A 44,570-nucleotide genomic window follows, 5' to 3' on the forward strand; every position below is an offset into this window, starting at 1 on the left:
CGCAAGCACGCTCGGCCTGCGCAATCTGTTTTCGTTGTCGGCCTCTCTCTCCAGCGCCAAGACGGCGGCGGGCAATATCGACCTGATGTCGGTGAACGGTCAGAACGAGAATAACGACCAGGACACGGCATTCACCGCGATATTCCCTGCGATCAACGGCGAGATCAGCTCCCCCGGAACCGGCACGCCGTCCAGCCCGCTCAAATATCTGTTCTTCGTCTCCGACGGGGTCGCTGACGAGAGCAACACCGGATGTCTGAAACCGCTCTCCGGCACCACGCGGTGCCAATCGCCGCTCAATGCTGCGCTCTGCAAGACGATGAAGGACCGGGGCGTCAAGATTGCCGTGCTGTACACAACGTACCTCGCGCTGCCCACCAACAGCTGGTACATGAAATGGATCGCTCCGTTCAATACCGGCCCCTACGGGCCGTCGCCGAACAGCGAGATCGCGCAGAACATGCAGAGCTGCGCGTCGTCCGGGCTCTATTTCGAGGTGAGCCCGACGCAAGGCATCTCGGACGCCATGAACGCGCTGTTCAAGAAAGCTGTCGCGGACGCGCGGATTTCAGGGTGATTTGAAGCACGGCTCTCGCGCTCTCTTACCGTCACCCTGAGGTGGCCGCTCCTTCAGCGGCCCTCGAAGGGCGACGGCCCGGCTCTCTCCACGCGGCTGTAGCGGTGGCCCTGCATCCTTCGAGGCTCCCGATGGGGCGCTCCGCGCCCCATCCCTCGCACCTCAGGATGACGAAGAAGGCGTCGTGAGCCCTACGACCTGTAATCGCCGTTGATCGCGACATATTCCTTGGTGAGGTCGCAGGTCAGGACGCGGTCGCGGCCCTTGCCGAGGCCGAGCGAGACCTTGATCGCGATCTCCGGCGCCTTCATCGCTTCCGAGACCTGCGCCTCGTCATAGTCAGGATCGCGCGCGCCGCTCTTGGCGACGCGGATGCCGTTGAAGGAAATCGAGAGCTTGTCGCGATCGGCCGGCTCGCCGGCCTTGCCGACTGCCATCACGACGCGGCCCCAATTGGCGTCCTCGCCGGCGATCGCGGTCTTGACCAGCGGCGAGTTGGCGATCGACATCGCGATCTTGCGCGCGGAGGCCTTGGTCTTGGCGCCCTCGACGGTGATCTCGACCAGCTTGCGCGCGCCTTCGCCGTCGCGGGCGACCTGCTCGGCGAGGTTGGCGAGCACCTGGTTGAACGCCTTGACGAAGGCCTTCAGGCGCGGATCGCTGGCGCGGCTGATCTTCGGTGCGCCCTGCCCGGCGGCAGCGCCGGTGGCGAAGGCCAGCAGTGTGTCCGAGGTCGAGGTGTCGCCGTCGATCGTCACCGCGTTGAAGGTGTCCTCGACGCCGCTCTTGAGCAGCGCCTGCAAGGCCGCGGGCGCGATCGGTGCGTCGGTGAAGATGAAGGACAGCATCGTCGCCATATCGGGCGCGATCATGCCGGCGCCCTTGGCCATGCCGTTGATGGTGACCTTGGCCTTGCCGAGCTTGACGGTCGCGGTCGCGACCTTCGGGAAGGTGTCGGTGGTCATGATCGCCTTGGCCGCAGCGAGGTAGTCGCCGGGCTCGGCGGCTTCAGCCAGTCGGCCCAGCACGCCGTCGAACTTGGTCGCGTCCAGCGGCTCGCCGATCACGCCGGTCGAGGCCAGGAAGATTTCGCCCTCGCTGCATCCGACCGCCTTGGCCGCGATCTTGGCGGTCAGCGCCGTGGAGGCCCGGCCGGTCTTGCCGGTGAAGGCATTGGCATTGCCGGAATTGACGACCAGCGCGCGCGCCTTGCCGCCCTTCAGCTTGCCGCGGCACCATTCCACCGGCGCGGAGGGGCATTTCGACTTGGTGAAGACGCCGGCCACGGCGGTGCCCTTGTCCATCACCGCCAGCAACACGTCGGTCCGGTTCTTGTAGCGGATGCCGGCCTCGGCCGTCGCGAGACGGATGCCCGCAACGGTGGGCATGTCGGGAACTGTTTTCGGGGCGAGCGGGGAGACGGAGGAGGACATCGCGGGGCGCCTTGGTGGGATCTGAATATGCAGATGCCCGGCCCCTCTGTGCGAAGACGCGCTTCGCGCTTGGGGCCGGGCATCACAAAGGCTTAGATACTCTTCACGTCACCGAAGTGACAGCGAATTCTTACTTCTTTGCAGGGGGCGCCATCTTGCTGTCGGAGGGCTTCGCCGCATCCGCCGGCTTGGCGTCCGCCGCCGGCTGGTCCAGGCGCTCGACCTTGGCTTCGGCGCGAAGCTTGGCGACGTAGTCGGCCTGGGCCTTGCGGGTGACGTACTGCTCGATCTGGGCCTTGACCTGCTCGAAGTCCGGCGCCTTGCGGTTGCGCTTTTCCTCGACCTTGATGACGTGCCAGCCGAACTGCGACTTGACGGGGTCGGAGATCTTGCCGGGTTCGAGCGCGAAGGCGATCGCCGAGAATTCCGGTACCATCTGCTCCTTGGTGAAGAAGCCGAGATCGCCGCCGTCGGCCGAGCCCGGATCCTTGGACTTCTTCTTGGCCAGCTCGGCGAAATCGGCGCCCTTGTCGAGCTCGGCCTTCACCGCCTTGGCCTCGTCCTCGGTCTCGACCAGGATATGGCGGGCGCGCACTTCCTGCTCGCCGGTGATCTGCTTGGAGGCCTCTTCATAGACCTTCTTCATGGCGTCGGGGGTGGTGGCGGCCTTGCCCTCGCCTGCGAGCAGGCTGTCCATCAGAAGCCGGTTGCGGGCGAATGCCAGGCGCTTCTTGAATTCCTCGCTATCGGCAACCTTCTTGTCCTCGGCAGCCTTGCTGACGATTTTCATGTCGATCAGGAAGGACAGGACGTTCTCGTCCTTGGTCGCCGGGTCCATCTGGGCGAGGCTCGGCCCGAGCTCCTCCTCGGCCATGGCGACGTCGCTCTTCTTGATTTCCGCGCCATTGACCTTCGCCAGCACCGGATCGTCGGCGGCCCGGAGCGGGCCTGCGAACGCCAGGGACAGCGCCAGAGCGAGGCTGCCAGCCAGGGCGGACGCACTGCGGAAACGCTGGCCGGTGGTTACCGGGAACGAGGTGGTCATGGAAAATCCTTATGTTGAAGCAGGGGGCTGCTCGAGCGGGGCGGACACTCGCCCAATACAGGGGGGCTTGGCAACGCGAAAAGTCTGTCAAAATGATGAATTAGCCGCAATGCGCCCGCCGTTGACAAGGCCCTGACCGGGCCATATCTCTGCCCGGTCGCGACCATGGCGATGGCGTTTATTTTGCTGCGTTTTTGGCCGTTGAACCCAGACTTGCCCAATTCCCACCCATATGGCGGATGACCCCCGCAGTCCGGGCTCTGACGCCACGAGGCGTCACGGTGAGTTGATAGGCAGGCGGGTGACAACTTCTTAGGCCAACGCGGTTGAATCGCGAACACAGGAACCAGGCATGATCGGCGCGCTCGCCCGCAAGTTTTTCGGCTCCGCCAACGACCGGCGGGTGAAGGGATATCAGTCCCGCGTCAACGCGATCAACGCGCTGGAAGGAGAGGTCTCGAAGCTCTCCGACGAGGCGCTCAAGGCCCGCACCGCCGACTTCAAGAAACAGCTCGCCGAGGGCAAGACGCTGGACGACCTGCTGGTCCCCGCCTTCGCCACCGTGCGCGAGGCCGCCAAGCGCACGCTCGGCCAGCGCCATTTCGACGTCCAGCTGATCGGCGGCATGGTGCTGCACGAGGGCGACATCGCCGAGATGAAGACCGGCGAAGGCAAGACACTGGTCGCGACCCTCGCGGTCTACCTCAACGCGCTCGCCGGCAAGGGCGTCCACGTCGTCACCGTCAACGACTACCTCGCCCGCCGCGACTCCGGCTGGATGGGCCAGATCTACGGCTTCCTCGGCATGACCACCGGCGTGATCGTGCACGGCCTCGACGATGCCGAGCGCAAGGCGGCCTATGCCTGCGACATCACCTACGGCACCAACAACGAATACGGCTTCGACTATCTGCGCGACAACATGAAGTACCGGCTCGAGGACATGGTCCAGCGCCCGCACTTCTTCGCCATCGTCGACGAGGTCGATTCCATCCTGATCGACGAAGCGCGCACGCCGCTGATCATCTCCGGTCCGCTCGACGACCGCTCCGATTTCTACAACACCATCGACGGCTTCCTGCCCAAGCTCGACAAGACCGACTACGAGGTCGACGAGAAGCAGCGCACGGTGACGCTGACCGAAGCCGGCATGGAGAAGATCGAGACCCTGCTGCGCGATGCCGGCCAGCTCAAGGGCGAGTCGCTCTACGACGTCGAGAACGTCTCCGTCGTGCACCACATCAACCAGGCGCTGCGCGCGCACACGCTGTTCACGCGCGACAAGGACTACATCGTCCGCGACGACGAGGTCGTCATCATCGACGAGTTCACCGGACGCATGATGCAGGGCCGCCGCTATTCCGAGGGTTTGCACCAGGCGCTGGAAGCCAAGGAGCACGTGCAGGTTCAGCCGGAAAACCAGACCCTGGCCTCGATCACGTTCCAGAACTATTTCCGGATGTACGAGAAGCTCGCCGGCATGACCGGCACGGCGTTGACCGAAGCCGACGAGCTCTTCGACATCTACAAGCTCGAGGTCGTTGAGATCCCGACCAACGTGCCGATCGGCCGCCTCGACGAGGACGACGAGGTTTATCGCACCCACAAGGAAAAATACGCGGCCATCCTCGCCGAGATCGAGCGGGCCAATTCGCGGCTCCAGCCGGTGCTGGTCGGCACGGCGTCAATCGAAAAGTCGGAAGTGCTGGCCGAGTTTCTGAAGCAGAACGGCTACAAGCAGATCGATTTCGGCAAGGAGAACGCGCTCGACAAGCTTTACGCTGCCGCGCGCGCCGGCAAGCCGGCGAAACTGTTCGCGGTGCTGAATGCGCGCTTCCACGAGCAGGAAGCTTATATCGTCGCGGAAGCCGGCGTGCCCGGCGCGATCACGATCGCGACCAACATGGCCGGCCGCGGTACCGACATCAAGCTCGGCGGCTCGCTCGAGATGCGCATCCCGAAGGAGACCGCGGGCATCGAGGACGAGGCCGAGAAGGCCAGGAAGATCGAGCAGATCAAGGCCGACGTCGAGCGCTTCCGCGAGATCGTGCTGAAGGCGGAAGAGATCGTCGAGATCGAGCCGGCAAAGGGCAACAAGCCCGCCAAGACCGTGACCAAGCCCGGCGGCCTCTACATCATGGGCTCCGAGCGCCACGAATCCCGCCGTATCGACAATCAGCTGCGCGGCCGTTCCGGCCGTCAGGGCGATCCCGGCCGCTCGAAATTCTTCCTGTCGCTGGAAGACGATCTGATGCGCATCTTCGGCTCGGATCGACTCGACAGCATGCTCCAGCGTCTCGGCCTGCAAGAGGGCGAGGCCATCATCCATCCCTGGATCAACAAGGCGCTCGAGAAGGCGCAGCAGAAGGTCGAGGCCCGCAACTTCGACATCCGCAAGAACCTCTTGAAGTTCGACAACGTCCAGAACGACCAGCGCAAGGTGATCTTCGACCAGCGCGTCGACCTGATGAAGGACGAGAGCGTCGCCGAGACCGTCACCGACATGCGCCACGCCTTCATCGACGACCTCGTCGCCAAGCACGTGCCCGAGCATGCCTATGCCGAGCAGTGGGACGTCGCCGGCCTGAAGGACGAATTGAAGCGCGTGCTCGATCTCGACCTGCCGGTCGACGACTGGGCCAAGGAAGAGGGCATCGCCGACGAGGAACTGCTCACGCGCATCGAGACCAAGGCCGACGAGCACATGGCGGCCAAGGTGGCGCAATGGGGTCCCGACGTGATGCGTTACGTCGAGAAGACCATTCTGCTGCAGACGCTCGACCATCTCTGGCGCGAGCATCTGATCATGCTCGACCATCTGCGCCAGGTCATTGGCCTGCGCGGTTACGGCCAGCGCGATCCCCTGCAGGAGTACAAGACCGAAGCCTTCAATCTCTTCCAGGAGATGAGTGCGCATCTGCGCGAGGCCGTCACGGCACAGCTGATGCGGGTCGAGATCGTCCCGCCCGAGCAGGAAGCGCCGGTGCTGCCGCCGATGGAGGCGCACAAGTTCGACCCGAACACCGGCGAGGACGAAATGGCGCTCGCCAGCGTCACGCTCGGAGCCCAGACCTCCGACGCCGCGCTGCGCGATCCGAAGAACCCGGCAAGCTGGGGCAAGGTCGGCCGCAACGAGGACTGCCCCTGCGGCTCAGGCAAGAAGTACAAGCACTGCCACGGGCGGTATGCTTGATCGATGATCTCAAGACCCAGCGAATTCGCGGTGCTGTATTGGCCTACGAGTTCGCGAGGGGTTGAAATGCTTCCGATCCATATGGTGCCTGCTGATCTTTAGGGTGCATCACGAATGGTAGGCGCACGCCATTGAGGATGGCTGGCTTACATTTGTTAGGCGGTCTGGCATCCGTCACGCGCGGCTGAGCACGCTTTGGCCACCTGGCAACCGGCCCCGATGCTGAGCGAACAGGCGAGAAGCATCGCTCTGTTGCATGCGCGTGACCTGCGGCGCCTGTTCCTGTGATCACTTCCGAGTGCTGTTGCTGCAGATTGTCGGCGGCCACTCGCTCCCCCGGCCGCGCAGCTGAAGCCCGAAAGCCGATGGTCAAAGCGCGGCATCGTGTCTCGGAGAACACCTGCGGGTAGATCATCCAATCTTTTGCCACTGCTCATTGTGATCTGGATCACCTCTACCGAGCTCGATCCGTGTTTTGATTGAATCACAATACGCGGCCCGAAAATTGGGAGCCAGACAATGTCCAAACGCGCGCTGCCAACCACCTTTTGCGTTCTTGCCCTGAGTTTCTACGCTTGCGGTTCCGCCCCTGCGAGCCAAGTGGGCGGATGGTGGGGCGGAACATGGTCGTGCAACATAGACGGCCGGCCGGCCCGGATGAAATGGGCCGCCGTTGATGACAGTCAGACAAGCTGCAGCGGCGGCACTTGCACCAGCAGCTCGGGAGCACGCTGGGCAGGCAACTTCTCAGATAATGGCTCGCGATGGGTGAAGTTAACAAATCCACGCAGCGGAACGCAGGGCGGCGTATACTTCAACCATGCCGATGGCAATAAATGGTATCTAGCCAAACCGGTCAGCAACAAGTCCGTGGGCTGGACGACATGGAACGGCCAACGCTATCGCCTCTCGTGCTGGCGATGATGCATGCGGCGCATGCTCATTCTCAGCCTGGACTCAAGGGCGAGCCTTGAGAATTGAATAAGGCCCGGGTGCACGCTGTGAGCGCCACCAAGCCGGCGTGGACCAGCGCGCGTGCTTTCATGGAGGTCCTCTCTCCATGCATTGAATGGCAGACGAGTGTGTCGGCTCCGCAAGGCGCCCACGCTCCACGAGGTCTAATTCGAACTATCGATCAAGCTCTCCAGCAGCCGCTTCAATTCGCTCGTCGACTTGTCGCCGTAGCTCTCCAGGATATGCTCCTCCTGGTCGACCGCGAGCGAGTTGAGCTTCTTGCACAGCACCTTGCCGCGGTCGGAGATGAACATCAGCACCTTGCGGCGGTCGCCCGGGTCCTGCACGCGATAGACCAGCGTGTCGGAGACCATGCGGTCGATCATCTTGGTCAGCGTCGGATGGTTGAGCAGCACGGCGCCTGCAAGCTCGCCCATCGAATGGCCGTTGCCATCCGACAGCACCTTGAGGATGCGCCACTGCTCGACCGGCACGCCTTCCTTGCTCAACCTCAGTTCGAGCTGCCGGTTGATCTCCCGGTTGGCCTGCGCGAGCAGGTAAGCGAGGTGTTCGGTGATCGGGGTGTTTTCTTTCGACGGTTTTGCCACGGCTAAGACTTCGTCTTGACCCAATTGAGTGAATGTCTTGCAATCAATGCTGCATCTATATGCACTTCAATTCTTGAATATTCAATATTTTCAAAATAGGATCATTGCACAACAAAAGGGCGGAAGCCGCGGCCGCCTGCTCAATGTGCTTTCAGGTCTGGTGCCAGACAGGAGTTGGCGTGCGCGCGACGGTAAACTTCCCGGCTCATGGCGGTCCGGCGTTGCCACCGTCTTTGCTGTTCAGGAATCTGTCGTCCGCGGCAGCGGATTTCGACCTGTCGCCATTTGACATCCACGTCATGAAACGCCGCGGCGCCCGCAACAAGCTGCGCATCGGCAATTTCCTCACCTTCACCGGCTCGCCCGGAATCTGGGGCCCGACTTCCACCAACAGCGCCATGCTGGCGGTCGCCGAGATCAACAAGCGCGGCGGCATATTGGGGCGCGAGCTCGAGCTATCGATCTACGATTCCGGTGGCCCGATCGAAGACGTCGTGCGGCGCGCCGAGCAGGCGATCGCCTTCGACGAGGTCGACCTGATCATGGGCTCGCATATCAGCGCCGTCCGTGTTGCCCTGCGCAAGGTCACCGGCAACCGCATCCCCTACATCTACACTCCCGTCTATGAAGGCGGCGAGCGCACGCCGGGCGTGATGGCGATCGGCGAGACGCCGCGCTGGCAGAGCCGCCCCTCGATCCACTGGCTCGCCGACGTCAAGAAGGCGGCGCGCTGGTACCTGATCGGCAGCGACTATGTCTGGCCCTGGCAGTCGCATCGGGCGGTGAAGCGCTACATCAAGGAGGCCGGCGGTCAGGTCGTCGGCGAGGAGTTCGTCCCGGTCGGCGAGGACAATCACGAGCCGCATCTGGCGCGCATCCGCGCAGCCAAGCCTGATGTCGTGCTGATCTCGCTGATCGGCACCGACAGCATCACTTTCAACCGCGCCTTCGCGGAAGCCGGCCTTGCGACCTCGACGCTGCGACTTGCCGGCGCGATGGACGAGACCGTGCTGCTCGGCATCGGCGCCGACAACACCGAGAATTTGTTCTGCGCCTCCGGCTATTTCAACTGCATGGCCTCGCGTGCCAATGACGAGTTCCTCAGCGGCTACCAGGCCATGTTCGGCCCGCACGCGCCGCCGGTCGGCTCGGTCGGCCAGTCGAACTATGAAGGGCTGCGGTTCCTGGAGTCGGTGGCCAACCGTGCCGGCTCGCTGGCCTTTCGTCCGCTGCTGAAGGCCGCACGCAACACCGTTTACTCGGCGGGCCGCGGTCCCGTGGTTCTTCGCGACGGGCGCGCCGAGATGCCGATGTACCTCGCTGAAGCCGACGGTCTCGACTTCAAGATCATCAAGACGCTTTGAGAGTCGGCTGTTGATACGTCGCAGCGGCTTTGCGAAATAATACTTGAAAAGGAAAATATTTCCGTCTGTAATATCGACGCGAAGCCGAACGGCCCGCGCTTGTGCAGCGCGACCGCGAGACTCCGTCCAACGCCAGGGATCAAGAAGCCTCAGAGGAGAGCGCCGTGACAGTTGTCCTTCCCACCCCCGCCCAACTTCGCAGTGTCGCCGAGCAATGCGGCCTTTCGCTCACCGATGACGACGTCACCTCGTTCCGTGGCCTGATGCAGGGCTCGATCGAGGCCTACAATCTCGTCGCCGCGATGCCGGACGAACTGCCCGAGGTGAAATATCCGCGCACCCCGGGCTATCGGCCCTCGGCTGAAGAGAACCCGCGCAACGCCTGGTATCGCAAGTCGACCGTGAAGGGCGCCGCCAGCGGCAAGCTCAAGGGCAAGACCGTCGCGCTGAAGGACAACATCATGCTGGCCGGCGTTCCCATGACGAACGGCTCGTCGACGCTGGAAGGCTATGTGCCCGATTTCGACGCCACCATCGTCACGCGCATGCTGGATGCCGGCGCCGAGATCGCTGGCAAGGTGCATTGCGAGCACTTCTGCCTGTCCGGCGGCAGCCACACCGGGTCCTACGGGCCGGTGCATAATCCGCACAAGATGGGCTACTCGGCCGGCGGCTCGTCGTCGGGCTCGGGCGTCGTGGTCTCGCTCGGCGAGGTCGACATGGCGATCGGCGGCGATCAGGGCGGCTCGATCCGCATGCCGGCCTCGTTCTGCGGCATCTACGGCATGAAGCCGACCTGGGGCCTCGTCCCCTACACCGGCATCATGCCGATCGAGATCTATGTCGACCATACCGGGCCGATGACGGCGACGGTCGCCGACAATGCGCTGCTGCTCGAAGTGCTCGCCGGCGACGACGGCTACGATCCGCGCATCAAGTCGCCGAAGGTCGAGGAATACACCAAGGCGCTCGGCCAAGGCGTCAAGGGCATGAAAATCGGCATCGTCAAGGAAGGCTTTGAACAGCCGACGGCCGAGGCCGCGGTGAATGAAAGCGTGCGCGAGGCGGCGAAACGCTTCAAGGATCTCGGCGCCACCGTCGAGACGGTGTCGATCCCGATGCATCTGCTGGGCGGCGCGATCTGGACGCCGATCGGCACCGAAGGCCTGACCCAGACCATGATGTTCGGCGACGGCTATGGCCTGTCCCGCGGCGATCTCTATTCGACCTCGCTGATGGATTTCCATCGCGGCTGGCGCCGCCAGGCCGATTCGCTGTCCGAGACCACGAAATTGTTCATGATGCTTGGCACCTACATCAACAACAATTTCGGTCCACGCTTCTACGGCAAGGCGCTCAACATCTCGCGCCGGCTGACCGCGGCCTACGACAAGGCGTTCGGCGATTACGATCTGCTGCTGATGCCGACCACGCCGATGAAGGCGACCAAGCTGCCGGAGCCCAATGCCAGCCGCGAGGAATACGTTGCCCGCGCCCTGGAGATGATCTCCAACACCGCGCCGTTCGACATCACCCATCATCCCGCGATGTCGCTGCCCTGCGGCATGGTCGACGGCCTGCCGGTCGGCCTGATGCTGGTCGGCCGGATGTTCGAGGAATCCACCATCTACCGCGCCGCCCACGCCTTCGAGCAGATCGGCGACTGGAAGAAGATGTGAGCGGGCATTGATGCAGACGGACGGAAGACCACCCTATGGCTAACGCGTTCGTCGCAGCGTTCGAGATCCTGAGCTTTGGCGCGATCATCGTTCTGATCGTGCTGGGGCTCGGGATCATCGCCAGCATGATGGGCATCTTCAACTTCGCGCAGGGCGAGTTCGTCCTGCTCGGGGCCTACATCACCTATCTCGCCTACGCCAAGGGCCTGCCGATCTGGGCCGGCATGGTCGCAGCGCCCTTCGTCGTCGGCGCGCTCGGCTTCGTGCTGGAGGCGCTGATCATCCGCAGATTCTACGCCGCGCCGATCGTCGCCATGCTCGGCACCTACGCGCTCGGCCTGATCATCCGCGAATCCGTGCGCGGGCTGATCGGCGGCTTTTATCTCACTGTGCCCGAGCCGATCGGCGGCTCGATCGACATCGGCGCCATGCACATCTCGGCCTGGCGCTTCACCATCATCGTCATCACGCTGCTGGTGATGGCCGGCTGCTATCTGCTGCTGTCCCGCACCAACTTTGGTCTGCGCATGCGCGCCACGCTGGAGAATCCATCGCTGGCGCGGGCCTCGGGCATTTCCACGCCCCTGATGTACGGCGCCACCTTCGCGTTCGGCTCCGCGCTCGCCGGCCTTGCCGGTGCCCTGATCGTCCCGGTGTTCAGCCTCTACGCCGATCTCGGCCTGCGTTTCCTGATCCAGGGTTTCGTCGCGGTCATGGTCGGCGGCGTCGGCTCCTTCATCGGGCCGGTCGCGGGCGCCGGTGTCATCGGCACGCTCAGCGCCGCGCTGCCCTGGGTGATGGCGCCCGTCGTCGCCGACGTGCTCGTCTTCGTGCTCGCCATTGTCTTCATCAAATTCCGCCCGCAGGGCCTCATCGCTGGAAAAGGGGTTTAGTCATGTTCGATCGCACTCAGCTCTCACGCCGCCGCTTCCTCTCCAATTTCGCCTTCGCTTCCGGCGCGGTCGCAACCGGGGTCGGAAGCTGGGTGATCCCGGCCGACTGGGCCAATGCCGCAGAGGCTCCGATCAAGGTCGGCATCGCGACCGATCTCACCGGCCCGATCGCCTATGCCGGCAACGCCGACGCCAACGTCGCGAAAATGGTGATCAAGGAGATCAACGCCGCCGGCGGTCTGCTCGGCCGTCCGCTCGAGCTCTACATCGAGGACACCGCCTCCAACGAATCCGTCGCCGTCGGCAATGTCCGCAAGCTGATCCAGCGCGACAAGGTCGACATGGTCCTTGGCGGCATCACCTCCTCGATGCGCAACGCGATCAAGGACCCGATCGTGGCGCGCGGCAAGACGCTCTACATCTATCCGCAGCTCTACGAGGGCAAGGAGTGCACGCCCTATCTGTTCTGCACCGGCCCGACGCCGGCGCAGCAATGCGACGAATTCATCCCCTGGCTGATCAAGAACGGCGGCAAGAAGTTCGCGCTGCCGAGCGCCAATTATGTCTGGCCGCACACGCTCAACGTCTATGCCCGCAAGGTGATCGAGGCGAACGGCGGCGAGGTCGTGTTCGAGGAATACTACCCGCTCGACCAGGTCGACTTCTCCGCGACCGTCAACCGCATCATCTCCAACAAGGTCGACGTGGTCTTCAACACCGTCATTCCGCCTGGCGTCGGCCCGTTCTTCAAGCAGCTCTATGAAGCGGGCTTCCTCAAGAACGGCGGGCGGCTCGCCTGCGTCTACTATGACGAAAACACGCTCAACATCAATCAGGCCGCGGAGATCGAGGGACTCGCCAGCTGCCTCGACTATTTCAAGGTGCTGACCAAGGAGAACCCGTTCGACGCCAAAATCCAGGCGGCCTACGAGAAGGATTTCCCCGGCAACTTCCTGTTCGCCGCCGGCAGCGCCGCCACCGGCACCTATCGCGGCCTCAAGCTGTGGGAAGCCGCGGTCAAGGAGGCCGGCAAGATCGATCGTGAGTCGGTCGCCGCCGCGCTCGACCACGCCAAGATCGCCGAAGGCCCCGGAGGACCTGCCGAGATGGTGCCGGGCAAACGACACTGCAAGATGAAGATGTACACCGCGGTCGCCAAGGGCGGAAACTACGAGATCGTCGGGCGCAGCAACGGCCTCGTCGATCCCAAGGAATGCTGATTTGGAATGCTGAAGTCGATGGGCGCAGTGAAACAGGCGATCCCCGCCGAGATCGGCGGGGAGGCGGACGTCGCCATGGATAGCGGCGGGACGGCGGAACGATTGTCGGCGCGAAAAATCCTGCCGATCGTGGAGGGCGTCGTGCTGGTCGCGGCGCTGCTCGCGCCGCTGGTGCTGCAGGACTATCTCACGGTATTCGCGACGCGCGTGATCATCCTCGCGCTGTTCGCGCTGTCGTTCGATCTGGTCTGGGGTTATGCCGGCATCATGAGCTTCGGCCAGGCCCTGTTCTTCGGCTCGGCCGGTTATGGCGTGGCGCTGCTCGCGCGCGACTTGGACATCACCAACATCCTCCTGGTGCTGCCCGCGGGCACGCTGATCGGCCTTACCTTCGCGCTGCTGCTCGGCGGCTTCCTGCTGCTCGGGCGGCATCCCTCCAGCGTGATCTTCGTTTCGCTCGGTACGCTGACCGGCTCCTACGCCGCCGATCGCCTGGCGCGCGGCTGGTATTATCTCGGCGGCCAGAACGGCATTCCCTCGATCGCGCCGATGTCGCTCGGGACTTACGAGTTCACGGAGGGGCCGGCGTTCTATTATCTCGTCCTCGGCATTCTCGTCGTGGTCTACCTGCTCTGCCGCTTCCTTGTGCGCTCGCAGTTCGGCCTCGCGCTCGCCGGCCTGCGCGAGAACGAGCAGCGCATCGCCTTCTTCGGCTACAAGGCGCAGCACCTGAAGGCGATCATCTTCACCATCGGTGGCGGCGTCGCCGGGCTTGCCGGCAGCCTCTATGCCTTCCACGAAGGCTTTGTCTGGCCCAACATGGTCGGCGTCGTCGTCTCGACGCAGGTGGTGCTCTATGTGCTGTTCGGTGGCTCCGGCACGCTGATCGGCGCCGTCATCGGGGCCGTCATCGTCGAGGGCGTCAGCTTCTGGCTCTCGGACAATTATCGCGACATCTGGCCGATCATTCTGGGCTTGTTGCTGCTGCTCGTCATCCTGTTCCGCCCTCTCGGCCTGATCAGTTTCGTCCTCGGCGAGCGCGAGCGGGTCGGTAGCTTCGGCGCCAGGGCCAAAGAAAACCTCAAGGAGAACGTCAAGGAGAATCGCGATGCTCCTTGAAGCCGCCGGCATCACAAAAATCTTCGGCAAGCTCACCGCGCTCGACGGCGCCGCGCTCACCGTCGGTGCCAACGAGTTCCACGGCCTGATCGGCCCGAACGGCTCCGGCAAGAGCACGCTGATGAAGTGCATCGCCGGCGCCGAGGTGCCGACGCAAGGCAAGGTCTCGTTCGTCAATACCGACATCACCGCGTTCACGCCGACCGAGCGCGCCCGGGCCGGCATGAGCCTGAAATTCCAGATCACATCCGTGCTGCCGTCACTGACGCTGTACGACAACATCCTGCTCGCGCTGCAGGCGCAGTCCTCGCTGGTCGACCTCGTGTTCTCGCGCACGAGAGGCGCGCTGCACGATCAGGTCATGACCATGCTGACGCAGTTTCGCCTCGCGAATCGCGCCTTCGAGGCCGCAGCGGCGCTGTCGCACGGCCAGCAGCAATGGCTGGAGATAGCGATGGCGCTCGCCGGCAGGCCGAAACTGCTGCTGCTCGACGAGCCGACCGGCGGCATGAGCCTGGAGGAGCGCCGCGTCACCGGCGAGCTGCTGCAGCCGATCAAGCAGCATTGCTCGCTCGTCATCGTCGAGCACGACCTCGATTTCATCCGCGACATCTGCGATCGCCTCACCGTGCTCGACCAGGGCAAGGTGCTGGCGTCAGGCACGGTGTCCGAGATCCAGGCCAACAACGCCGTCCAGGAGATTTATCTGCGCCGTGCCTGAATTTTTGGACATTAGACATCTCGATGCCGGCTACGGCCGCAGCCAGGTGCTGTTCGACGTCACCCTCGGCATTCCCTGGCGCGGCGGCGTCGCCGTGCTCGGGCGCAACGGCGCTGGCAAGACCACCCTGATGAAGACCATCGTCGGCGAATTGCCGGCGTGGAAGGGCGAGGTCGCCTTCGACGGCCGCGACATCAGTCGCCGCGCCACCCAGGAGCGCGTGCGCGCCGGCATCGGCTACGTGCCGCAGGAGCATTCGGTGTTCGCGCGCCTGTCGGTGCGCGACAATCTCGCCGTCGGCTCGCTCGCCAGCAAGAAGCCAGACGCGGTCGACCAGGTGCTGACCATCTTCCCGAAGCTCGGCCAGCGCCTCGACCAGCCCGCCGGCACGCTGTCCGGCGGCGAACGCAAGATGCTGGCGATCGGCCGCGCCATGCTGGGCGATCCAAAGCTGCTGCTGCTGGACGAGCCGACCGAAGGCGTCTGGATCGGCGTCATCGAGGAGATCACCGAGCGCCTGATCGAGCTCGCCAAGACAATTGCCGTCATCATCGTCGAGCAGCACCTCGACCTCGCCTTGCGCGTCGCCGACTACGCCTACGTGCTCGACCGCGGCCGCGTCGCGCTGCAGGGAGAGGCGGGCGCGGTGCGGGGCAATCCGGAGCTGATGCGGTATCTGGCGCCGTAGGCGACGCTGCTTGACACCGCCCGTTCTGCAGCGAGCACTCTGGCTGCCCCGTCATCCTGAGGTGCGAGCAGCGCGGTGCACGAGCACCGCGTAGCGAGCCTCGAAGGATGAACGGCCGCGCGGCCAGCCGGGCCGTCGCCCTTCGAGGGCCGCTGAAGAAGCGGCCACCTCAGGGTGACGGTGAGATATGGTCGCGTGGGCTCCGACTTCACCGCAATTCGCCGACGTCAGCCAGAAGCCTGGTCACGGTCTTATCGTCTTCAACTGTCAAACAGCCCACATGACATCGCGATCCCGCAGCGCTCCAGCGCCCGGGTTTTGGTTCGCTTCTGGCGCCCTTCGGAATCGGAAGGGCGCAGGGAAGGCCGGGTACCGGCTGGTACCCGCGAGCCCCTGTGCAATGATGCGTGGATAGACGCTCACAGGGGAGACACAGGTGCAGCCCGATAACCGGCCTTCCCTGCGCAGTGGGTTGACGGCTTATGTCGCGCTCTCCCCGGGGAGCGATGCACTCTTGCCCCCGTCGCCTCGCAGATCGCTGATGTGCGCAACCCGGTCGGGCACGCACACCACCGCGGAGACTTGACGCCAGCCTGCGGGCGCCAGGACCACACGATTTTGCCGTACGCGGCCGGCCTGTCGTACCGCGCCCGCTGATCGCTCACGGGGAGACCCGCCCTGCGACCGCATCTGGCGCCAACACCGCCCGCGTCCACCGCAACTCACCCCACGAACCGTGACGATCGCGACCCGCCCCTTCCGGCAGGATGAGATGGCGAGGGAGTATAGGGTGTGTCGCGGTTCGGGTAAAGAGAAAATATGATTTATCCGAAGAGATTGAATTTGAGGAATGCTATCTAGGTTCCGCAGAGTACGTGGTGGGCGTCAAGAAGAGCGCATCCTCAAGCGGTGGAGCGATTTCGAACATCTGCGCGTGGTTCCGAAAGTGAAAGACGCGCCGGACTCGATATCTGTCTCTTCTCTCCGCAGCAACGTCGACTTCGCGCTTGGTCAGCCAAAATGGCGTGCGTTCGTGCCCGCACGTCGTCTTGATCTCCAGTAGCCGCTCTTGCCCATCGGGTTCAAAGGAACGGACATCGTACCCGTAGCCGTCTCCGTCCAGATCGGAAACCCACCGAACGTCGTCGGCGAGATCTTCACGTCCAGCTTGTCGGAGGCGAATGCGCTCGAATTCTACGACAAACTTCTCTCCGGCCTTCCCCAAGTCGCGATTTCTCGCATCTCTCTCCGCAGGATCAAACTTTCCGACAAGTTGGCGGATCGCAGGCGGCAACACTTTATCCAAATCGGTGAACTGTGGGGGAGCAACGAAGATCGTGTCGTCGTTCAGTGCTAGCGGTTGCGTATCTGTACTCGCCGGATAGAGAAAGTTTGGCTCGCGCCGAATATTGCGTTCGACAGCCGGCACTAGCGCATCCTGATAGTGCGCCAATGGCTTGTAACCGTTGATCCACTGCGCGCCCAATACGTCCAGAACTGCAGAGATGTTCTGGAGCTTGCGTTCGATTGATCCTTTGGATCGACGGACGGTCGTCATGAGACGACGCCAATTGTCTGCCTTGCTGTAGGCGATACCCGCCTTTTCGGAGGCCAGCATTCGGAAATAGCTGTCGACCACGGCGGAGATTTCAGTCTCCGTCCAAGGCGTCCCTGCAATGCCTTCGATCTGCTCGGGGTCCAAGCTTCTGCCTCTCGAACCCGAAGCGTATCAGGGGATCAATCGGGCGCAAGGTTGGCACTGGGAGCGCAGCAGCGAGCAACCTCCGCCTCCGCGGATAATGACGGTGTCAGCTCGGCTATATCGAGGAAAGCGCGGCTCCGGCCGCCGCCTACTTCATCGCCCCGAAGCGGCTGTCGAACGAGTTCGACGAGATCACCGGCGCGGCGCCCATGATCTGCGTCGCTTCACTCGTACCATCCGCCACTGACGGCTTCAGCGCCGGACGCGTTGCGGCGAGGCGGGTGTCGGGCTGCTTTGCCGGCTCGGCGGGCTTGGCGGCCACGGTCGCAGCCGGCTTCGGCGCATCCTTCGCGGCATCCTTGGACTTGTCATGCCCCGGCACGAAGCGGGTCACGGCGGCCTTGAGCCGCGACGCGGCGGTCGGCGGCGTCGTGGTCGTGGTCGTGGTGGCCGGAGCCACGGATGCCGTGGCTTGCGGCGGCGGGGTGGTCGCGGTGGTGTCGGATGAGCCCATGCCCATCTTGCGGCCGAGGTTGGAGAAGAAGCCGCCGGATTTCTCAGTCGTCGGCGCGGCCGTGGCGACGCGGGCACTGGTCGCGGGCGCGCTGACGGCGACGACCGGCTCTTCCTGCGGCGCAGGCGCGGACGCCACGCTGTCGAGATTCGGCTTGGGCGGATTGACGTGGCCGGGGATCGTGCCCGGCGCCTTGGCCATCGCCAGCATCTGCAGCGTGGTGCCTTCGGCGCCTTCGGACAGGCCGGTCGAGCCTTCCGGAATTTTTGCGGCAAAGATCTTGTTCATGCCGCCGTCGATGCCGGTGTTCATGCGCGCCACCGGCGTGCCCTTGGCGACTAGCCTGGCGTATTCCGCCTCGTCCTTGGCTTGCTTGCCCCGCACGGCGGCGACGACGTCCTCGGGAATCACATAGGCCGGGCACTTTGCCGAGGCGTCGAACACCGGATCGCGCTTTGCGTCCGCGGGCTTCGCCGCGTCGAAGACGTACTTCTTCTCGCAGAAATCGACCTTCGGCTCCTGCCGCGTCACCTCGAAATGATCATAGCCTTCCTTGATCATCTTCCAGAACGGCATGTTCGGATTGTTCCGGTGCTTGGCCATGTTCACCGGCGTCATCTTGAACGGATAGGCCTGCAGCTGGAACGCCTTCTGGCCGCCGAAGAAGGATTCGCGGCCGAGCGAATAGATCTCCGCGATCTGCTCGTCGGTCATCGCGTAGCAGCCGCGCGAAGAACAGTCGCCGTGCACCATCAGCTGCGAGCCGGTGCGGCCCAGCGCCTTGTCGAATGCGTTCGGATAGCCGGTGTTGAACGAGAGGTAATAGGCCGATTGCGGATTCATCTGGCTCGGGTTGATCGAGTAGAATCCCTCCGGCGCCTGGCGGTCGCCTTCGCGCACCTTCGGACCTAAGTCGCCCGACCAGCGGCAGATCGGATAGGTCTTGAGCAGCGCGAACTGGCCGTTGCGGGCCTGCTTCCAGACCTCGAGCTCGGCCTCTTGCTTGAACAGGCGGACCAGGATCGGCGATTGCAGGTCCATGTCCTTCTCGACCATCGCGGCGAGAAGCTTTGGCGGCACCGGCTGGTTGGCCTTGGCATTGGTCGCGAGCGAGACCTGGTCGGTATCGCAGCCGGCCAGCAGGACGCTGGCTGTCATCAGCGCAACCGAAGCCAAGAGCGCGCGAGCAAGCGAACGAGAAATCAAGATGGACCCCACACCGTGCCGGGCAGAGAGCGCGAACCCCAATTCTGATGGAGCATGATCCGACCGGAGAACCGGACCCGTCGTGACGGGCTTTTTCAGCTCACGCCCCAGCGCTTATGCCCTGAAGCCAATTATTAAAATTCTAACCTCTGGGTCATGTGGTCGCAACCCGAGCGGGGATCACGAGCCCGTTGGCCCATCGGCATGGTCAACGAAGACTGAATGGACGCGACTTTGGGCCTTACTTGGGCCTTTCGGCCCGACTGGGACTCAGATCGCTGATTTGGGCAAAAAAAGGGTTAACGGGCGGTTACCGGGGGCCGCCCGAACGGTCCCGTAGGGTGGGCAAAGGCGCGAGGCGCCGTGCCCACGAGCCGGTCCTAATAGTCGGCAGTGGTGGGCACGCTTCGCTTTGCCCATCCTACGGCACCGGAATCGGCCCGAATCAGCCCAGTTTCCGGCCGATATCGAGGAATTTCTGCCGGCGCTGCTTTCGGATGGCATCCCCATCCAGGCCGCGCAGCTCGTCGAAGGCCTTGGCGATGGCATCGCCGGTGGTAGCGATCATGGCGGCGGGGTCGCGGTGGGCGCCGCCGACCGGCTCCTTCAGGATGCTGTCGATCACCCCGAACCGGAGCATGTCCTGGGCGGTGATCTTCATGTTGTTGGCGGCTTCCTGGGCCTTGGTGCCGTCGCGCCAGAGGATCGAGGACGCCGCTTCCGGCGAGATCACGCTGTAGATCGCGTGCTCCAGCATCAGCACCTTGTTGGCGGTGGTAATCGCAATGGCGCCGCCCGACATGCCCTCGCCAGTGATGATGGCGACGTTCGGTACCGTCAGCGCCATGCAGGCATCGGTCGAGCGCGCGATCGCTTCGGCTTGTCCCCGCTCCTCGGCGCCGACGCCGGGATAGGCGCCGGCGGAATCGGCGAGCGACAGCACCGGCAGGCCGAACCGCTCGGCCATCTCCATCAGCCGCACGCATTTGCGATAGCCTTCGGGGCGCGCCATGCCGAAATTGTGCTTGATGCGACTCTCGGTGGAATCGCCCTTTTCCTGGCCCATCACGCAAATCGCTTCGCCGCGGAAACGGCCGAAGCCGGCGACCAAAGCCTCGTCCTCGCCGAACTTGCGGTCACCGGCGAGCGGGGTGAATTCGGTGATCAGACCCTTGATGAAATCGTTGAAATGCGGCCGCTGCGGATGCCGCGCGACCAGCGTCTTCTGCCACGGCGTCAGATTCTGATAGAGGTCGGCCAGGGCCTGCGCCGCCTTGTCCTCGATCCGCCCGATCTCGTCGGAGATGTCGGTACCGGAGGCCGCCAGCGTCCTGAGCTCGTCGACCTTGGAGTCGAGCTCGGCGACGGGCTTTTCGAAGTCGAGATAGCTGCGCATCTGGTCTTGCATCAACTCAATATAGGGGGACGGGGCGAAGAGGCGAAGCGAGGTCGGGGCCGCGGAGAGAAGTGTAGCGTCTTCAACGAGTTGGCTTGTGCGCTCCTGGCCGGGAGCCAAATCAGTCGAAAGGCCCCGGCTCTTTCTGCGGAGATGTGGCCGAAGTCAAGGCGGTTTCATGGGGTGCCCGTAGCCCGGATGGAGCGAAGCGCAATCCGGGAAGGTCTGTCCGCGGGGCGAGAACCCCGGATTTCGCTGCGCTCCATCCGGGCTACGGCGACAACTACTTCTCCGCCAGCGGGTGCAGGTCGCGCACCAGGCTCTTCAGCCGCTCCTCCACCACATGGGTGTAGATCTGCGTCGTCGAGATGTCGGTGTGGCCGAGCAGGGTCTGCACGATGCGCAGATCGGCACCATTGTGCAGGAGGTGGCTGGCAAAGGCATGGCGCAGCACGTGCGGGGAGACCAGCCGCGCCTGAAGCCCCGAGGCGACCGCAAGCTCCTTGAGGTCGCGGGCAAAATGCTGCCGCGACAGATGCCCGCTCTCGCCGAACGAGGGGAACAGCCATTTCGAGGCGGCGAGGCTGTCTTTCTTCTTCTCCGTCTTCGCAGCTTCCGTCGCGGCGAGATAATCCGCCATCGCCTGGCGGGAGGCCTCGTTGAGCGGCACCAGGCGCTCCTTGTTGCCCTTGCCGCGCACCACGATCATGCGGGCGTCGCGCTTGGCCGCCGAGCGCGGCAGCGCCACCAGCTCGGAGACGCGCAGGCCGGTGGCGTAGAGCACCTCGAGCAGGCAATAGAGCCTTAAAGAGCGCAGCCGCTTCGACGGCGAGGCATCCTGCGCCTCGCTCAATTCCTTGGCGCGGCGGAGCATGCGGTCGACATCGGCGATCGACAGCACCTTCGGCAGGCCGCGGCCGCGCTTGGGGCCGGACAGGATCGCGGCAGGATCCTCAGCTCGGATGCGTTCGTTCAGCAGGAAGCGATAGAGATGCCGCATCGCCGACAGCCGGCGCGCGACGCTGGTGGATTTGAAGCCGCGGGCATCGAGATCGGCGAGGTAGTCGCGCAAATTTTGCGTCTCGGCGTCGGCAAAGCTGTGGCCGTCGCGGCCCAAAAATTCCGAGAAATCGGTGAGGTCTCGGCGATAGGCGTCGAGCGTATTGGGCCCGGCGCCCTGTTCCGCCGCGAGCATGTCGAGGAACAGGCCGGTGAGCTTGGCATCTGAGGGCGGGTTGCGCATGCCCGGGAGGCTAGCTCCTATTTCTTGAGAAACTTGTCCGGCGGGATCGTCACCGTCATTTCCCGCGACTTGGGACTGACGAAATTGGCCAGTGCGAAGACCACGCCATAGACGATGCCGGCGATCACGGCGACGACCGTCAGGAAGCGGAACAGGCTGGGCATCGTTCTGGGGTCTCTGTCGGGGACTTGGTTAGGGTCTCGGCGGGCAAATTAACCAATGAAATCATCCAACATGTTCGCCGTTTCGTGGCAAGAGTCCACTGGCGAGGCCCCCTGCGGGGTCGTATAGGTGGCCAAAGCATGCCGCCTTTGGCGGCAGATCGAGCGAGATCCAGAGCGAGATCCAGAGCAATATCCATGTCCGACGCCGCGTTGCCGATACCAGCTTCGCCCGAAGCCGACATCCTGTCGGCGCTCGGGGCGCGCTCGATCGTGCTCGTCGGTATGATGGGGGTGGGCAAATCCACCATCGGCCGCCGCATGGCGAGCAGGCTCAAGCTGCCCTTCGTCGACGCCGACACCGAGATCGAGACCTCGGCCCAGATGAGCATCCCGGAGATCTTCGAGCGCCACGGCGAGCCGTATTTCCGCGACGGCGAGGCGCGGGTCATCGCGCGGCTGCTCGACAGCGGTCCGGTGGTGCTGGCGACCGGCGGCGGCGCCTTCATGCGCGAGGAGACCCGTGCGCGCATCGCGGCGAAGGCGGTTTCGATCTGGCTCAAGGCGGACCACGACGTCATCATGCGCCGGGTGCGGCGCCGTGCCGACCGCCCGCTGCTCCGGACCGCCGACCCCGAGGGAACCGTGACGCGCCTCCTCACCGAGCGCGAGCCGGTCTACAGCCATGCCGATCTCACCATCGCCTCGCGCGACGTGCCGCACGACAAGATCGTCGAGGAGACCATCGAGGCGCTGCGCGCGCATCTCTGTGGCGAGCAAGCCACCCAACCACCTGCCGACGTTGCGAGTGCAATACGATGACTGCGCCGTTGAAACATTCCGACCCTGTCAACGTCGAGGTCGCGCTGGGGAATCGCGCCTATGACATCGTCATCGGCCGCGGGGTGCTGTCCTCGCTCGGCGAACGGGTCGCCGCCTTGCGTCCTGGCGTGTGTACCGCGATCGTGACGGATCGCACGGTGGCCAAGCACTGGCTCGAGCCCACCGAGGCCTCGCTCGCCGCCAGCGGCATCCCGACCTCGCGCATCATTGTCGAGGAAGGCGAGATCTCCAAGACCTATGCCGGCCTCGAAAAGGTCAGCGAAGCCCTGATCGCCGCGAAGATCGAGCGCAACGACCTCGTCATCGCGCTCGGCGGCGGCGTGGTCGGCGATCTCGCCGGCTTTGCCGCGGCGATCCTGCGCCGCGGTGTCGATTTCGTGCAGGTGCCGACCTCGCTGCTGGCGCAGGTCGATTCCAGCGTCGGCGGCAAGACCGGCATCAACTCGCCGCAGGGCAAGAATTTGCTCGGCGCGTTCCACCAGCCGGTGCTGGTGGTCGCCGACACCGCCGTGCTCGATACGCTGTCGCCGCGGCAGTTCCGCGCCGGCTATGCCGAGGTCGCCAAATACGGCGTGCTCGGTGACGAGGCCTTCTTCACCTGGCTGGAGAAGAACCATTCCGACATCTTCAGGGGCGGCTCGGCGCGCGAGCACGCGATCGCGACCTCCTGCCGCGCCAAGGCGGGCGTCGTCTCGCGCGACGAGCGCGAGACCGGCGAGCGCGCTCTGCTCAATTTCGGCCACACCTTCGGCCACGCGCTGGAAGCTGCGACCGGCTTCTCCGACCGCCTGTTCCACGGCGAAGGCGTTGCCATCGGCATGACGCTGGCGGCGCAGTTCTCGGCCAAGCTCGGCATGATCGGCGAAGCCGATGCGTCGCGCGTCGAGCGGCATTTGATCGAAGCCGGCCTGCCGACGCGCCTGCAGGACATCGCGGGCTTTGCGCAGGAGGGGCTTGCCGATGCCGACGCGCTGATGGCCCTGATGGCGCAGGACAAGAAGGTCACGCGCGGCAAGCTCACCTTCATCCTGCTGGAGGCCGTCGGGCGCGCGGTGATCGCGAAGGATGTCGAGCCGGCCCCGGTGCGGGACTTCCTGAAGTCGAAATTATCGCAGTGATGGCGGCATCGTCTGGATCGGCCGCCCGCAATGAGGCGCGGATGATCAAGGCGGTCGCGAGGCAAACATGAGTTCGATCTCGATCAATCTGCTGCTTGCGGTTCTCCTGCTCGCCGCCAACGCGTTTTACGTGGCAGCCGAATTTGCGCTCGTGAAGAGCCGCGGCTTCCGCGTCAAGGCCATGGTGGAGCAGAACCGCTTCGGCGCGCGCCTGTTGCAGACCATGATGGGAAACATCGAATCCTATCTGGCCTGCTGCCAGCTCGGCATCACCATGGCCTCGCTCGGTCTTGGCTGGATCGGCGAGCCGACCGTGTCTGCGCTGCTGAGCCCGATCCTCCAGCCGCTCGGACTATCCGAGGCCACGCTGCACTTCACCTCGTTCGTGGCGGGGTTCCTGGTTTTCTCCTCCCTGCACATCATCATCGGCGAGCAGGTGCCGAAGACGCTTGCAATCAGGGAGCCGATGCCGGTGTCGCAGTGGATCGCCTATCCGCTTTATGCCTCCTACCTTGTGTTCTATCCGCTGAGCTGGTGTCTCAACACGGCCTCGAGCGCGATCCTGCGTCTGATCGGCGTCCAGGAGTTTTCGCAGCACGAGATCCTGACGGATTCCGAGATCGAGGGCCTGGTCGAGGAATCCGCGGTGCACGGCAAGATCGAGAGCGGCGAGGCCGAATACATTCACAACGTCTTCCGCCTCGGCGAGCTCACCGTGTCCGACGTGATGGTTCACCGCACCGCCATGGTGATGATCAATGCCGACCTGCCGCCGGAAGAACTGGTGCGGGAGGTGCTGGCCACCGAATACACCCGCATTCCGCTGTGGCGCGACAAGTCGGAGAACATCATCGGCATCCTGCACGCGAAGGATCTGTTGCGGGCCATCCGCGTCTCGGAAGGTGATACCTCGCGCATCGACGTCACCACCATCATGCTGCCGCCCTGGTTCGTGCCGGAAATGCGGCCAATATCCCAGCAGCTCAAGGCGTTCCGTCGCCGCAAGACCCATTTCGCGCTCGTCGTCGACGAGTATGGCGAGGTTGAAGGCCTCGTGACGCTGGAAGACATTCTGGAGGAGATCGTCGGCGACATCTCCGACGAGCACGACGTGGTGGTCGCCGGCGTAAGGCGCCAGCCCGACGGCTCCGTCGTGGTCGACGGCTCGGTGCCGATCCGCGATCTCAACCGTGCGCTGGACTGGCATCTGCCCGACGAAGAGGCAACGACGGTGGCCGGCCTCGTCATTCACGAGGCGCGCTCGATCCCCGACCGCGGCCAGAGCTTTACGTTCCACGGCTTCCGCTTCCGCGTCCTGCGCCGCGAGCGCAACCGCATCACCGCGCTCCGTATTTCACCGGTAGCGCGCGAGGCGGAGCTGGAAGAAGCCAAGCCGAGACGGGCCGGGACGTCGTTCTGAATTTCTTACCCTCCCCTGGAGGGGGAGGGTAAGCGAAGTCAGCTTTCCCCCGGCGCCTTTGCCTGGATTGCCAGCGCGTGCACGCTGCCGGAGAGTTCCGCGGCCAGCGCCGAATTTATCATGCGGTGGCGCTCGACCCGGCTCTTCCCTTTGAAGCCATCAGATACAATATAAACACGGAAGTGCGTCTCACCGCCGGGCCGATGGCCGGCATGGCCTTCGTGCAAATGTGACTCGTCGACAACTTGCAGGCTTTCCGGCGTGAAAGCTTCCTGCAACTTGTTGCTGATAGTGTCGCGCATAGCCATGTTGTGCCATTCGGGTGCAGAGATCACACCCGTTATTTGCCGGGTTTGCAGCGAATTGCAATGTCAAGACTTGAAGGTTTTTGCATTGCGTAGTCAAAGTCAGCCATGCCGATCGATTCATCAAAGTTCTTCGACTCCATCCGCGTCAAGCCGCGGGGCAAGCAGCCGGAAGTGAAGCCGCGCGACACCGCGGTCGGTTGCGAATGGGCCGGATGCCAGAACAAGGGCGCGCATCGCGCGCCGAAGGGCCGTGAGAACCAGCGTGAGTACTGGCACTTCTGCCTGAACCACGTGCGCGAGTACAACCAGAACTACAATTTCTTCTCCGGCATGAACGCCGATGCCGTCGCGCGCTATCAGAAGGATGCGCTGACCGGTCACCGCCCGACCTGGAAGATGGGCGCCAATGGCGGCAAGAAGGGTGCGGAAGCCGAGATCGACATGGCGGCCGACCCGTTCAGCATGTTCAGCGAGATCAACGGCCGCGCGGGCTGGCGGAAGGGCCCGGATGCTCAGCCCAAGGCCGAGACGCGCAAGGTGATGAACGCCGAGCGCAAGGCGCTCCAGGTCATGGGCCTCGGCCCCGATTCCACGCTCGCCGACGTCAAGACCAAGTACAAGGCGCTGGTCAAGCAGCACCACCCCGACGCCAATGGCGGCGACCGCTCGACGGAAGATCGCCTGATCGAGATCATCAAGGCCTATAATTATCTGAAGACGGTGGTGCGCGAGGCGTAGGGCCTTTGCGCGCGCTGTGTAGGTGCCAGGCACCCCGGCGCCACCCCCTCGGCGTCGTCCCTGCGAACGCAGGGATCCATAACCCCAGGGCAACATTTGGCGAAGACTCGTCGTGACGAAGTCTTCGCGCAGTATTTCCACCCGCTTCTTGTCGATAAATCACGCGGTATGGGTTCCTGCGTTCGCAGGGACGACAGCGGAGTGTTTTGCTCCGCCTCTTGCGCTAGTCTCGTAGGGTGGGCAAAGCGGCGGAAGCGTGCCCACGCATTTTGTGTGATCGAGAGAGATGGTGGGCACGGCGCAAGTGCGCCTTTGCCCACCCTACGATTTCGGGGCTCGCGGAGACATCCGCTCTCAAACTTCCGGCATCGCCCCCACATACGACGAGCTCGGCCTTATCAACCGTCCCGTCCGCTGCTGCTCGCGGGCATGCGCGGTCCAGCCTGCGGCGCGCGCGACTGCGAAGATCGGCGTGAACGCCTGCCGCGGGATCGCCAGCGCATCGAGCAGGATCGCGGTGAAGAATTCGACATTGGTCTCCAGCGGCCGTTCCGGATTCTTCTTGCGCAAGGCGGCGCGGATGTAGGCCTCGACCTCGCCGGCGAAGGGCAAATCGGTGCCGTTGGACGCCAGCGCCTCGACTGCGGTCTTGAGCACATCGGCGCGCGGATCGCGTACGCGGTAGACGCGGTGGCCGAAGCCCATCATCCGCTCGCCGCGGGCCAGCGCCGCATCCACCCAGGGCTGGATGCGCTCGCGCGAGCCGATCGCGTCCAGCATTTCCAGCACCGGCTCAGGCGCGCCGCCATGCAGCGGGCCGGTGAGGGCGCAATAGCCCGCGGTCACCGCGGCAAACAGATCGGCCTGCGTCGAAGCCACCACGCGCGCGGTGAAGGTCGAGGCGTTCATGCCGTGGTCGCTGGCGGTGACGAGATAGGCATCAAGCGCGGTGACTTCGCGTGCGGCCGGCGCGCGCCCATGCAACATCCGAAGCGTATCGGCAGCATGGCTGACATTGGGATCCGGCGCGACCGGCTCGAGCCCCTTGGCGCGCCGGACCAGCGCGCCTGCGATCACCGGAAACGCGCCGACGATCGTCGCCTCGTGCTCCAGCCCGTTCTCCGCGCGGAGCCCCGCGACCGCCGCGCGAAACCCGTCGACAACGCCCATGCCGCGCGTTGCCGGCAGCAGGTCCGGCAGCCGCGCGAAGGCGCGCTCGCGCGCAAGGCCGAGGCTCGCCCGCACATTGGCTTCGGTGAGGGTGGTCTTGCTGGCGCCGTTCCAGAGCCGGGCGGTGACGCCCTCAAAGCTCGAGAGAGCGGCGAGGCGGCCGACATGCTCGCCGGCGATGATCAGCTCGCCACGCTCGCCGTCGACATGGCTCAGCACGGTCTCGGCCGCGGGAACGCCGTCCAGCCCGATCTGGCTTTTGGTGAGGTGGATGTTCATGGCCCAAATCTCCCTTTGCGTTGCACCAGGGAAAATTCGGTCCTCTCGACAGATTGATCAATCTTGATTACATAAATCAATATGAAAAATTCCGAGGGGCTTTACCTCTCCGCCCGGGAAGCCGCCGCCGAGCTCGCGATCTCGCCGGCCACGCTCTACGCCTATGTCAGCCGCGGCCTGATCCGCTCCGAGCCGACGCCGGATTCGCGCAAAAATCGCTACCGTGCCGAGGACGTCCGCGCGTTGAAGGAGCGCCGGGTGCCGTCGCCGGAGCCGCGCGGCCTGCGCAGCTTCGACGCCGACCTGCCGGTGATGGACACGGAGATCTCCACCATCACCGAAGAGGGGGCGATCTATCGCGGCGTCAATTGCGTCGATCTCGCCGAGAACGACACGCTGGAGCACACGGCGACGCTGCTCTGGGATGTCTCCGAGGTCGATCCATTCGCCCCGGACAATCAGCCCGCGCTCTCCGAAGAAATGCGCACGATCGGGCAAGCCGCACGCCGGGCCGCGCCGATCGACCGCGCCATCGCCGTGCTCGCGCTGGCGGCGAGCGTCGATCCCCGTGCCTTCACCCGCGCGCCCGACGGCCGCGCCATGGTCGGTGGCCGCATCGTCCGGCTGCTGGTCGCGACCATGCTCAATGCCGAACCCTCGGCCGAGCCGCTGCATCAGCAGATCGCAACAGCCTGGGCGGCGGATAACAAGCACGCGCCCGATCTGATTCGCCGCGCGCTGGTGCTGCTGGCCGATCACGAGCTGAACGCCTCGACCTTCACCGCGCGCTGCGCCGCCTCGACCGGCCTCAATCTCTACGATGCCGTGATCGCCGGTCTCGCCGCATTGAAGGGGCCCAAACATGGCGGCGCGAGCGTGCTGGCTTCGCAGCTCGTCAAGACCCTGATCGATCGCGACGTCGCCCCGATGGTGCGTGAGCGCGTCGCGCTCGGCGAACGTTTTGCCGGCTTTGGCCATGGCGTCTACAAGCGCGGCGATCCCCGCGCGCAATCGCTGCTGAACGCGCTCTCCCGCGCCGGCGCGCCGCGAAAATTCACGCGCGAGGTGCCGGAGCGGATCGCGGAGGCGACCGGCGAATTCGTCAATATCGACTATGCCCTCGCGGTGCTGGTGCACGCGCTGCGCCTTCCCACCGGCAGCGAGCTCGCTCTGTTCGCCATGGCCCGCAGCGTCGGCTGGATCGCGCACGCCAGCGAGCAGTTGCAGTTCGGGAAATTGATCAGGCCAAGGGCGAGGTATGTGGGACCGGCGCCGGGGCGAAGGGTGGGGGTTAGTTAGAATATCTCTCTGCTGTCGTCCCTACGAACGCAGGGACCCATAACCCCAGGGAGCAGTTTGGCGACGACTGTTCGTTCGGTACTCCCGCCGGTCCCAATCGATAGATCACGCGGTATGGGTCCCTGCGTTCGCAGGGACGACACCTGTGTGTGGTGCGGCCTACGCCCGCGGCTTGGCCGTCGCGACGCCATTCCGCCGCCGATAGATCCACACGCCAACGCCGCCAACGATCGCCACCCCAACCACCGTCAACACCCAGATATGCTTGCCGACATGCCCATGGTGATGCAGTCCGGCATATTCGTGCAGGGCCGATACCGCCAGCACGCCCGGCAGCACATGGGCGGGAGCCCAGACCAGGATCGCCGGGATGTTCACGGCGTAGAACTTTGCCGGCGCCATGCCGAGCGCGCCGGCGGTCACAGGCACGAAGGCGCGGATCGGCGGCACGAAGCGGGCGAAGAACACCGCCCAGGTGCCGAAACGATGGAAGAAGCTTTCGCTCTCCGCGACCACGCGCGGATAGTTGGTCAGCGGCCAGGTGTTGAGGATCTCGCGCTGCTGCCGGTGCCCGATCCAGTAGGCCGAGCCGTCGCCCAGCACGGCGCCCGTGGCGGCGGCAAGCAGCACCCATGGCAGCTTCAGCTCACCGCCCGGAACCAGGGCGCTCAGCGCCAGGATGATAGTCGAGCCGGGGATCACCGACCCCACCACCGGGACCGCTTCGAGCAGGGCCGCCAGGAATAGGGTCAGATAGGCCAGCCACGGATGGGCGGAAACGAAGGATATGAGGGGATCAAGGAAGGACGTCACGTCGTCTCTTGAGGGGCTGGAGCTCGGAGCTTTGGACCCTACATAAGTAACCGCATACGGCCAAAGTGCCATTCGCACGGAACGGGCGTGACGCGCCCGAATTTGGGCGTGATTCGCAAGGCAGCCCTCCAAAATCTGCGCTCCTTGCCTATCTAAATGAAAAGACAACGGAACTTTGATTGGTGGCCGGGCTTCTGCCGGCACGTTGTCTCTGATAGGTTGATTTTCAGCACCCAGCCGCAGCCAACGTGCGAATAACCGGTTTCGGGACCGCCCGGGACCTCGGAGGATTGATGACGACCGCCGCTCTGTCCAAAGTTGAGGAAGTTTCCGGTCAGCCCGACATGAAGGTGTCGGTGCGGCAGGTGTTCGGGATCGACAGCGATCTCGAAGTCCCCGCCTATTCCGAAGTCGATCCTCACGTGCCCGAAGTCGATTCCGACTACCGCTTCGACCGCGCCACCACGCTCGCCATTCTCGCCGGCTTCGCCCGCAACCGCCGCGTGATGGTGACCGGCTATCACGGCACCGGCAAATCCACCCATATCGAGCAGGTCGCGGCCCGCCTGAACTGGCCCTGCGTCCGCGTCAACCTCGACAGCCACATCAGCCGTATCGACCTCGTCGGCAAGGACTCGATCGTGGTCCGCGACGGCAAGCAGGTCACCGAATTCCGCGACGGCATCCTGCCCTGGGCGCTGCAGAACAACGTCGCGCTGGTGTTCGACGAATACGACGCCGGCCGCCCCGACGTGATGTTCGTGATCCAGCGCGTGCTCGAAGTCTCCGGACGCCTGACGCTGCTCGACCAGAACAAGGTGATCAAGCCGCATCCGGCCTTCCGTCTGTTCGCGACCGCCAACACCGTCGGCCTCGGCGACACCTCGGGCCTCTATCACGGCACCCAGCAGATCAACCAGGGCCAGATGGACCGCTGGTCGATCGTCACCACGCTGAACTATCTCAGCCATGACGAGGAAGTGGAGATCGTGCTGGCCAAGGCCAAGCACTATCGCACCCAGGAAGGCCGCGACATCGTCAACAAGATGGTGCGCCTGGCCGATCTCACCCGCAACGCCTTCGCCAACGGCGATCTGTCGACGGTGATGAGCCCGCGCACGGTGATCACCTGGGCTGAGAACGCCGACATCTTCGGCGATATCGGCTTCGCCTTCCGCGTCACCTTCCTCAACAAGTGCGACGAGCTCGAGCGTCCCCTGGTCGCCGAGTTCTACCAGCGCTGCTTCAACGCGGAGCTGCCGGAATCGGCGGTCAACGTGGCACTGAGCTGATTTCTCTCGGTGTGTCGTCCCGGCGAACGCCGGGACTCACCGCGTGATGTCTCGATTGAAGCGCGCTGATAGTTTCCCTGACTGACTACCGCCGGTGGCTATGGGTCCCGCTTTCGCGGGGACGACGGTGAGATCGAGATGAGCACCACCTCCAACTCCAAATTCCGTAACACCAAGGAAGCGCCGACCGAGCCGTTCAAGCGCTCGGTCGCGTCCTGTCTCAAGGCGATCGCCAAGACGCCGGAGCTCGACGTCTCCTTCGCGGCCGAGCGGCCGGGCCTTGCGCCCGGCAAGGCGCGGCTGCCCGAGCCCGCGCGCAAAATGACCAAGCGTGATGCGGCGATCGTGCGCGGTCACGCCGATTCCATCGCGCTCAAGATCGCCTGTCACGATGCAAAACTGCATCGCAAGCTGATGCCCGGCAATCCGCAGGCGCGCGGCGTGTTCGAGGCGGTGGAGCAGGCGCGGGTGGAGGCGATCGGCGCGCGCCGCATGGCGGGCGTTGCGAAGAATCTCACCGCGATGCTCGACGACCATTTCCACCGCGGCAAGTTCGACGAAATCACCGACCGTGCCGACGCGCCGCTGGCGGACGCGCTGGCGATGCTGGTGCGCGAGCGCCTGACCGGCATGGCGCCGCCGACCGCGGCGAAGAAGATGGTCGATCTCTGGCGTCCCATTCTCGAAGACAAGATCGGCAAGCGGCTCGACCGGCTCGATACCCTGGTCGAGGACCAGACCCGGTTCGGCGACGCCGTGCACGATCTCCTGACGGCGCTCGATATCGGCGACGAGCGCAACGCCGACAGCGAGGACGATGACGAGAACGACGAGAACCAGGACGGCGACAACGACCAGTCCGGCGCCGAGGGCTCGCCCGATTCCGACGCTGCGCAGGAGATGAGTGCCGACCAGGCGCAGGCGTCGAGCGAGGAGATGAGCGAGAGCGCGATGGAAAGCGCGCAGGCCTCGACCTCCGACACCTTCGACGACGGCGAGCTCGGCGACGACGAGACCCCGGGCGAGGCGACGCGTCCGAACCAGCACGGCAAGAACGAACCGCGCGGGCCGGAATACCATGCCTTCGCGCCCAAGTTCGACGAGATCATCGCGGCCGAGGACCTCTGCGACCATGACGAGCTGGAGCGCCTGCGCGCCTATCTCGACAAGCAGCTCGCGCATCTGCAGGGCATCGTCGCCCGCCTCGCCAACCGCCTGCAGCGCCGCCTGATGGCGCAGCAGAACCGCGCCTGGGAGTTCGATCTCGAAGAGGGTATTCTGGACCCCGCACGCCTGTCGCGCGTCGTCACCGATCCCTATCATCCGCTGTCCTTCATGCACGAGAAGGAGGCGACGTTCCGCGACACCGTGGTGACGCTGCTGCTCGACAATTCCGGCTCGATGCGCGGACGACCCATTACGGTCGCGGCGACCTGCGCCGACATTCTCGCGCGCACGCTGGAGCGTTGCGGCGTCAAGGTCGAGATTTTGGGCTTCACCACGCGCGCCTGGAAGGGTGGGCAATCACGCGAAGCGTGGCTGGCCGCCGGCAAGCCGGCCAATCCCGGCCGCCTCAACGATCTCCGCCACATCATCTACAAGTCCGCCGACGCCCCCTGGCGTCGTGCGCGAAAGAACCTCGGCCTGATGATGCGCGAGGGCCTGCTGAAAGAGAACATCGACGGCGAGGCGCTGGACTGGGCGCACAAGCGCCTCCTCGGCCGGCCCGAGCAGCGCAAGATCCTGATGATGATCTCGGACGGTGCGCCGGTCGACGATTCCACGCTGTCGGTCAATCCCGGCAACTATCTCGAGCGGCACCTGCGCCACATCATCGAGGAGATCGAGACCCGCTCGCCGGTCGAGCTGATCGCGATCGGCATCGGCCATGACGTGACCCGCTACTACCGCCGCGCGGTGACGATCGTGGATGCCGAGGAGCTCGGCGGCGCCATCACCGAGAAGCTCGCCGAACTCTTCAGCGAGACCAACACCGCACCCACCCAGCCGGCCGGTCGCCCGCGACGCAAATTGCATTCGTGAGCACGCACCCATCCCGCCGCAGCTTCCTCAGGCACGCTGCGGCGGGATTCTCCACTCTCGCACTCTCCCGCTCCGCGCTGGCGCAAGGGGTGGCCGAGCCGCCGCCGCGTCCGCTTCAGGTCGAGAACGCTGTCGTCGAGCCCGTCACCGTCGAGGTCAACGCGCGCGTCATTCCCAATTTCGAGCCGCGTGACCGCACGCGGACGCGCTTCGGCTCGCTGGAATATCGCAGCGGCCTCGTGCTGACCTCGCGCTATCGCGGCTTTGGCGGCCTGTCCGGCATCCGGCTCGACGCCAAGGGCGAAGGCTTCCTCGCGGTGTCCGACCAGGGCGGCTGGTTCACGGGTCGCATCCGCTACGCCGGTGGCAAGATGGTCGGCCTCGACGACGTCGAGGCCGCGCCGCTGCTCGGCGCCGAAGGGCGGCCGATCACGGAAAAGCGGCTGTGGTGGGATTCGGAATCGATCGCGCGCGACGGCAATTTCGTCTATGTCGGGCTCGAGCGCGTCAACCAGATCCTGCGCTACGATTTTGCCAAGGGCGGCACGCGCGCGCGCGGCGAGGTGGTGCCGGTGCCGGCTGGAATCCGCAAGCTGCCCTCCAACAAGGGGCTGGAGGCGCTGGTCGTCGTGCCCAAAGAAAAGGACAAGGGCAAAGACCAGAACCTGCCGCTGGCGGGCACCCTGATCGCCTTCTCCGAGCGCGGGCTGGATGCCGACGGCAACCTCACAGCCTTCCTGATCGGCGGGCCCTCGCCCGGCCAGTTCAGCGTGCGCCGTACCGAGAAATACGACATCAGCGATGCCGTGCTGCTGGCTAGCGGCGAGCTTCTGATCCTCGAGCGCAAATTCTCCTGGTTCACCGGCGTCAACATCCGCATCCGCTCGATCCCTCTGAAATCCATCACGCCCGGCGCGCTGGTCGACGGCCCCGCGCTGTTCGCCGCCGATCTCGGCCACGAGATCGACAACATGGAAGGCATCGACGCCCACGTCACGGCTGACGGCGAGACCGTGCTGACGCTGATCTCCGACGATAATTTCTCGATGCTGCAGCGGACCCTGCTGCTGCAATTCACGCTGGCGGAGTAGTTCTCCGCCGTCGTCCCGGGGCGCGCCCAATCTCCACTGTCGTCCCGGATCTGCGCTGACGCTTGTCCGGCACGACGGCAGAATGTGTGGCGCGGTCTCGCGTCAAGCCGCGGTCGCAATGCGTGCCGCCACTACCCGCCATTCCCCGCGCGCAACTGGCAATCCGCCGCCCGCCCACTACACTCTCTCAACTGCCCCTCTCATTCCCCGGAACTCCCCCGCATGAGCGTCCTGTTTTCCCCGATCAAGCTGCGCGGCCTGACGTTGAAGAACCGCATCGTGGTGTCGCCGATGTGCCAATACTCGGCCGACGACGGCGTCGCCAATGACTGGCACTTCACCCACATCAACAATCTCAGCCTGTCGGGCGCGGCGATGTTCTGCATCGAGGCGACCCATGTCGAGGCGATCGGCCGCATCACGCCGGGCTGTCTCGGACTCTACAGCGATGCCGCCGAAGCCGCGCTGAAACAGGTGCTCACTTCGGTGCGCAAGCATTCCTCCACCGCGATCGCGATGCAGCTCGCCCATGCGGGCCGCAAGGCCAGTAGCGCGCGGCCCTGGGACGGCGGCCAACTAATCCCGGCGGAGCAGGGCGGCTGGCAGACGGTGGCCCCATCGGCGCTGCCGCACAAGGAGGGCGAGGCCGCCCCGCTGGCGCTGGATGCAGCGGGCCTCAAGCGCATCCGCGAGGCCTTCGTCGACAGCGCCAAGCGCGCGGAGCGCATCGGCATCGACGCCATCGAGCTGCACGGCGCGCACGGCTATCTCCTGCATCAGTTCCTGTCGCCGATCTCCAACAAGCGCACCGACGAATATGGCGGGTCTTTGCAGAACCGCATGCGCTTCCCGCTCGAAATTTACGATGCCGTGCGCGCGGTGTTTCCGCACGACAAGCCGGTCGGCATGCGGGTGTCGTCGACCGATTGGGTCGAGGGCGGCTGGGATCTGGCGCAGACGATCGAGTTTGCCAATGCGCTGAAGGCGCGCGGCGTCGACTGGATCGATGCCTCCTCCGGCGGCGTCTCGCCGCTGCAGAAGATCCCGCTCGGCCCCGGCTACCAGGTGCAGTTTGCGGAGGCCATCAAGCGCGAGACCGGATTGCCGACCATCGCCGTCGGCCTGATCACCGAGGGCAAGCAGGCCGAAGAGATCGTCGCATCCGGCAAGGCCGACATGATCGCGCTCGCCCGCGGCATGCTCTACGATCCGCGCTGGGCCTGGCACGCCGCCGCCGATGTCGGCGGCGAGGTCGAGGCCCCGCCGCAATACTGGCGCTCGCAACCCTCGACGCAGAAGGCGCTGTTCGGCAAGACCACGTTCGGGGCGCGGTGAAGGCGCGCTGGTGTGGCGCGACGACCACCATTGTCGTCCCTGCCTAGTGCGCAATTGCGCACGGGCGCAGGGACCCATACCGCGTGATCTCGCGATGATCCGCGGTGTGCGTTGACAACTTAACTAAGAGTCTTCGTCAAACCACGTCCTGTGGTTATGGGTCCCTGCTCCCGTGCGCAATTGCGCACTAGGCAGGGACGACAGCGGAATGTGAAGCGCGCCTTTCGCGTTTCTCACGCACCAGCCCTCCCGCATCCGTAAATCCCCCCAGCTTCCACCCCCCGCAAAACTGGCCTAACCTTGCGTGACCCAACTCCTCGCGGAGGCCTGCCATGCGGTTTCGTGTTCGCAATACGGCTCATGTGTTCGAGCGTGTCGGGCTTGCGATGGCCGGCGCGGCGTGCGGGCTGTTCGTCGGCGCTTATGTCGGATCGGCGATATCAGCGCTCACCACGCAGGGCTTTCTGCTGGTGATGATGGTGCTGGGCTTCGTCGGCTTCTATCTCGGCATCGACACGCCGCAATTGCCGTTCGACGAGGCGCATAGCGAGATCGACGCCGCCGAATTCCTCAGCGCCGCCGGCACGCTCTGCGCCACGCTCACCGCGCTCGCCTCCGTCGCCGTCATCGTGCTCCGCCTCGACCCGCATCTGGTCTGGACCTGGCTCGCTCTGCTGGGCTGGATCGCCGGCGTCGCCATGCAGATCGTCGGCGGCGCCAAAGCGAGGATGCGGAAGTAGCGGGGGAATTGTTGGAGAACAATCGTGCTCCGGGCTCGCTACAACCTCTCCCGCTTGCGGGGGAGGTCGGCGCGTTCCGGGCGATGCGAAGCATCGTCCCGCGCGCCGGGTGGGGGCTCTCTCCGCTGGGGGAATCCCTCTGCGGAGACACCCTCTCCCCAGCCCTCCCCCGCAAGCGGGGGAGGGAGCGCACCTCCAGCGCAGCGGCGCTTGTGACTCCAGCGTCCCTCAGAACACCACGCCCACGCGCGTGCCGCGCTTCCAGGCGATGCGGCAGCGCTTCTTGGTGTTGACGTGCAGCAGCTCAAAGCGGTCGGGGATGTTCACCTGGCCACCGAGATCGACGCAGGCGCCGCCGGGCGAATAGTCGATCAGCGTGCAGTTGATCACGGGCGCGCGCGGGTCGGTGATGATCTTGGCCTGGCGCGACACCAGCCCGGCAGGTTTCACGCGGGCATATTTACGCGGATACATTGGCACTCTCCTCCAATTCCGCAGGTTCTCGCGGCGGGTTCGGAGCCAATGATGGAACGCAGATGATGCGATCCAGCTAAGGCGGGCGGAAGAATTTTAATGAAAAGTAGCGGCGAAGGAAGAAAGCGGCGGTAGCGGGGTGGGGTGTCACCTCAAACTCCGCCGTCGTCCCTGCGAAAGCAGGGACCCATACCGCGTGATCCATCGGTTGCGCGCGGTAGCAGTCCCGAACAACGAGTCTTCGCCAAAACCCTCCCTGTGGTTATGGGTCCCTGCTTTCGCAGGGACGACGGCTGAGCGTGATGCGCGCACCTGCCTCCACACCCATCATTATGAGCGCGCCGCTCTCCTCACACGCCCGCCGTCTCCAGCTCCGCATGCTGCGGCCCCACCGGCATCGGCACCGTCACATAGTCCTTCGGCAGATTCACCGGCCGGTAATCCGGCTCCACCGCCATCCGCTTCAACACGCTCTCATGCACATGCGCGCCTTCGGGGATGGGGCGCGGCTCGCAATCGGGGATGTAGAAGCCGAAATAAACCTTCCGCTCCGGCCACTCCTTGTACTTCGCGCTCTTCGGCAAGAACTCCAGCAGCCGCCAGCCCGCCGTCATCGAATCGTGCAGCATGCCGGTCTTCCCGGTGTAGGCCGGCTCGACATACTGGAACGGTGAGTTCTTGCGCTGGATGCCCCAGGCGAGCTGCTTGATGGTCGCCGGGTTGAAGTTCAGCCCCGCCTTCTCCGCCTCCGCGATCATCCAGATCAGCGGATATTTGGAATCCCCGCTCTCGGCTTCCGGATAGCCGCCGCCGACGTCGCTGTGCACGCCGGCGAACCACACCTGCAGGATGTCCTGCGGCACCTTCTTTTCATCAGGAACGTAGCGGTTGCTCCAGAACTCCTGCGGCTCTTCGTATTTTTTCAGGCGGAACATGCAGCGCCGCTCGTCGATCGCGATCGCCTGCCGGAAGATCTTGACGCTGGGGTTGCGCAGCGTGAAGGCGAGCTCCTCCAGGCTCGGCCAGAACAGCCGGTCGGCGCGCGGCACGATCACGCTCGCCACGGTGTCCCACACGCCGATGAAGTGGATGGTCGGCCAACGCGTCGAGGTGATGCGCGCGAACTGCGCGGCGAGATCGAACGCGTCCTTCGGCAGCGGCCCCTGGTCGTCGAAGGCGACGTTCCTGAGGTCTTCGATGTCGTTGCCGCGCCCGGTGCCGGAATATTGCTTGTAGGCGACGAGGCCCGAGCCGGCGAGGTTCGCCTGCTCCGGCCTGATCAGCCCGACCTTGTGGATCAGCCCCGCCAGCACGCGCACCGTGTAGGCCCCGCGCGAAAAGCCGAACAGATAGATCTTGTCGCCCGGCGCGTAATGCTCGACCAGGAAGCAATAGGCGCTGAGCACATTGTCATCGAGCCCGTAGCCGGTGGCGAGCCCCAGCACCAGGTTGATATTGGCCTTGAGCCGGTGCCACGTCGTCGGCTCCGTCACCGTGCCGACCCCGGGATCGTAAAACACCATCTGCCGCGGCTGCGTCTTCTCGGTCTTGCGCAGGCAGCGATACAGCTTCAGGACGTTGGAGATGTTCTCCGAAATCTCGTTGCCGGTGCCGTCGCAGCAGATGACGAGGTTTTTGGGGGTGGGGACGGGTGCGGGGTCGCGCGCGTGGTCCATGGGATACGCCTCGGGGGGATGCTACCGGGGCGAGTATAGCGGAAAGGGGTGGCAGCGAGGAGACGAAGGCGGCGCCGCGGCATGCAGCCCCATGGCCACATCGTCTGTTGACATTAACCTCTTGTTAACCATGCGGTTGCCTAATGTTGACGATGGGGGGATCACCATGTCGGCCCATGTGACGCGACCGAGGTTGATGCCTGTTTCGGCCGATCCGGCCATCCGGTCGGTGGCGAGGCTGGCGGTTCGCGCCAAGGCCGTCCTACAGGGCAAAGCGCCTGTCCTACGGAGCAAAGCCATGTTCGGAAAGGACGACTTAGTGGACAATCTCAGCCGCGATCTCGATCGCGCGCGCGGACGACGCGATGCGCTCGCATCCGAAGCCACGACCCTGACGGCCCAGATCGCCGAAATCGAAGCCCGCCTCATCGAAGAGAAGAAAAGGCGGGAGCGTGAGCGCGTCCTGAGCGAGATCGAAATGATCAAGACGCGAGTCAAGCAAGCCGCGGGCGCGTTTGCGCCCGTCGTCGACGGTCTCTCCAGCGCGATCGAATCGGCTGCGGCCGTCGTGCCCGAGGCGCGCGAGCTCAACAGTTTCCTCGTGTCGGTGGCGACCGAGATCGACAGCGTGCTCGATCCGCTCTTGCGCGAACTGGATCAGCGTGCGGATGCGGTGCGATCCGGACAGGCCGCGCTGGACTTGCCGAGTTCGGCCGTTGAAGCGCCGCCCGTCGAGCTGCCGAAAGACACCAACGAACGCCTGCTTCGCTTTCCGGCCTGGCTGTCGCGCGACAAGGAGTCGGACAAGCAGGAAACCGCGGAGAGCCCGCGCAGCACGGCAGCGTGAATGATCTGCGCGCTCTAAGCGCGCGGACCCGGAGCAGAATGGCTTTTGGTTGGATCGAGCGGGCCGCGGGCTCGCTCAACCTCTCCCGCTTGCGGGCAGGGCTATCGCTTATGGCGTGCACGATGCGGCGGCATTGGCAGTCGGCTCCCTCTCCCGCTTGCGGGGGAGGGCTGGGGTGGGGGCTGTCTCCGCATTGGGATTGTTGAGAATTGCGGCGAATGTCCCCGAGCGGTGAGAACCCTCACCCGCCGCGCTCGGGACGATGCTTCGCATCGCCCGGGGCGCGTCGGCCTCTCCCGCAAGCGGGAGAGGCGGAGCAAGCCCACGGTCCTCGTGAAATTCATATGCGATAGCCCTGCGCTTGCGGGGAGGTCGGCGCGAAGCGCCGGGTGGGGGCTCTTTCCACATCGGGAGTGTCCCATTGCGGAAACACCCTCTCCCCAACCCTCTCCCGCAAGCGGGAGCTACCGCGTGCGTGGCTAGAACAAGGCTAATCTCAGCGCGTTGTCGCGTAGCAGCGATTGAGTTCCGGCATTGGCAACCGCGGCTCTCGCCACCACTCAGTTGGCGGCGCGGCGCAGGAAGGCCGGGATATCGAGAACGGCCTCGTCGGGCGCATTGCGGGCAGGCGCGCGGCCATAAGGATCGAGCGGCTGAAGCGCCGGCTGCCGCGCACCGTCCAGACCCGGCCGTGCCGGTGGCCCCACCGGGTGGTGCGGCTGCGGGCGGAGCGGCGGGCTGCCCGCTTGCGGAATTGGTGCGCTACGCTCGATGCGATCGGCGATGCGGCGGCTGTCGTTGCGCAGCCTGCCGGCGAGTTGTGTGAGGGCGGTTTCCACCGGCAGCGCCTGCGCCGGGTCGAGATTATCGATACCGGTCGCCACCACCGAGACGCGGACGATGCCCTCTAGGCTTTCGTCAAAGGACGCGCCGACGATGATGTTGGCGTCCGGGTCGGCCTCGTCGCGAATGCGGCTCGCCGCTTCGTCGACCTCGTACAGCATGAGATCCTTGCCGCCGGTAATGGAGATGATGAGGCCACTGGCGCGCTTGATCGAGGGGTTCTCGATCAACGGATTGGAGATCGCGGCGACGGCGGCGGCGAGCACGCGCTTCTCGCCGGAGGCCTCGCCCCGTCCCATCATGGCCTTGCCCTTCTCCTTCATGACGGAGAGGACGTCGGCGAAATCGAGATTGATCAGGCCTTCCTTGACGATGAGGTCGCTGATGCAGGCCACGCCCGAATAAAGCACCTGGTCGGCAAGGGCGAAGGCATCGGCGAATGTGGTCTTGTCGCTGGCCACCCGGAACAGGTTCTGGTTCGGGATGATCAAGAGGGTGTCGACCGTCTTCAGCAGCTCCTCGATGCCGGCCTCGGCAAAGCGCATGCGGCGCTGGCCCTCGAAGTAGAACGGCTTGGTGACCACGCCGATCGTGAGAATGCCGAGCTCGCGCGCGGTCCTGGCGACGACGGGTGCAGCTCCGGTGCCGGTGCCGCCGCCCATGCCTGAAGTCACGAACACCATATGCGCGCCGGTCAACTGATTGCGGATCGCATCGATGGCCTCCTCGGCTGCGGCGCGGCCCAGTTCCGGCTGCGAGCCGGCACCGAGGCCTGCGGTGACATGTGTGCCGAGCTGGATGAGGTGCTTCGCCTTCGACATGGCCAGCGCCTGCGCGTCGGTGTTGGCGACCACGAACTCGACCCCTTGCAGCCCGGCCGTGATCATGTTGTTGACGGCATTGCCGCCTGCGCCGCCGACACCGAACACGACGATGCGGGCCTTCATTTCATGAATATCGATATTGCCAGCCATTTTTCCCTCGCGATTGGTCCGGCAAGCCGGGGATGGAGAAGTCTTCGAGTGCTACCTGCAAGCATGATCCGGAAGAGTGCGAAGCGGTTTTCCGAAAAGATCATGCTCGAACAAAAACTAGAGCGCGATGACGATTCATCCCAATCTCATCGCGCTCTAGCCGCGCGGTCTGCTTTGACGATGGCGGCGGCCAGATGTCCCAATCGACGCGCGGCGTGTCCCGCGATCGAGCCGCCCCGGCGATCGCTCCGCAGCGCCGTCACTTCGTCTTCCAGTCGCGACGCCCACGAATTGGCTGCCATGGTCTCGGCGGTCGCCTGCTGCAGCTCGACGGCGAGGCGATCGGCGCGCTCCCGCTCGCGCTCGAACACGGCCCTGTAGGCGGTTGCGACGTCTTCGAGCCGCGCGATCTCCGCCTTGAAGGCCTCGGTCGTGACCGCCTCGATCCTTGCCATGGAGGCGGCGATGGGGTCTGCCCGGCGGGCACGTCGCGGGCGGGGCGTGTACCGGAGCTCGGCGAGATCAACGCTCACCAGGGCCTTGCCGTCATCCGAACGCGAGCGCGGCAGAAGGCGTCGTCGCGCCAGCGACCGCGCCGCCTCGCGCGAGATATTGAGGCGGGCACTGAGATCGGCATACGTCAACAACGCAACGCACATCGGCGCTTCTCCTGGAGCGAACCGGGAAGGCATTTCGAGCTAATGATGGCTGGACGATTACAGCAGGCTAGGGTGCGTTGGTTAATGAACGGTTAACGGGCGCGGAGGGTGTTTACGAGTGCCCGCCACCGAGCCGACTCCCGGGATCGCAGAACACCATCTGCCGCGGCTGCGTCCTGTCGGTCTTGCGCAGGCAGCGATAGAGCTTCAGGACGTGGAGATGTCCTCGGAGATCTCGTTGCCGGTGCCGTCACAGCAGATGACGAGGTTTTTGGGGCTACCGGGGCGCCTCTCCTAGGATTTCAGCGATCTGTTCAGATATTGGATGCTGCGAGAGCATATACTTCTGTTTTGATCCTATTTCTCGAAGCAGCCTCTGATATTCAGGAGCTAAATCCAAGAACTGGCTAATGGTCCACTCGCTCCGTTCAGAGATGAATACCGACGTCTGAAAGTCACATCTTGCCCAAATATATTCGGAGAAAGCTGCCCTGAATCTCTCTAGACTCGTGTGTTGGCGTTCGTCGCACAGGGACTTTATCCAAGCGAATAGCTGATCTATCTCTTCCTCAATTCTCGTTGCAGCGGCAGCCAGATTCTCGTCTTCTTTAATGGCGGCGAAGCGAGGGTTCATCCCGATCTCCTCGTATTGCCTGTCTAGCTGCTCCATTAAAGAGATCGCGTCTTCTGCACATTTAAGCAATTCGCTGCTGGATAGATCGGTGTCCTTTTGTGGCAACACATCTGTTTCGTGTACAAATCGATTACGTGCTTCGAAAACACGCTCGAGCCGTTCAAGTCTTTGCGCGTACTCCTTATCAAGTTCGGGCGAGCCGCCTGTAATAAACACTTTCACGAAATCCCACGGGAAGTCGTGCTGCTTACCGCTAAAGCTACTGAGCAGATGGCCAGCCCGCTCCCGGTAAGTAGAAAAAGTTGACACCTTGATATTCGCCGCAACGACATACGCCAGATCAAATGTGCGAGTAGTCGTCGATATGAGTGTGTCTATGTCGACTTGTAGATCCTTGAATAATTCTCTTAGCGCTTCTGGATGGTCATCATACCCCTCAGCTGCGGCGGCATAAAGATACTTGATATGACTTTCAAGGCAGCTGCATATTCCGACAGTTAAATATCCTCGGTACGACGGAGGTGTGGCCTCGTATTCCCGCGTGAGTGCCAATAGTCGATCAATCGCTGCTGCCGCAGCATCGTGATAGCTTGCCCCGGTTCTCCGGTTTGCGAGCTCTGAGATCTTGTTCAGTGGAATTGATCGTCGGACAGATTTCATTGATCGCGCGTAAGTTTCTAATCGGAAAGTGGGACTAGCGGTTCGCACAAATCAGAACGGAAAGCGGATTAGAACGGTGCCATCTTAAACAGTCTACCACTGTCCCCTTGGTCATTGAGAGTAAGTACAACTTCTTCGGGTGAGAATCGGATTTGTTCTTGCGTTTCAGGATTGCGCGGGAGATCGGCGTCTATGATAGAGAAAATATACTGAATCCGCCTTTCGGCGACGATCTCGTGAATTAGGTCAAGCAAGCGCAGCTTAACTCTGTTGTCGAGTCCCTCGAATATCCCGTCGTGATACACGAAATGATAAAATGGGGTTCTGTCCAATGCGCGAAGGACGGAAAGATCGAAGAGTGCGCAGAGCAGTCGATGGTACGAATGCCCTTGGTCTTGGCTAGTGTCTGTACCGACAACATCCTTGGTTCGTATCTCAAACTCAAGATTGCCGTTGCTGTTGCCGCTGACGATGAATTCGCCATTTATTCCAAGAATGAGTTTCACAAAGCGATTGAAGTAACGGGTTACGGCAGTTTGCACCGGGCTGCCCCGTTCCAGGCTTCGTTCGATCGCAGACGTCGCGATATCCTTGCGTCCACGTAGGTCGCGGAGTGATCGCTCGATGTCGGCTACCGCATCCACGCGGGCCAGTTGGGTCTCCAGGAAGGTTAGGCGCGCTCGACGTTGAGATTGTTCGGCCTGCAGGGCCTTGTATTTGCGAAACGTATCAGCCTGCTGCACGATCGACATTAGCCGCTGACGCTCATCGCTCTTTTTTCGATGTTCTTCGGATAGCGTGTCGCGCCTAGCCTTCAGTTCTTGTATGCGCTTCCGCAGGGCGCGATTTCGCTCTGTGGTCAGCTTTTGATTGAATTCGATCAACTCCTCATAGTTGCGGACGAGTGCGTCGGGCAGAACAATGAGCGCTTCAGAATAGATTTGCTGAATGCGTCGCATATCGAACTTGATCCCCGATTTGATCGAGCGCTCAAGTTGGGCAATGTCTACGTCAAGGTCGTATAGCTCTTCGCCGATCTCGGTAATGCTCGCTTCTACGTCGTCCACAACGCGCTTGTTGATCTGGAGTTCGACCTCGTGAAAGTCGAAGCCGTCCAATTTGCCATCAATCTCCGAAATTTCATCTCGGGCAATCTCAATTCGCGTAGATAGTTCGCCGCGATCTTGATCCTTGGGATCAATCTCGGCTAGCCGCTTGTCCCGCTCTGCTGTGAGTTCGCCAATCTGATCCTCTACGGAGTACTTCAGGGATACGGCTTCGTGGTCCAAGCCTAGGATTGCAGCCAAGTACGGCTTCCACGCTCGATCTTGGCCGCGCATGAATTTCTGAATCTGAAAATATTCACTGTAGTCTGCTTGCGTGCGCAGGAAGTATGAAACGCCTGTTCGATAGTCCCAGGGGGTGACCATCTTCAGATTGAGGTACGCATCGAACGCCTGTCGCGCCGCAGTCAGATTTATCTTCCAGTGGTCCCAATCTTCACTAGGGTCTGTTTGGATTCATCTTGAGTTTATCACGGCGGCGGTCAGGTTGATCATTGCTTCGAAGCTCAGATCGGTTTTGTCGGCGCGCATTGC

General features: G+C 63.9%; 38 protein-coding genes and 1 pseudogene (1 of these 39 only partly in view). 21 read left to right on the forward strand and 18 right to left on the reverse strand.

Annotation, left to right across the window (positions count from 1 at the left end):
• A protein-coding gene (locus tag GGD61_RS33145; RefSeq protein WP_018320553.1) for a TadE/TadG family type IV pilus assembly protein crosses the window boundary here: on the forward strand, positions 1-577 show its 3' portion. It extends 749 nt beyond the left edge of the window; the window shows 577 of its 1,326 coding nt (coding positions 750-1,326); the start codon falls outside the window, past its left edge; it ends in the stop codon at positions 575-577.
• Between the two features lie 191 nt (positions 578-768).
• Here the strand turns inward: GGD61_RS33145 and argJ are convergent, their stop codons facing one another.
• Positions 769-2,010, reverse strand: coding sequence for a bifunctional glutamate N-acetyltransferase/amino-acid acetyltransferase ArgJ (argJ, locus tag GGD61_RS33150; RefSeq protein ID WP_092261325.1), 1,242 nt, complete (start codon positions 2,008-2,010; stop codon positions 769-771).
• 130 nt (positions 2,011-2,140) lie between these two features.
• Complete coding sequence (locus tag GGD61_RS33155; protein WP_092261324.1) at positions 2,141-3,055, reverse strand: peptidylprolyl isomerase; 915 nt, start codon at positions 3,053-3,055, stop codon at positions 2,141-2,143.
• Positions 3,056-3,407: 352 nt separating this feature from the next.
• On the opposite strand from GGD61_RS33155, the gene secA reads away from it, so the two are divergent.
• Both secA and GGD61_RS41700 read left to right on the forward strand, forming a co-directional pair.
• Entirely contained in the window at positions 3,408-6,248 is a 2,841-nt protein-coding gene (secA, locus tag GGD61_RS33160; protein ID WP_092261323.1) for a preprotein translocase subunit SecA, read from the forward strand.
• A gap of 519 nt (positions 6,249-6,767) precedes the next feature.
• Positions 6,768-7,172 (forward strand): DUF6006 family protein, encoded by a 405-nt coding sequence (locus GGD61_RS41700; protein ID WP_084674919.1) that lies wholly within the window; start codon positions 6,768-6,770, stop codon positions 7,170-7,172.
• A 194-nt stretch (positions 7,173-7,366) separates the two neighbouring features.
• Here the strand turns inward: GGD61_RS41700 and GGD61_RS33165 are convergent, their stop codons facing one another.
• Positions 7,367-7,810 (reverse strand): MarR family winged helix-turn-helix transcriptional regulator, encoded by a 444-nt coding sequence (locus tag GGD61_RS33165; RefSeq protein WP_018320557.1) that lies wholly within the window; start codon positions 7,808-7,810, stop codon positions 7,367-7,369.
• Positions 7,811-7,989: 179 nt separating this feature from the next.
• Between GGD61_RS33165 and GGD61_RS33170 the strand changes: the two genes are divergently transcribed.
• The 7 genes from GGD61_RS33170 (at position 7,990) to GGD61_RS33200 (ending at position 15,494) form a co-directional block, all read left to right on the forward strand.
• Positions 7,990-9,174, forward strand: coding sequence for a substrate-binding domain-containing protein (locus GGD61_RS33170; protein WP_026202380.1), 1,185 nt, complete (start codon positions 7,990-7,992; stop codon positions 9,172-9,174).
• 164 nt (positions 9,175-9,338) lie between these two features.
• Positions 9,339-10,853, forward strand: coding sequence for an amidase (locus tag GGD61_RS33175; protein ID WP_092261398.1), 1,515 nt, complete (start codon positions 9,339-9,341; stop codon positions 10,851-10,853).
• A 35-nt stretch (positions 10,854-10,888) separates the two neighbouring features.
• On the forward strand, positions 10,889-11,746 hold the full coding sequence (locus tag GGD61_RS33180) for a branched-chain amino acid ABC transporter permease (RefSeq protein ID WP_028141883.1): 858 nt from the start codon (positions 10,889-10,891) through the stop codon (positions 11,744-11,746).
• 2 nt (positions 11,747-11,748) lie between these two features.
• Complete coding sequence (locus GGD61_RS33185; protein WP_092261322.1) at positions 11,749-12,966, forward strand: substrate-binding protein; 1,218 nt, start codon at positions 11,749-11,751, stop codon at positions 12,964-12,966.
• Positions 12,967-12,972: 6 nt separating this feature from the next.
• On the forward strand, positions 12,973-14,085 hold the full coding sequence (locus tag GGD61_RS33190) for a branched-chain amino acid ABC transporter permease (RefSeq protein WP_092261321.1): 1,113 nt from the start codon (positions 12,973-12,975) through the stop codon (positions 14,083-14,085).
• On the forward strand, positions 14,075-14,806 hold the full coding sequence (locus GGD61_RS33195) for an ABC transporter ATP-binding protein (protein WP_179732179.1): 732 nt from the start codon (positions 14,075-14,077) through the stop codon (positions 14,804-14,806). Before GGD61_RS33190 ends, GGD61_RS33195 begins: the two co-directional genes overlap by 11 nt.
• Positions 14,799-15,494, forward strand: a complete 696-nt coding sequence (locus GGD61_RS33200; RefSeq protein ID WP_092261319.1) for an ABC transporter ATP-binding protein — start codon at positions 14,799-14,801, stop codon at positions 15,492-15,494. The genes GGD61_RS33195 and GGD61_RS33200 overlap by 8 nt, the downstream gene beginning before the upstream one ends.
• An 853-nt stretch (positions 15,495-16,347) precedes the next feature.
• On the opposite strand, the gene GGD61_RS33205 is transcribed toward GGD61_RS33200, so the two are convergent.
• From GGD61_RS33205 to GGD61_RS33225, 5 genes are all read right to left on the reverse strand, one after another.
• Positions 16,348-17,196, reverse strand: a complete 849-nt coding sequence (locus GGD61_RS33205) for a DUF3883 domain-containing protein (protein WP_092261318.1) — start codon at positions 17,194-17,196, stop codon at positions 16,348-16,350.
• 148 nt (positions 17,197-17,344) lie between these two features.
• Positions 17,345-18,868 (reverse strand): murein L,D-transpeptidase family protein, encoded by a 1,524-nt coding sequence (locus GGD61_RS33210; RefSeq protein WP_177237373.1) that lies wholly within the window; start codon positions 18,866-18,868, stop codon positions 17,345-17,347.
• Positions 18,869-19,361: 493 nt separating this feature from the next.
• Positions 19,362-20,324 (reverse strand): acetyl-CoA carboxylase carboxyltransferase subunit alpha, encoded by a 963-nt coding sequence (locus GGD61_RS33215; RefSeq protein WP_183231902.1) that lies wholly within the window; start codon positions 20,322-20,324, stop codon positions 19,362-19,364.
• 271 nt (positions 20,325-20,595) lie between these two features.
• Entirely contained in the window at positions 20,596-21,555 is a 960-nt protein-coding gene (gene xerD, locus GGD61_RS33220; RefSeq protein ID WP_092261316.1) for a site-specific tyrosine recombinase XerD, read from the reverse strand.
• Positions 21,556-21,572: 17 nt separating this feature from the next.
• Entirely contained in the window at positions 21,573-21,719 is a 147-nt protein-coding gene (locus GGD61_RS33225) for a hypothetical protein (RefSeq protein WP_014439243.1), read from the reverse strand.
• Between the two features lie 195 nt (positions 21,720-21,914).
• Between GGD61_RS33225 and GGD61_RS33230 the strand changes: the two genes are divergently transcribed.
• From GGD61_RS33230 to GGD61_RS33240, 3 genes are all read left to right on the forward strand, one after another.
• Entirely contained in the window at positions 21,915-22,538 is a 624-nt protein-coding gene (locus GGD61_RS33230) for a shikimate kinase (protein ID WP_018320572.1), read from the forward strand.
• Positions 22,535-23,677: a 3-dehydroquinate synthase gene (gene aroB / locus GGD61_RS33235; protein ID WP_183231903.1), complete on the forward strand. Its 1,143-nt coding sequence runs from the start codon at positions 22,535-22,537 to the stop codon at positions 23,675-23,677. The genes GGD61_RS33230 and aroB overlap by 4 nt, the downstream gene beginning before the upstream one ends.
• Positions 23,678-23,744: 67 nt before the next feature.
• Positions 23,745-25,097, forward strand: a complete 1,353-nt coding sequence (locus GGD61_RS33240; RefSeq protein WP_092261313.1) for a hemolysin family protein — start codon at positions 23,745-23,747, stop codon at positions 25,095-25,097.
• A gap of 38 nt (positions 25,098-25,135) precedes the next feature.
• Here GGD61_RS33240 and GGD61_RS33245 read toward each other — a convergent pair whose 3' ends face one another.
• Positions 25,136-25,405 carry a BolA family transcriptional regulator gene (locus GGD61_RS33245; protein WP_092261312.1) on the reverse strand — a complete coding sequence of 90 codons (270 nt, stop codon included), beginning with the start codon at positions 25,403-25,405 and terminating at the stop codon, positions 25,136-25,138.
• 105 nt (positions 25,406-25,510) lie between these two features.
• Between GGD61_RS33245 and GGD61_RS33250 the strand changes: the two genes are divergently transcribed.
• Positions 25,511-26,143 (forward strand): J domain-containing protein, encoded by a 633-nt coding sequence (locus GGD61_RS33250; RefSeq protein ID WP_018320576.1) that lies wholly within the window; start codon positions 25,511-25,513, stop codon positions 26,141-26,143.
• 354 nt (positions 26,144-26,497) lie between these two features.
• On the opposite strand, the gene GGD61_RS33255 is transcribed toward GGD61_RS33250, so the two are convergent.
• Positions 26,498-27,592, reverse strand: a complete 1,095-nt coding sequence (locus GGD61_RS33255) for a citrate synthase/methylcitrate synthase (RefSeq protein ID WP_092261311.1) — start codon at positions 27,590-27,592, stop codon at positions 26,498-26,500.
• 81 nt (positions 27,593-27,673) lie between these two features.
• Here GGD61_RS33255 and GGD61_RS33260 point away from each other — a divergent pair, with 81 nt between their 5' ends.
• Complete coding sequence (locus GGD61_RS33260; protein WP_092261310.1) at positions 27,674-28,891, forward strand: citrate synthase family protein; 1,218 nt, start codon at positions 27,674-27,676, stop codon at positions 28,889-28,891.
• Between the two features lie 159 nt (positions 28,892-29,050).
• Here GGD61_RS33260 and GGD61_RS33265 read toward each other — a convergent pair whose 3' ends face one another.
• Entirely contained in the window at positions 29,051-29,704 is a 654-nt protein-coding gene (locus GGD61_RS33265; RefSeq protein ID WP_092261309.1) for a DedA family protein, read from the reverse strand.
• A 293-nt stretch (positions 29,705-29,997) separates the two neighbouring features.
• Between GGD61_RS33265 and cobS the strand changes: the two genes are divergently transcribed.
• From cobS to GGD61_RS33290, 5 genes are all read left to right on the forward strand, one after another.
• Entirely contained in the window at positions 29,998-30,996 is a 999-nt protein-coding gene (cobS, locus tag GGD61_RS33270) for a cobaltochelatase subunit CobS (RefSeq protein ID WP_092261308.1), read from the forward strand.
• Positions 30,997-31,134: 138 nt separating this feature from the next.
• The gene (gene cobT, locus GGD61_RS33275) at positions 31,135-33,039 is read left to right on the forward strand and encodes a cobaltochelatase subunit CobT (protein ID WP_092261307.1); all 1,905 of its coding nucleotides are present in this window, start codon (positions 31,135-31,137) and stop codon (positions 33,037-33,039) included.
• Positions 33,036-34,130: an esterase-like activity of phytase family protein gene (locus GGD61_RS33280; RefSeq protein WP_092261306.1), complete on the forward strand. Its 1,095-nt coding sequence runs from the start codon at positions 33,036-33,038 to the stop codon at positions 34,128-34,130. The genes cobT and GGD61_RS33280 overlap by 4 nt, the downstream gene beginning before the upstream one ends.
• A 222-nt stretch (positions 34,131-34,352) precedes the next feature.
• The gene (locus GGD61_RS33285) at positions 34,353-35,465 is read left to right on the forward strand and encodes an NADH:flavin oxidoreductase/NADH oxidase (RefSeq protein WP_183231904.1); all 1,113 of its coding nucleotides are present in this window, start codon (positions 34,353-34,355) and stop codon (positions 35,463-35,465) included.
• Between the two features lie 332 nt (positions 35,466-35,797).
• The gene (locus GGD61_RS33290; protein WP_018320584.1) at positions 35,798-36,205 is read left to right on the forward strand and encodes a hypothetical protein; all 408 of its coding nucleotides are present in this window, start codon (positions 35,798-35,800) and stop codon (positions 36,203-36,205) included.
• Positions 36,206-36,433: 228 nt separating this feature from the next.
• Here GGD61_RS33290 and GGD61_RS33295 read toward each other — a convergent pair whose 3' ends face one another.
• Positions 36,434-36,679, reverse strand: coding sequence for a PilZ domain-containing protein (locus GGD61_RS33295; RefSeq protein WP_026201681.1), 246 nt, complete (start codon positions 36,677-36,679; stop codon positions 36,434-36,436).
• Between the two features lie 350 nt (positions 36,680-37,029).
• A complete protein-coding gene (locus tag GGD61_RS33300; RefSeq protein WP_183231905.1) occupies positions 37,030-38,355 on the reverse strand; it encodes a DUF2235 domain-containing protein in 1,326 nt (441 codons plus the stop codon).
• Positions 38,356-38,446: 91 nt separating this feature from the next.
• Here GGD61_RS33300 and GGD61_RS33305 point away from each other — a divergent pair, with 91 nt between their 5' ends.
• Positions 38,447-39,202: a hypothetical protein gene (locus GGD61_RS33305; RefSeq protein WP_246786103.1), complete on the forward strand. Its 756-nt coding sequence runs from the start codon at positions 38,447-38,449 to the stop codon at positions 39,200-39,202.
• A 560-nt stretch (positions 39,203-39,762) separates the two neighbouring features.
• On the opposite strand, the gene ftsZ is transcribed toward GGD61_RS33305, so the two are convergent.
• The 5 genes and pseudogenes from ftsZ to GGD61_RS33325 all read right to left on the reverse strand — a co-directional run bounded on the left by ftsZ (position 39,763) and on the right by GGD61_RS33325 (position 44,402).
• Positions 39,763-41,019 carry a cell division protein FtsZ gene (ftsZ, locus tag GGD61_RS33310; RefSeq protein WP_183231906.1) on the reverse strand — a complete coding sequence of 419 codons (1,257 nt, stop codon included), beginning with the start codon at positions 41,017-41,019 and terminating at the stop codon, positions 39,763-39,765.
• A 146-nt stretch (positions 41,020-41,165) separates the two neighbouring features.
• Positions 41,166-41,663, reverse strand: coding sequence for a hypothetical protein (locus GGD61_RS33315; protein WP_246786104.1), 498 nt, complete (start codon positions 41,661-41,663; stop codon positions 41,166-41,168).
• Positions 41,664-41,817: 154 nt separating this feature from the next.
• Positions 41,818-41,939: pseudogene (locus GGD61_RS41705) on the reverse strand (phospholipase effector Tle1 domain-containing protein); the annotation flags it as partial.
• A 16-nt stretch (positions 41,940-41,955) separates the two neighbouring features.
• Positions 41,956-42,972, reverse strand: coding sequence for a HEPN domain-containing protein (locus GGD61_RS33320; RefSeq protein ID WP_183231908.1), 1,017 nt, complete (start codon positions 42,970-42,972; stop codon positions 41,956-41,958).
• Between the two features lie 68 nt (positions 42,973-43,040).
• A complete protein-coding gene (locus GGD61_RS33325; RefSeq protein ID WP_183231909.1) occupies positions 43,041-44,402 on the reverse strand; it encodes a DUF2326 domain-containing protein in 1,362 nt (453 codons plus the stop codon).
• Positions 44,403-44,570: the final 168 nt, after the last annotated feature.

Origin of the sequence: Bradyrhizobium sp. SBR1B (assembly GCF_014198205.1) — a bacterium.
Lineage (GTDB): Bacteria > Pseudomonadota > Alphaproteobacteria > Rhizobiales > Xanthobacteraceae > Bradyrhizobium.

Coding starts and splice junctions, on each gene's coding strand:
- argJ (WP_092261325.1), bottom strand. CDS start 2,010: ATGTCCTCCTCCGTCTCCCCGCTCGCCCCGAAAACAGTTCCCGACATG.
- GGD61_RS33155 (WP_092261324.1), bottom strand. CDS start 3,055: ATGACCACCTCGTTCCCGGTAACCACCGGCCAGCGTTTCCGCAGTGCG.
- secA (WP_092261323.1), top strand. CDS start 3,408: ATGATCGGCGCGCTCGCCCGCAAGTTTTTCGGCTCCGCCAACGACCGG.
- GGD61_RS41700 (WP_084674919.1), top strand. CDS start 6,768: ATGTCCAAACGCGCGCTGCCAACCACCTTTTGCGTTCTTGCCCTGAGT.
- GGD61_RS33180 (WP_028141883.1), top strand. CDS start 10,889: ATGGCTAACGCGTTCGTCGCAGCGTTCGAGATCCTGAGCTTTGGCGCG.
- GGD61_RS33185 (WP_092261322.1), top strand. CDS start 11,749: ATGTTCGATCGCACTCAGCTCTCACGCCGCCGCTTCCTCTCCAATTTC.
- GGD61_RS33190 (WP_092261321.1), top strand. CDS start 12,973: ATGCTGAAGTCGATGGGCGCAGTGAAACAGGCGATCCCCGCCGAGATC.
- GGD61_RS33195 (WP_179732179.1), top strand. CDS start 14,075: ATGCTCCTTGAAGCCGCCGGCATCACAAAAATCTTCGGCAAGCTCACC.
- GGD61_RS33210 (WP_177237373.1), bottom strand. CDS start 18,868: ATGACAGCCAGCGTCCTGCTGGCCGGCTGCGATACCGACCAGGTCTCG.
- GGD61_RS33215 (WP_183231902.1), bottom strand. CDS start 20,324: ATGCAAGACCAGATGCGCAGCTATCTCGACTTCGAAAAGCCCGTCGCC.
- xerD (WP_092261316.1), bottom strand. CDS start 21,555: ATGCGCAACCCGCCCTCAGATGCCAAGCTCACCGGCCTGTTCCTCGAC.
- GGD61_RS33225 (WP_014439243.1), bottom strand. CDS start 21,719: ATGCCCAGCCTGTTCCGCTTCCTGACGGTCGTCGCCGTGATCGCCGGC.
- GGD61_RS33230 (WP_018320572.1), top strand. CDS start 21,915: ATGTCCGACGCCGCGTTGCCGATACCAGCTTCGCCCGAAGCCGACATC.
- aroB (WP_183231903.1), top strand. CDS start 22,535: ATGACTGCGCCGTTGAAACATTCCGACCCTGTCAACGTCGAGGTCGCG.
- GGD61_RS33240 (WP_092261313.1), top strand. CDS start 23,745: ATGAGTTCGATCTCGATCAATCTGCTGCTTGCGGTTCTCCTGCTCGCC.
- GGD61_RS33245 (WP_092261312.1), bottom strand. CDS start 25,405: ATGGCTATGCGCGACACTATCAGCAACAAGTTGCAGGAAGCTTTCACG.
- GGD61_RS33250 (WP_018320576.1), top strand. CDS start 25,511: ATGCCGATCGATTCATCAAAGTTCTTCGACTCCATCCGCGTCAAGCCG.
- GGD61_RS33255 (WP_092261311.1), bottom strand. CDS start 27,592: ATGAACATCCACCTCACCAAAAGCCAGATCGGGCTGGACGGCGTTCCC.
- GGD61_RS33260 (WP_092261310.1), top strand. CDS start 27,674: ATGAAAAATTCCGAGGGGCTTTACCTCTCCGCCCGGGAAGCCGCCGCC.
- cobS (WP_092261308.1), top strand. CDS start 29,998: ATGACGACCGCCGCTCTGTCCAAAGTTGAGGAAGTTTCCGGTCAGCCC.
- cobT (WP_092261307.1), top strand. CDS start 31,135: ATGAGCACCACCTCCAACTCCAAATTCCGTAACACCAAGGAAGCGCCG.
- GGD61_RS33285 (WP_183231904.1), top strand. CDS start 34,353: ATGAGCGTCCTGTTTTCCCCGATCAAGCTGCGCGGCCTGACGTTGAAG.
- GGD61_RS33290 (WP_018320584.1), top strand. CDS start 35,798: ATGCGGTTTCGTGTTCGCAATACGGCTCATGTGTTCGAGCGTGTCGGG.
- GGD61_RS33295 (WP_026201681.1), bottom strand. CDS start 36,679: ATGTATCCGCGTAAATATGCCCGCGTGAAACCTGCCGGGCTGGTGTCG.
- GGD61_RS33300 (WP_183231905.1), bottom strand. CDS start 38,355: ATGGACCACGCGCGCGACCCCGCACCCGTCCCCACCCCCAAAAACCTC.
- GGD61_RS33305 (WP_246786103.1), top strand. CDS start 38,447: ATGGCCACATCGTCTGTTGACATTAACCTCTTGTTAACCATGCGGTTG.
- ftsZ (WP_183231906.1), bottom strand. CDS start 41,019: ATGGCTGGCAATATCGATATTCATGAAATGAAGGCCCGCATCGTCGTG.
- GGD61_RS33320 (WP_183231908.1), bottom strand. CDS start 42,972: ATGAAATCTGTCCGACGATCAATTCCACTGAACAAGATCTCAGAGCTC.
- GGD61_RS33325 (WP_183231909.1), bottom strand. CDS start 44,402: ATGGTCACCCCCTGGGACTATCGAACAGGCGTTTCATACTTCCTGCGC.